The sequence below is a fragment of the Variovorax sp. Soil_C_12 genome (assembly GCF_057657375.1).
In genome coordinates this window covers 1-54,075 of sequence record NZ_JBDGIO010000010.1, presented here as the reverse complement: position 1 = coordinate 54,075, position 54,075 = coordinate 1, and the positions used below count along the sequence as shown (strand labels likewise).

The following is a 54,075-nucleotide window of genomic DNA, read 5'->3' as shown; positions in this document are numbered from 1 at the left end:
GGACCGCCCGGCACGAACTGCACCGTGACGAAAGTCAGCAGCAGCACGCCGAAAAGCGTGGGCACCATCAGCAGCAGGCGTTTGAGGATGTAGCTGGCCATCGGGTGGTTCACTTGTTGGCGGGCGATGCCCACCAGGTGCTCATGGCCCAGGTGTCGGCCTGGTAGTACGGGGGGATCGCCTCGGGCAGAACGAAGGGCCGGGGGCGGTAGCCGATCAGGAAGGCGTCGCCGTAGTACTGCGGGACCGAGTAGTAGCCGTGCGAGAGCACGCGATCGAGCGCGCGCATCGCGGCGCTCAGTTCGGGACGGGTCGTGGCGCCGACCACCTTCTGCAGCAACGCATCGACCGCGGGATCGGCAATGCCCCAGATGTTCTGGGAGCCGTGCGTGGCTGCCGCCTTGGAGCCGAAGAGCTCCAGCAGCTCGCCGCCCGGTGCCGTGCTGCCGGGCAAGCGCACGGAAGTCATCTCGAAGTCGAAGTTGTCCATGCGCTGCTGCGAAAGCGAGAAGTCCACCGTGCGGAAGCTCATCTGGATACCGAGCTTCAGCAAGGCCGTCTGCAACGGCGTCACGACGCGGATCAGCGAAGGCTGATCGTTCAGGAACTCGATCGTGAACACCTCGTTCTTCTCGTTGCGCAGCGCGCCGTCGCGGTAGGTCCAGCCGGCCTCGGCCAGCAGCGTGCGCGCGCGGCGCAGGTTCTCGCGCAGGCTGCCCGGCGGCGCCGTGCTCGGCGAGATCACGGCCGGGCCGAAGACCTCGGGCCGCAGCTTGTCGCGCAGAGGCTCGAGCAGCGCCAGCTCGTCCGGCTTGGGCAGCCCTTCGGCATGGAACTCGCTGTTGGGATAGTAGCCCTGCACGCGCTTGTACAGGCCGTAGAAGAGCTGCTTGTTGAGCCACTCGAAATCGAAGGCGAGTCCGATGGCCTGCCGCACCCGGATGTCCTTGAACTTAGGGTTGCGCACGTTGAACACGTAGCCCTGGAAGTCGCCGGGGTTCTGGTTCTCGAAGGCACGCTTCCTGATCTCGCCCGACGTGAATTGCTTGCCCGTGTATTGCCGCGCCCAGTTGCGCGAAGTGAACTCGCGCATGAAGTCGAACTCGCCGGCCTTGAGGCCTTCGAAGCGCGCGGTGTCGTCCAGGTAGATCTTGAAGGTGACGCGGTCGAAGTTGAAAAGGCCCTTGCGCACCGGAAGCTCGCCCCCCCAGTAGTTCGGGTCGCGGGTGTAGGTGATGTCGCGGCCCATGCGCGGGTTGGTGATTTTGTATGGGCCCGAGCCGATCGGCACCTCGGTCGTGACCTGGTCGAAAGGCTTGCCGGCGCCCCAGGCGCGGCTGAACACCGCCATGCCGCCCACGACCAGCGGCAGTTCGGGATTGGGATTGGCGAAGTCGAAACGCACCGTGCGCTCGTCGACAGCCTTGACGCCTTTCACTTCCGCATAGATGGTGCGGAACTGGGGTGCCGCCAGCGGTCCGGTGAGCGTGGTGAAGGAGTGCACGACGTCGGCCGCAAGCACCGGCGAACCGTCGTTGAAGCGTGCCTTGGGATGGATGCGGAAGGTGGCGGAGCGCTTGTCGGGCGCGACTTCGACGTCCTCGGCCAGGAGGCCATAGGCCGTCGTCGGCTCCTCGGAGTTGCCTGCCAGGAGACTCTCGAACATCAGGGCGCCCATGCCGTAGGGCGCCGTGCCCTTGAGCGTGAAGGGATTGAACTTGTCGAAGTTGGTGGGCCGCGTGGGCGGCACCATGCGGATCTCGCCGCCCTTGGGCGCTGCCGGGTTCACGTAGTCGAAATGCGTGAAGCCCGGCGGGTACTTGATATCCCCGAACTGTGCGTACGCATGGGCGGCCCACGAAGGGGCTGCCGAGAGCGCCAATACCAAGAGCAGCCAACCTCGCATGCGAGAATTCTGCCCAAGATTTTCACGAGGTCGCTTCATGGGCTTTCTTTCCGGCAAAAAATTCCTGATCACCGGCGTGCTGAGCAACCGCTCCATCGCCTACGGCATCGCCAAGGCCTGCCACGAGCAAGGCGCCGAAGTCGCCTTCAGCTACGTGGGCGAGCGCTTCAAGGACCGCATCACCGAGTTCGCCGCCGATTTCGGCTCCAAGCTGGTCTTCGACTGCGATGTCGGCGACGACACCCAGATCGCCAAGCTGTTTGCAGACCTGTCGCAGACCTGGCCCAAGTTCGACGGCTTCGTGCACAGCATCGGCTTCGCGCCGCGCGAGGCCATCGCCGGGGACTTCCTGGACGGCCTGTCGCGCGAGGGCTTCAAGGTGGCGCACGACATCAGCGCCTACAGCTTCCCGGCCATGGCCAAGGCGGCCCTGCCCTACCTCAACGACAAGTCGGCCCTGCTGACGCTGACCTACCTGGGCTCGATGCGCGTGCTGCCCAACTACAACACGATGGGCCTGGCCAAGGCCTCGCTCGAAGCCTCGGTGCGCTACCTGGCCGAGTCGCTCGGCCCCAAGGGCATGCGCGTCAACGGCATCAGCGCCGGGCCGATCAAGACGCTGGCGGCCAGCGGCATCAAGGGCTTCGGCAAGATCCTCTCGGTGGTGGCCGAGGTCTCGCCGATCCGCCGCAACGTGACGATCGAGGAAGTGGGCAATGTCGCCGCCTTTCTGCTGAGCGACCTCGCCAGCGGCGTGACGGCCGAGATCACCTACGTCGACGGCGGTTTCAGCCAGGTGGTGGGCGGCATCGCCGAGTAGCCGCACAGTCCGCGGCCCTCTGCCGGTGGCGGATCGGCTTCGTTGCGACAAGAAGATCAATTCAGGGAACAACACATGGATCGTCGAAAACTTCTGCTTCTTGGCCCGGCGCTCGCGCTGGCGCCCTTCACCCTTGCGCAAGCGGCCGCAGCACCGGCCCTCATGCTGGCCGATGTCTATCGCCGCGGCATGCCGCTGGCGGACTACTGGGTGAGCGAGAAGTACGACGGCATGCGCGGCTACTGGGACGGAAAGCAGCTCTGGACGCGCGGCGGCGAGCGCGTGGCCGCCCCCGCCTGGTTCACCGCGCCGCTGCCGGCCGTGCCGATGGACGGCGAGCTGTGGGCCGGCCGCGGGCGCTTCGCGGACACGGTGTCCACGGTGCGCGACCAGACGCCGAACGAGCCGGCCTGGCGCAACATCCGCTTCATGGTCTTCGACCTCCCGGCGCAGCCCGGCGACTTCACGGCGCGGCTGGCGGCGCTGCGCAAGCTGCTGCCGCTGACGGCTGCGCCCTGGGTGCTGCCGGTGCCCCAGGCGCGCGCCACCACGCACGAGGACCTGCAGGCGCTGCTCGACAAGACGGTGCGCATGGGCGGCGAGGGCCTGATGCTGCACCGGGGCTCGTCCCTCTATCGGGGCGAACGATCGGCCGACCTGCTCAAGGTCAAGCCCTACGAGGATGCCGAGGCCCGGGTGCTGGCGCACGTGCCGGGCCGCGGGCGGCATACCGGCCGCATGGGCGCGCTGCTGGTCGAGACGCCCGAGGGCCGGCGCTTCAAGCTGGGCGGCGGCTTCAGCGATGCGCAGCGCGAGCAACCGCCGGCCGTGGGGAGCTGGGTCAGCTACCGCTTCAACGGAACGAACCCCGGCGGCCTGCCGAGGTTCGCGCGCTTTCTGAGGGTGCGGGAGGACATCGCGTCCTCCTCCTAGTCGCCGCCGCGCCTTACTTGGGCAGCAGGACCTTGTCGACGACGTGGATCACGCCGTTGGACTGATAGACATCGGCGGTGCTCACGGTGGCCCAGCCGCCCTTCTCGTCGCCGACCCAGATCTTTCCGCCGTTTTCCTTCACCGTCAGCGTGCCGCCGGCGGCCGTCTTGAGCGTGGCCATGCCCTTGCCGTCCATGATCTGGCTGCCCAGGGCCGCGGCGTCGAGCTTGCCCGGCACCACGTGGTAGGTCAGCACGGCCGTCAGCTTGCCCTTGTTCTCGGGCTTGAGCAGCGTATCCACCGTGCCGGCGGGCAAGGCAGCGAACGCCGTGTTGGTGGGGGCGAACACCGTGAAGGGGCCCGGGCCCTTGAGGGTCTCGACCAGCCCGGCCGCCTTGACCGCGGCCACCAGCGTGGTGTGGTCCTTCGAATTGACGGCGTTGTCGATGATGTCCTTGGTCGCGAACATCGGCGCGCCGCCGACCATGACCTGTGCGGAGGCCGCGGCGGCGCCTGCGGCCATCGCGACGGCCAGGGTGATGGAAGCGAGGCGGTGGAATCTGCTGCTCATGAAAGGCTCCTTGGGGGTTGAGACCGGCGCCGGAATGGCGGCGGCTGCAACCGATACGGGGTCCGCGCCCGGCCGGATTCCCTGCATGCGGCGCAATGCTGCATTTCAGCCCCGCTACCATCGGCGCATGTCCACGCCCCTTTCGACGCACGACGCACCCACCGGCTGCCGCCGCCTCGAAGTGCACACGCGGTGGCCTTGAGCGGCCCCGTCGTCCTCGCGGTGCTCTTCGGCGCCCTGCTGCACGCCGCCTGGAACGCGCTCATCAAGTCCGGCCGCGACAAGGCGCTGGACACTGCGCTGGTCCACAGCGTGGGCATCTTCATCGCGGTTCCGCTGGTGATGGTGACCGGCCTGCCGCCGGTGGCCGCCTGGCCCTACATGGCCGCTTCGCAGCTGATCCACATCGGCTACTACATCGCGCTCACCGGCGCCTACAAGCACGGGGACCTGAGCCTCACCTATCCGGTGATGCGCGGCTGCGCGCCGCTGCTGGTGGCGATGGGCAGCCTGAGCTTCATCGGCGAGGCGATCTCGGCGACCGCCTGGGCCGGTGTCGCGCTGCTGTGCGTGGGGGTGGTCACGCTGGGCCTGTCGCCCTCCGCGCTGCGCGAGAACGACGAGGGCCGGCGCGGCAAGGCCCTGGCCTTCGCATTGGCCAATGCGGCCATCATCGCCCTCTACACCGTTATCGACGGCATCGGCGTGCGCATCTCGGGCGATGCGCTGGCCTACGTCGCCACGCTGTTCCTGTTCGACGGCATTCCGTTCCTGCTGCTGGTGCTGTGGCGCCGGCCCGGCCAGCGCCGCGCTGCCCTGGGCTACATGGCAGGGCGATGGAAGCTGGCGCTGGTCGGCAGCGCCGCCTCGCTGGGCAGCTACGGCATCGCGCTGTGGGCCATGACGCGCGCCCCGATCGCGATCGTCGCGGCCCTGCGCGAGACCTCGGTGCTGTTCGCCGCACTGATCGGTGCGCTGTTCCTGCGCGAGGCCTTCGGCTGGCAGCGCGCCGCCGGCACGCTGGTCATCGTGGCCGGCGTGATGATGCTGCGCCTGGGTTGAAGAAGCTCAGGCGGCGCGCACGCAGTCCGCGTAGTAGCGCTTCCTGCCGCTCTCGTCGATGCGCGCCACCAGCCCGTGGATGTCGGTCTCGAAGCCCGGGCACTCCTTGTTGAACTCGCGCGCGAACTTGAGGTAGTCGACGATCTTCTTGTTGAAGACCTCGCCCGGGATCAGCAGCGGAATGCCCGGCGGGTACGGCGTGATCAGGCTGGTGGTGATGCGGCCCTCGAGCTCGTCGATCTCCACCCGCTCGGTCTTGCGGTGCGCGATGTGGGCGAAGGCGTCGCTCGGCTTCATCGCCGGCGTCAGGTCGCTCAGGTACATCTCGGTGGTGAGCCGTGCCACGTCGTAGCGCGCGTAGAGCTCATGGACGTGCTGGCACAGGTCGCGCAACCCCAGGCGCTCGTAACCCGGATGGCTCTGGCAGAACTCGGGCAGGATGCGCCACATGGGCTGGTTGCGCGCGTAGTCGTCCTTGAACTGCTGCAGCGCTGTGAGCAGCGTGTTCCAGCGGCCCTTGGTGATGCCGATGGTGAACATGATGAAGAAGCTGTAGAGCCCGGTCTTCTCCACGATCACGCCGTGCTCGGCCAGGAACTTGGTGACGATGCTGGCCGGGATGCCGGTGGCAGCGAACTTGCCGTTCAGGTCCAGGCCCGGCGTCACGATGGTCGACTTGATCGGGTCGAGCATGTTGAAGCCGTCGGCCAGCTTGCCGAAGCCGTGCCAGTGGCGCGAGCCGTTCTTGCCGTTCGCGCTGCGCGCCTCGCCGTGCATGATCCAGTCGCTGGCGCGGCCGATGCCCTCCTCCACCAGCTTCTCGGGGCCCCAGACCTTGAACCACCACTCGTCCTTGCCGAACTCCTCCTCCACCTTGCGCATCGCGCGGCGGAAGTCCAGCGCCTCGAGGATGCTCTCTTCCACCAGTGCGGTGCCGCCCGGCGGCTCCATCATCGCGGCGGCCACGTCGCAGCTGGCGATGATCGCGTACTGCGGGCTGGTCGAGGAGTGCATCAGGTAGGCCTCGTTGAAGAGGTCGCGGTCGAGTGCGCGGTTCTGCGAGTCCTGCACCAGCACGTGGCTGGCCTGGCTGATCCCGGCCAGCAGCTTGTGGGTGGACTGGGTCGCGAACACCAGCGACTCCTTCGGCCGCACGCGCCGCTTGCCCATCGCGTGGTAGGCGCCGTAGAACGGATGGAAGGCCGCGTGCGGCAGCCAGGCCTCGTCGAAATGCAGCGTGTCGACGTAGCCGTCGAGCATGCCCTTGATGGTCTCGGTGTTGTAGATCACGCCGTCGTAGGTGGACTGCGTCAGCGTCATCACCCGCGGCTTGACCTTGTCGGCATCGACATGCGAGAGCAGCGGATTGGCGCGGATCTTGTCCTTGATGGCGGACTGCTCGAACTCGCTCTGCGGGATCGGGCCGATGATGCCGAAGTGGTTGCGCGTCGGCTTCATGAAGACCGGAATCGCGCCGGTCATGATGATCGCGTGCAGGATCGACTTGTGGCAGTTGCGGTCCACCACCACCACGTCGTCCGGTGCCACCGTGTGGTGCCACACCATCTTGTTGCTGGTGCTGGTGCCGTTGGTCACGAAGAAGCAGTGGTCGGCGTTGAAGATGCGCGCCGCATTGCGCTCGCTGGCCGCCACCGGGCCGGTGTGGTCGAGCAGCTGGCCCAGTTCCTCCACGGCATTGCAGACGTCCGCGCGCAGCATGTTCTCGCCGAAGAACTGGTGGAACATCTGGCCGACCGGGCTCTTGAGGAAGGCCACGCCCCCAGAGTGGCCCGGGCAGTGCCAGGAGTAGGAGCCGTCCTCCGCGTAGTCGATCAGCGCCTTGAAGAAGGGCGGCTGCACCCCTTCCAGGTAGGACTTGGCTTCCCGGATGATGTGGCGCGCCACGAACTCCGGCGTGTCCTCGAACATGTGGATGAAGCCATGCAGCTCGCGCAGGATGTCGTTGGGCAGGTGGCGCGAGGTCTTGGTCTCGCCGTAGATGTAGATCGGCACGTCCGCGTTCTTGCGCCGCACCTCGCCGATGAAGTTGCGCAGGTTCAGCACCGCCGGGTCGAGGTCGGGGCCGGGGGTGAACTCCTCGTCGTCGATCGACAGGATGAAGGCGCTGGCGCGGCTCTGCTGCTGCGCGAACTGGCTCAGGTCGCCGTAGCTGGTGACCCCCAGGACCTCGAAGCCTTCGCTCTCGAAGGCCTGCGCCAAGGCGCGGATGCTGAGGCCCGAGCTGTTCTCGGAGCGGAAGTCCTCGTCGATGATGACGATCGGAAAGCGGAATTTCATGGGGGGCTCCGGGGGCGGGACAAGCAAACAGGCGCGAAGTGTACGGAATTCAGATGAAGGAACCGCTGCCCTTTTGACACAGAATGTCGTGCCTTTACTTTGAGAGGAGTCGTGACATGGCGAGTTCCACCGTCTGGTGGCTGATTGCGGGGGGAGCCATCGTGCTGGAGCTGCTGTCCGGCACCGTCTACCTGCTGCTGTTGAGCGCGGGTTTCGCGGCCGCGGCCATCTCGGCGCATGCCGGCGCGGGGCTGGGCACCCAGCTGGTCGTGGCGGCGGTGGTCGGCGTCGGCGCGGTGATCGCCTGGCACCTGATCCGTCGCAAGCGCCCCGCCGAACCGCCGGCTGCCGCCAACCGCGACATCAACCTGGACATCGGCGAGAGCATCTACGTCGATGCCTGGAACCCCGACGGCACCGCCACCGTGCGCTACCGCGGCGCACAGTGGACCGTGGTGCCCCGCGCCGGCACCACGCCCGCCATCGGCGAACACCGCGTGGCCGAGGTTATCGGCAGCCGCCTGGTCGTCGACAAGATCTGATACCGAAGCAACAAGCACAACGAGGAAGAAACTTCATGGAATTCACCGTCCCCCTGGTCCTGTTGGTCATCGCGATCATCGTCATCAGCCAGTCGATCAAGTTCGTGCCGCAGCAGAACGCCTGGGTGCGCGAGCGCCTGGGCAAGTACCACAACACGATGACGCCCGGGCCCAACTTCCTGATCCCCTTCATCGACAAGGTGGCCTACAAGCACAGCCTGAAGGAGATTCCGCTGGACGTGCCCAGCCAGATCTGCATCACCCGCGACAACACGCAGCTGCAGGTCGACGGCATCCTCTACTTCCAGGTGACCGACCCGATGCGCGCGAGCTACGGTTCGTCGAACTACATCGTTGCCGTCACGCAACTGGCGCAGACCTCGCTGCGCAGCGTGATCGGCAAGCTCGAGCTCGACAAGACCTTCGAGGAGCGCGACATCATCAACGCGCAGGTGGTGGCCGCCATCGACGAGGCGGCGCTGAACTGGGGCGTGAAGGTGCTGCGCTACGAGATCAAGGACCTGACGCCGCCCAAGGAGATCCTGCAGGCCATGCAGCGCCAGATCACGGCCGAGCGCGAAAAGCGGGCGCTGATCGCGGCTTCGGAGGGCCGCCGTCAGGAGCAGATCAACATTGCCACCGGCGAGCGCGAGGCCTTCATCGCGCGCTCCGAGGGCGAGAAGCAGGCCCAGATCAACAATGCCCAGGGCGAGGCCGCGGCCATTACCGCGGTGGCGGAGGCCACCGCCGGCGCCATCGAGCGCGTGGCCGCGGCAATCCGGCAGCCCGGCGGCGAACAGGCCGTGCAGCTGAAGGTGGCGGAGCGCGCAGTCGATGCCTACGGCAAGGTCGCGGCCGACGCCACCACCACCCTGATCGTCCCGAGCAACATGAACGAGACCGCGGCGCTCATCGCCTCGGCGATGCGCATGGTGCAGGCCGGAAAGACCTCGGGCACCGCCTGAGAACGCCCCATCCCCGCTGCTACAATCGCGGGCTTCGGAGCGGTGGATGAGTGGTTTAAGTCGCACGCCTGGAAAGCGTGTGAGGGTTAATAGCCCTCCGCGGGTTCGAATCCCGCCTGCTCCGCCACTCAAAGTTCAAGAAGCCCGCGCAAGCGGGCTTTTTGCTGCTTTCTGCCGGCCGCGACTGCCGCTTACGCGTGCGTTTTCTCCTACGCCACGGCGGGCGGCTTCGGCGCCGCGGCGCATGCTGCATCGCGGTAGGCTTTCGTCTTCACAGGCAAGAAAGCCAATGGCGCTCTTCACCTTCCTTGTCGAAGACAACAAGACGATCCGCGACAACCTGATCCCCGCCCTCGAGGACCTGGTCGGCGCCCAGGTCGTCGGCTGTGCCGAGAGCGAAAACGAGGCGGCCGCCTGGCTCGCCTCCCACACCGGCGACTGGCAGCTGGTGGTGGTGGACATTTTCCTCAAGCAGGGCTCGGGGCTGGGTGTGCTGCGAACCTGCAGGCAGCGCAGCGCGAGCCAGCGCGCGGTGGTCCTCAGCAACTACGTCAATGCCGATATCCGTGCGCGCTGCACGGCGCTGGGGGCCGATGCCGTGTTCGACAAGTCGAGGGAGCTCGAGGCGTTCTTCGACTACTGCAACGACGCCAGCAGCAGCGCAGCAATGAAGGAATAAAAAAGGGCCCCTGAGGGGCCCTTTCTCTTTGCGGATGAAGCGGCTTGCTTCAGCTCGCGCCGCGCACCACGGCGATCTGGGTACGGGCTCCACCCTTGTAGGTGTAGATGGTCAGCGCGCCGTTCTTGATGTCGCCCTTCTCGTCGAAGGCGATCGGGCCGGTCACGCCCTTGTACTGGATCTTGCCGAGCTCGGGCAGGTACTTCGCGGGATCGGACGAGCCGGCCTTCACCATGGCCTCGGCCAGCACGTTGACCGCGTCGTACACGTACGGCGCATAGATCTGCACGTCGACGCCGTTCTTGGTCTTGAACTTGGTCTTGAAGTCTTCCAGCGGCTGCTTGAAGTCGCCTTCGACGCCGCCGGCTTCCGCGCAAACCACCATCTCTTCGCCGATCGCATCGCCGGCCAGCTTGGCCAACTCGCCGGTGCACAGGCCGTCGCCGCCCATGAACTTGACGTTCATGCCGAGCTGCTTGACCTGCTTGAGCATCGGGCCGCCGACGGCGTCCATGCCGCCGAAGAACAGCACGTCGGGCTTGGCGCCCTTGAGCTTGGTCAGGATGGCGTTGAAGTCGGTCGACTTGTCGGTGGTGAACTCGTGGCCGACGATCGTGCCCCCGGCGGCCTTGACGGCCTTCTCGAACTCTTCGGCAACGCCCTGGCCATAGGCCGTGCGGTCGTCGATCACGGCGATGTTCTTGCCCTTGAGCGTGTCGACCGCGTACTTGCCCAGCGTGCCGCCGAGCTGCGTGTCGTCAGCCACCACGCGGAAGGTGGTCTTGAACCCCTGGCGGGTGTACTTGGGGTTGGTCGCCGAAGGCGAGACCTGCGGAATGCCGGCGTCGCTGTAGAGCTTGGAAGCGGGGATGGTGGTGCCCGAGTTCAGGTGGCCGACGATGCCGTTGACCTTGCTGTCGACCAGCTTCTGGGCGACTGCCGTGCCTTGCTTCGGATCGGCCGCATCGTCCTCGGCGAGCAGCTCGAACTTGGCAACCTTGTCGCCGATCTTGAGGCCCTTGGCATTCAGGTCTTCGACGGCCATGCGCGCGCCGAGTTCGTTGTCCTTGCCGAGGTGGGCGATGGCGCCGCTGGTGGGGCCCACGTGGCCGATCTTGACCACCAATGCATCGGCCGGAGGAGCCGCGGGTGCAGGTGCTGCTGCGGTGGGTGCCGGCGCGGGCGCCGGAGCCGCTGCTTCTTCCTTCTTGCCACAAGCCACGAGCGTGAGCGCCGCCAGCGTGACTGCAGTCCATTTCAATTGCATGAGGAACCTCCAGGTATTGGTGGATGAGTACAGAAATACGGCCTTTTGATCCGTGCGCGAACCCTCAGCAAGTTCCGCGCCGCAGACCCGCAGCGCCCTCGCGCTTTCGACCTGGCGCGCAGTGTAGCCCAAGGATCAAGGGCCAAAAGCTGGCGTTGACCCTGTGTTGTCGGACAGCTCCTGGGCCAGCGCTTCGCTCACCAGCTCGCGCAGCACCGTCTCGATTTCGCCGCGCAAGCGCGGGATCATGTTGTCGAGCTGCTGCTGAACGGCGGCTGACACGGTGTCGCTCAAACGCTCCTCCAGCGAGAGGTCGATGCGCTGCAGCACGCGGTGAATCAGTTGCTCCTCGAGCTGGAAGGCGTCGGCCTCGGAGAGCATCGCCTGCGGGCTGAGCGCGACAGCCTGCGCCGGGTCCGCCACGGCGGCTGCCGGAGTCGCAACGGCAGGTTCGCAAGCAGGCTCGGGGGTGGGCTCGCTCGCCGGCACCGGCTCGGCCGGCAGCTCGAGCACGGTCGTGAGCGTGGGCACGAAGCGTGGCGGGGTACGCGCGGACATCAGGCAGCACTCCCGGCAAAGTCGTGGCGCTGGATCGCGTAGCCGCGGTCGGCGTAGTGCCGCCAGCGCGAGCGGCCCGCCTGCCGGTCGGCGTCGTCGGCGCTCACGATGTCGATCAGCCGATCGAAGCGCTCGAAGCCGCCGGGCACCGCGTGCCCGAGGTTCACCAGCACCTGGCGGTGCGGCAGCGTCGCATCGCCGCTCTCGGCCAGCACCACCGGCGAGCGCGCGACGGTGTGCGGCTCGCCGTCGCTGCGGCAGTGGGCGATGAACTCCGCAGGCGCGAAGGTCCAGAGCGCGAGGTCGATGGCTTCCAGCATCTGCGCGTCGGCCACCACCACCACGCGCGCGCCACGGGCGCCGACGGCCTTGCGCAGCAAGCGGCAGGCGTAGTTCAGCTTGTCCGGCGTGTTGAAGTGGAAGTCGATCTCGGTCATGGAAACCTTATCGCGCCTTGGCTGCCTTGCGCGCCTTGCGCGTGGCCGGGCTGGCAGCGCCCTGGCGGGCTCGCGTCAAAAGGTAAGACAGCAGCAGTCCGACGGGCCGTCCGGTCGCGCCCTTGGCCGCCCCGCTCTTCCAAGCCGTGCCCGCGATGTCCAGATGCGCCCAAGGGAAGTCGCCCGTGAAGCGCTGCAGGAACTTGGCCGCCGTGACCGCGCCGCCGGCCCGGCCCGCGACGTTGGCCACGTCGGCGAAATTGGTCTTCAGGCCCTCGGCGTAATCGTCGTCGAGCGGCATGCGCCAGCAGCGGTCCTGCGATTCCTCGCCGGCCGCCAGCAGCGCGTCGGCCAGTGCGTCGTCGCTGGCGAACAGGCCGCTGCGCACGCCGCCCAGCGCCACCACGCAGGCGCCGGTCAGCGTGGCGATGTCGACCACCACCGCCGGATCGAAGCGCTTGGCGTAGCTCAGCGCATCGCACAGGATCAGGCGGCCTTCGGCGTCGGTGTTGAGGATCTCGATGGTCTGCCCGCTCATGCTCGTGATGACGTCGCCGGGCTTGATCGCGCGGCCGTCGTTCATGTTCTCGCAGGTGGGGATCAGGCCCACGACGTTGAGCGCGGGACGGATGTCGCCGAGCGCGCGAAACACGCCCAGCACGCTGGCGGCGCCGCACATGTCGAACTTCATTTCGTCCATCTCGGCCGCCGGCTTGAGCGAGACGCCGCCGGTGTCGAAGGTGATGCCCTTGCCCACCAGCACCACGGGGGCCTGCTCCTTGGGGGCGCCCTGGTAGCGCAGCACGATGAAACGCAGCGGCTCGGCCGAACCCTGCGCGACTGCGCCGAAGGCGCCCATGCCGAGCTTCTGGACCTCCTTGGGCCCCAGCACCTCGCACTTGACCTGCGGCAGCGCGGAGAGCTTCTGCGCGGCATCTGCGAGCATGGTGGGGGTGCAGTGGTTGCCGGGGCGGTTGGCCCATTCCTTGGCGAGCTCGATGCCCGCGACCGTGGCCGCGGCCTCGTCGAAGGCCTCGCGCAGGTCGGCCGCATCGGCCACGCCGAACACCAGCTGGCGGATCGAACGCGGCTCGGGCTTGGACTTGGTGGCGGTGTAGACATAGCTCGCATCGGCCGCCGCGATCACCGCGCTGCGCAAGCCCTCGGCATCGGCGGGCTGGGCGAAGACGATCGCCACCCGCTTGGGGTCCGCCGCCTTGGCCGCCGCGACCGCGGCCAGCACGGCAGCACGCACCGAGGCGGGCTTGCCGTCGCCCACCGAAGCCAGCAGTACGCGCGGCGCCGCCACGCGCGGCGGGCGGTACAGGGCCAGCAGCTTGCCGGCCTTGTCGCCCAGGTCGCCGGCCTTGCGGGCTTCGGCGAGCAGGGTCGCCATCGGGTCCTTGGAGGGGGAGTTGCCGGCTCCCGCGAGCACGATCAGCGCATCGCATTTTTCGGTGGCAGCCTGGGCGGTGGAGAGGGTCTTGAGTTGAAAGTCCATAATCCTTTTTTTCCCTCGACGATGTTATTCCATTCCTCCATACGCAAGGAGCTGTCGCGCAGCTTCGGGGCCACGCTGGTGGTGCTGATCACCATCGTGATGACCATGATGCTGATCCGCACCCTCGGCCTGGCCGCCCGGGGCGCCGTGAATCCCTCCGAGGTCTTCCTGGTGATGACCTATACCGTGCTCGGCTACATGCCGACCATCCTGAGCCTCAGTCTGTTCGTCTCCATCGTGGGCACGCTGTCGCGCATGTACCGCGACAGCGAGATGGTGATCTGGTTTTCCAGCGGTCGCGGCCTCGCCAACTTCGCGCCGCCGCTGTTCCGCTTTGCCTGGCCGATCCTGCTGCTGATCGCGGTCTTCGCACTGGTCGGCTGGCCCTGGGCCAACTCGCAGACCCAGGGCATGCGCGACCAGTACCAGCGCCGCAGCGACATCGAACGCGTGTCGCCCGGCGAGTTCCGCGAATCGGCGGGGCGCCTGCGGGTGTTCTTCATCGACAAGGACGCGCCCGACAGTGCCACGGCCAGCAACGTGTTCATCTCCTCGCTCGAGCGCAACCTGCAGATCATCACCTCGGCGCAGAGCGGCCGCATCGAGGACATCGGCGAAGCGCGCTACCTGATGCTCAGCAACGGCCAGCGGCTCGAACGCCCCCTGACGCCCGGCGAGCTCAAGATCAGCGAGTTCCGCAGCTATGGCGCCAAGGTCGGCAGCGACATCGACACCTCCAACGGCGCCGCGCCGGTGCGCGCCAAGACCACCCTGACGCTGCTGCGCGAGCCCAGCGTCGCCAATCGCGGCGAGCTGGCCTGGCGCATCGGCATGGTGCTCGCCGCCATCAACTTCGTGGTGCTGGCGCTGACCGTGTCGAGCGCGAACCCGCGCGTGGGCCGCAGCGGCAACCTCCTGTTCGCGCTGTGCGCCTTCGTCCTCTACTACAACCTGCTCAACCTCGGCCAGAACTGGGTCGGCATGGGCCGCTACGGCATGGGCGGCTTCATGCTGGCGCTGCATGGCGGCGCGCTGGCGCTCGGCCTGGTCTGGCTGGCCAAGCGCCACTTCAACTGGAGCTGGCGCCTGCTCCCCGTCCGCCGCCGGTCGCCGGAAAGCTCCTCAACGTGAAAACGATTCGACGACTGATCTATGTCGAGGTGCTGAAGGCCGTGGCCTTCGTGACCCTGGGCTTCCTGAGCCTGTTCTTCTTCTTCGACTTCGTCGACGAGCTGCAGTCCATCGGCCAGCCCGGCACGCTGGGCTACGGTGCCGCGCAGGCTCTGATGTACGTCGCCCTGCTGATCCCGAGCCACCTTTACGAGCTGCTGCCGATCGCCGTGCTGATCGGCACCATCTTCGTGATGGCGCGGCTGGCGCAGAGCTCGGAGTACACGATCCTGCGCACCAGCGGCCTCGGCCCCTGGCGCGCGCTGCGCACCCTGCTCGTGCTGGGCCTGGGCTTCGTGATCCTGACCTTCGCGGTGGGCGACTATGTTTCGCCGGCGTCCGGCCGCGTCGCCCAGCTGTTGAAGTCGCGCTACCAGGGCACCTACTCGATGGTGGGCTACACCGGCGCCTGGTTGCGGGAAAAGCAGGGGGACAAGTCCTATGCGGTGAATGTGGCGTCGATCTCGCGCAACGCCATGCTGAAGGACCTGCGCATCTTCGAGTTCGGCGCCAAGGGCCTGCTGGTCTCGCACACCTCCGCCGTGCAGGCGCACATCTCGAACGGCGTGTGGACGCTGATCGGCGTCGAGCAGCAGCAGTACGACACGGGCAACGCCGACAAGGTCCGCGTCACCACCACGCACACCCCGGTGGTGAACTGGCCGAGCTCGCTCACCAACGAGATGGTGTCGGTCGCGCTGCTGCGGCCGGACCGCATGCGCACCATCGACCTGTTCGAATACATCCAGCACCTCGATGCCAACGGCCAGACCGCCCAGCGCTACGAGATCGAGTTCTGGCGCAAGGTGTTCTACCCGCTGTCCTGCCTGGTGATGGTGGTGCTCGCCCTGCCCTTCGCGTACCTGCATTTCCGCCAGGCGGGGATCACGGCCTACGTGTTCGGGGGCGTGATGATCGGGATCAGCTTCTTCCTGCTGAACAACGTCTTCGGCTACCTGGGCAACCTGAGCAATTGGCTGCCCTGGATCACGGCCGCGGCCCCCGGCCTGATCTATTCGGTGATGTCGCTGGCGGCCTTTACGTGGCTGGTGCTGCGGCGCTAGCGGTACGCATGCAGGAACGCGCTCCCGGCATCGTCCTGCTCGCGCATGGCTCGCGCGATGCGCGCTGGCGCGAGCCCGTGGAGGCCGTGGCGCGGCGGGTGACCGAACACGCCCCGGGCGCGCTGGTACGCTGCGCCTACCTCGAGCTGTCGCAGCCCGACCTGCCCAGCGCCATGGCGCAGCTGCTGGCCGCAGGGGCCGGCAGCGTCCGCGTGGTCCCGCTCTTCCTCGGCATGGGCAAGCATCTGCGCGAAGACCTGCCCGGGCTGCTCGATGAACTGCGCGCCCTGCATCCGCAGGTGCCGGTGGAACTGGCGCGAGCCGTCGGCGAGGAACCCGAGGTGCTCGATCTGCTGGCCCGGCTGGCACTCAAAACCTGAACATCTGGCGCTTTCGATAGACATCGAAGGCATAATGAACTCCGGAATAAGACGGAATTTGTTATGAATCTTCACCAGTTCAAATTCGTACAGGAGGCGGTGCGTCGCAACCTCAACCTGACCGAGGCGGCCAAGGCCCTGCACACCTCGCAGCCCGGAGTGTCCAAGGCGATCATCGAGCTCGAGGAAGAACTGGGGGTGGAAATCTTCGCGCGCCACGGCAAGCGCCTGAAGCGCGTGACCGAGCCGGGCCAGCATGTCCTGGCGAGCATCGAGCTCATCATGCGCGAGGTGGGCAACCTCAAGCGCATCGGCGAGCAGTTCAGCGCCCAGGACAGCGGCACCCTCTCGATCGCCACCACCCACACGCAGGCCCGCTACGTGCTGCCCGTGCCCGTCGCCAAGCTGCGCGAGGCCTACCCCAAGGTCAACGTGAGCCTGCACCAGGGCTCGCCCGACCAGGTGGCCCGGATGGTGATGGACGAGATCGCCGAGATCGGCATCGCCACCGAGTCGCTGTCCGACTACACCGAGCTCGTGACCCTGCCCTGCTACGAGTGGCAGCACGTGCTGGTGCTGCCCAAGACGCATCCGCTGGCCGAGAAGGAACGCATCCATCTCGAGGACATCGCGGCCGAGCCGATCATCACCTACCACCCCTCCTTCACCGGCCGCACACGCATTGACCATGCCTTCGCGCAGAAGAAGCTCACGCCGCGCATCGCGCTGGAGGCGATCGACTCCGACGTGATCAAGACCTACGTGCGCCTGGGCCTGGGCGTCGGCATCGTGGCCGAGATGGCGGTGCGCGACGACTCGAACGCCGACCTGGTGGTGCGGCCGATGGGCCATGTGTTCGGCACCAACATCGCCCGCGTCGCCTTCAAGCGCAGCGCCTACCTGCGCAACTTCGTCTTCAAATTCGCCGAGCTGCTTTCCGACCGGCTCGACCGCAACCTGATCGCCAAGGCCCTGGCCGGGCACCACGAGGACTACGAACTGTGAACGCTCCTGTCGCGCGCACGCCCGACGTGCAGACCAAGCTGCCGAGCGTCGGCACCACCATCTTCACCGTGATGTCGGCGCTGGCCGTCGAGAAGAACGCCGTGAACCTCGGCCAGGGCTTCCCGGATTTCGGCTGCGACCCGAAGCTGCTCGACGCGGTGACGGCCGCCATGGCCGCGGGCCACAACCAGTACCCGCCGATGCCCGGCATCCTGCCGCTGCGCGAGGCGATCGCCGCGAAGGTCGAGACGCTGTACGGCCACCGCTACGACCCCGCGAGCGAGATCACCATCACCGCCGGCGCCACCCAGGCCATCATCACCGCGATTCTTGCCGTGGTGCACGCCGGCGACGAGGTGATCGTGCTCGAGCCCTGCTACGACAGCTACGCGCCCAACATCGAGCTGGCCGGCGGCACGGTGGTGCGGGTGCCGCTCACGCCCGGAAGCTTCAGGCCCGACTTCGACAAGATCGCGGCCGCGATCACGCCGCGCACCCGCGCCATCGTCGTCAACACGCCGCACAACCCCAGCGCCACCGTCTGGACCGAGGCCGAGATGCGGCGCCTCGAGGCGCTGCTGGCACCCACCGACGTGCTGGTGATCAGCGACGAGGTCTACGAGCACATGGTCTACGACGGCGCGCGCCACGAGAGCGCGGCGCGCTTCCCCGGCCTGGCCGCGCGCAGCTTCATCGTCAGCAGCTTCGGCAAGACCTACCACGTGACAGGCTGGAAAGTCGGCTACGTCGCGGCGCCGGCGCCGCTCACGGCCGAGTTCCGCAAGGTGCACCAGTTCAACGTGTTCACCGTCAACACGCCGATGCAGCACGCGCTCGCCACCTACATGGCCGACCCGGCGCCTTACCTCGAGCTGCCGGCCTTCTACCAGCACAAACGCGACCTGTTCGCCGAGGGCCTGTCGAAGACGCGGCTGAAGCTGCTGCCGAGCGCCGGCACCTACTTCCAGTGCGTGGACATCCGCGAGGTCAGCGACCTGGGCGAGGCGGATTTCTGCCAGTGGCTCACCCGCGAGATCGGCGTGGCCGCCATCCCGCTGTCGGCCTTCTACGCCGAAGGCTTCGACCAGCGCGTGGTGCGCTTCTGCTTCGCCAAAAAGGACGAGACGCTGCGGACCGCGCTGGAGCGGCTGGCCCGGCTCTGAGCCGGATTCATCTACACCTTCTGACACAAACGGTAGGAGAGTCCTGACCGCCGGAGGGCGCGCCTTCCGGCGGGCGACGGACCGGCTTGCCTCGACCATGAAGGCCTAGGTTTACAACACCAAGGAGTCTTCCATGTCGCTCTCGTTGATCCTGCTGATCGTCCTGATCCTGCTGCTGGTGGGGGCACTGCCGAGCTGGGGCTACAGCCGCAGTTGGGGCTACGGGCCGAGCGGCGGCCTGGGCCTGGTGGTGCTGGTCGTCATCGTGCTGCTCCTCATGGGGCGCATATAGAGCATGCGGCGCCACGGCGCCGCGTAGGCAAAGCCCACCTCCGGTGGGCTTTTTTTTGTCCGCCGTTCAGCCCTGCAGCTGCGCCCAGAGCTTGTCGAGCCGCTTCACGCTGACCGGCTGCGGCGTGCGCAGCTCCTGCGCGAAGAAGCTCACTCGCAGCTCCTCGAGCAGCCAGCGGAACTCGTCCATGCGCTCGTCCACCGCGCCCTTGCGCTCGGCCACCAGGCGCCAGTAGCGCTGCTCCTGCGGCCGCAGCTCCGCCAGGCGCTGCGTGTCGCGGCCCGGATCGGCGCGCAGCTTGTCCAGCCGCAAGCTGATGCCCTTGAGGTAGCGCGCGAAATGCGCCAGCCGCGGCCAGGGCGTCTGCGCGACGAAACGCTTGCCCACCAGGCGCTGCAGCTGCTGCGCGGCATCGGCGGTCGCCTCGGGCTGGACCTTGGTGTCCTTGATCTTGCGCGCGGCGAGGGTGTACTCGCCGAGGATGGTGCCCGCGAGGCGAGCGATCTCGTTGGCGATCAGCGTGAGCCGCCCGCGCCCCTCCTCCACGCGGCGCTCGAAAGCCGCCTGGTCGGCCGGCAGCGGCTCCTGCAGGAAGGCCCGCTCCAGCGCCACCTCGACGATCTGTGCGCGCAGTTCCTCGGCCGTGCCCAGCGGCATGTAGGCCACCGCCATCTTCTGCAGGTCGGGAATGTTCTTCTCGAGGTACTTGAGGGCATCCTTGAGCTGCAGCGCGAACAGCCGGCGCAGACCGGCGCGATGCTTCGCCGCGGCCACTGCCGGCTCGTCGAAGACCTCGATCGTCACCGCATCGCCGGCATCGACCAGGGCCGGAAAGCCGATCAGCGACTGGGCCCCGCGGCGCACCTCCATCAGCTCCGGCAGCTCACCGAAGCTCCAGCTGGTGTAGCGCTGGCCGGCGGGCAGGGCCGGTGCGGTGTCGGCTTTCTCCGCTGCGCGATCCGCCGGCTGCTCGGCCGGGCCGGCGTCCGCGGCGGGCGCATCGGGCGCGGCCCGGACCTGCAGGCCGGCCAGTGCCTGGAAGGCGCCGCGCGCCTTCGCGCCCAGTTCCGCCTTCAGCGCGCCGAGATTGCGGCCCATTCCGAGCTGGCGGCCGTGCTCGTCGACCACGCGCAGGTTCATGAACAGATGCGGCGGCAGCATGTCGAGCTTGAAGTCGGTGCGCTTCACGTCCAGGCTGGTCTCGTCGCGCACGCGCTTGAGGAGCGCATCCGTCAACGAGCCATGGCCGAAGACCTCCGGCGCGCCCAGCACCTGCGCCAGCCGTGTTGCGGATTCCGGCAGCGGAACCAGCCGCGCGCGCGGCTTCTGCGGCAGGCTCTTGAGCAGCGCCTGCACCTTGTCCTTGAGCATGCCGCCGACCAGCCACTCGCAGCGCTCCTCGCTCACCTGGTTCAGGACGAAGAGCGGCACGCTCACGGTCAGCCCGTCGCGGGGGTCGCCGGGCTCGTGCAGGTAGCTGGCCGCGCAGTCGACGCCGCCCAGCCGCAGTGTGGGCGGGAAGGACTGCGTCGTGATGCCGGCCGCCTGGTGGCGCATCAGCTCCTCGCGCGTCAGGTAGAGCAGCTTCGGCGCTTCCTTCGAGGCCTGGCGGTACCAGCTCTCGAAGCCGAATCCACTGGCTGCGTCGGGCGGCAGTTGAGCGTCGTAGAAGGCGTAGATCAGCTCGTCGTCGACCAGCACGTCCTGGCGGCGCGCCTTGTGCTCCAGGCCCTCGATTTCGCGCACCAGCTTGCGGTTGGCCGCCAGGAAGGGCAGCTTGCTCTCCCATTGCCCGCCGACCAGCGCCTCGCGGATGAAGATCTCGCGCGCCGCGACCGGATCGACGCGCCCGAACTCCACGCGCCGCCCGCTGTAGACCACCAGGCCATAGAGAGTGGCGCGTTCCAGCGCCACGACCTGCGCGCTCTTCTTCTCCCAGTGCGGATCGAGCAGCTGTTTCTTGAGCAGGTGGCCCGCCACCTGCTCCAGCCATTGCGGCTCGATGTTGGCGATGCCGCGGCCGAAGAGACGCGTGGTCTCCACCAGTTCGGCGCAGACGATCCAGCGGCCGGGCTTCTTCTTGAGGTGCGCGCCCGGATGTCGGTAGAACTTGATGCCGCGAGCGCCCAGATAGGCCTCCTCCTCTTCCATCTTCCAGCCGACGTTGCCGAGCAGGCCGGAGAGCATGGACAGGTGCAGCGCCTCGTAGCTCGCGGGCGTGCCGTTGATGCGCCACTTGTGCTCGGTGACCACCGTGAGCAGCTGCGAATGGATGTCGCGCCACTCGCGCACGCGGCGGACGTTGACGAAGTTCTGGCGCAGCAGCTGTTCGTACTGGCGGTTGCTGAGCTTGTGCGTGGGCGTGCCCACCCCCCCGCGCGCATCGTGAATCCACTGCCACAGCCGCAAGTACCCGCTGAACTCGCTCTTCTCGTCGTCGAACTTCGCATGTGCCTGGTCGGCCTGCTGCTGCGCATCGAGCGGCCGGTCTCGCACGTCCTGCACCGACAGCGCGCTGGCGATCACCAGCACCTCCTCGAGTGCGCCGCGGCTGCGCGCTTCCAGGATCATCCGCCCCACGCGCGGGTCCAGCGGCAGCTTCGCCAGCTCCGCGCCCATCGGCGTGAGCTCGTTCGCATCGTCGACCGCGCCGAGCTCGTTGAGGAGCTGGTAGCCGTCGGCAATCGCGCGCCGCTGCGGCGCCTCGAGAAAGGGAAAGCGTTCCACATCGCCCAGGTGCAGCGACTTCATCCGCAGGATCACGCCCGCCAGCGAGGAGCGCAGGATCTCGGGGTCGGTGAAGCGCGGCCGCCCCTCGAAATCCTTCTCGTCGTAGAGCCGGATGCAGATGCCGTTGGCGACCCGCCCGCAGCGCCCGGCGCGCTGGTTGGCCGCGGCCTGGCTGATGGGCTCGACCAGCAGCTGCTCCACCTTGCTGCGGAAGCTGTAGCGCTTGACGCGCGCCGTGCCGGCGTCGATCACGTAGCGGATGCCCGGCACCGTCAGCGAGGTCTCGGCCACGTTGGTGGCCAGCACGATGCGCCGGCCGCTGTGGCTGTCGAAGATGCGGTCCTGCTCGGCCTGCGACAGCCGCGCGAACAGCGGCAACACCTCGGCGTTGCGCAAGAGCGGCTGGTGGCTCAGGTGCTTGCGCAGGTGGTCGGCCGCCTCGCGGATCTCGCGTTCGCCGGGCAGGAAGACCAGGATGTCGCCGCCATCGCGCGGGTCGCGCCAGAGCTCGTCGACGCCGTCGGCGATGGCATCGTTCAGGTCGTGGTCGCGCGACTCCTCGAAGGGACGGTAGCGCTGCTCGACCGGATACATCCGGCCCGACACCATGATCGTCGGCGCCGGACCTTTGGCGGACGCGAAATGCTGCGCAAAGCGCTCCGCATCGATCGTGGCCGAGGTCACGATCACCTTGAGATCCGGCCGCCGCGGCAGGATCTCGCGCAGATAGCCCAGCAGGAAGTCGATGTTGAGCGAGCGCTCGTGCGCCTCGTCGATGATCAGCGTGTCGTAGGCCTTGAGCAGCGGGTCGGTCTGAGTCTCGGCCAGCAGGATGCCGTCGGTCATCAGCTTCACGGAGGCGTCGCGCGACAGCCGGTCCTGGAAGCGCACCTTGTAGCCCACGACCTCGCCCAGGGGCGTCTTGAGCTCTTCCGCGATGCGCTTGGCGACCGACGACGCGGCGATGCGCCGCGGCTGCGTGTGGCCGATCAGCCGGCCCCGGCCCGGCGGCGCGTTGAGCTTGCCCCGGCCCATCGCCAGCGCGATCTTGGGCAACTGCGTGGTCTTGCCCGAGCCGGTCTCGCCGCAGACGATGACGACCTGATGGGCGGCGATGGCTTCGGCGATCTCGTCGCGCCGCGCCGAAACGGGGAGCGACTCAGGGAACTCGATGGCAAGCGGCGCACCCGCGCGGACCGGATCGGATGGAAGGGAACTCATGAAGCGCCGCATTATCTCACTTCACGAGTTCACGTGCTACACTTGTTCACGTATCGTTGCAGAGGCCATTCGAATGACCAACCTGACCATCGCCATCGACGAAGCCATCGTGCGCAAGGCGCGAGTACGTGCCATCAACGAGGGCACGTCCGTCAGCGCCCGCATCCGCGAGTTCCTCGCCGACTACGCGCAGGGCAACGACCGCCAGCAGATCGCCGGCCAGGCCTTCATCGCCGCGGCTCGCCGCAGCAAGGCGAACAGCGAGGGCGCAAAGTGGTCGCGCGACGACGCACACGACCGCCCCTACCCTTCCGAATGACGACCTTCTTCGACACCAACGTGCTGGTCTACGCGGTCGACGCGGGCGATCCGGTGCGCAAGGAAATCGCGATCGACCGCTTTGCGCGGGCCATCAAGGACGACTCGATTGCCCTCAGCACCCAGGTGCTGCAGGAGTTCTACAACATCACGACGCGCAAGCTGAAGCCGCCGCTCAGCGCGCGCGAGGCCACCAGCCAGATCAGCCAGCTGTGCGCCTTCGACGTGGTCGGCGCCACGGCCGACAGCGTCCTGGCCGCGGCCGAGCTGGCGCAAAAGCACCGCCTGCAATGGTGGGACGCGCTGATCCTCGAAGCCGCGCTGCGCGCCAACGCCGACGTCCTCGTCTCGCAGGATGGCCAGCATGGCCAGCGGTTCGGCAAGCTCGTCGTCGAGAATCCATTCCATCCCGGCTGACGCCGGCCCTCCTCACGGCTTCCTTCATGTCCACCGTCTTCAACTTCACCTTCGTCCCCTGGTTCCGCTCGGTGGCGCCCTACATCCACATGCACCGGGGCAAGACCTTCGTGGTCGCCATGGCGGGCGAGGCCATCGCGGCCGGCAAGCTGCCCAACATCGCGCAGGACCTGGCGCTGATCCAGAGCATGGGCGTCAAGGTGGTGCTGGTGCACGGCTTCCGGCCGCAGGTCAACGAACAGCTGCGCGCCAAGGGCCACGAGGCGAAGTACTCGCATGGCATCCGCATCACCGACGAGGTGGCGCTCGACTGCGCACAGGAGGCCGCCGGCCAGCTGCGCTACGAGATCGAGGCCGCCTTCAGCCAGGGCCTGCCGAACACGCCCATGGCCGGCTCCACCGTGCGCATGATCTCGGGCAACTTCATCACGGCGAGGCCGGTCGGCGTGGTCGACGGCGTCGACTTCCAGCATTCGGGCCTGGTGCGCAAGGTCGATGCAGCGGGCATCCGCCGCGGGCTGGACTTCGGCGCCATGGTGCTGATGTCGCCCTTCGGCTTCTCGCCCACCGGCGAGGCCTTCAACCTGACGATGGAGGAGGTCGCGACCAGCGTGGCCATGTCGATCCAGGCCGACAAGCTGATCTTCCTGACCGAAGTGCCCGGCATTCCGCAGGATCCCACCCAGCCCATCAGCGAGGACAACCCCATCGACACCGAGCTGCCCCTGGACAGCGCGAAGAAGCTGCTGGAGTCGCTCTCGTCGCCGCAGAAGCCGACCGACACGGCCTTCTACCTGCAGCACTGCGTCAAGGCCTGCGAAGCGGGCGTGGAGCGCAACCACATCATCCCCTTCGCGGTCGACGGATCGCTGCTGCTCGAGGTCTACGTGCACGACGGCATCGGCACCATGGTGATCGATGAAAAGCTCGAATCGCTGCGCGAGGCGACGGCCGACGACATCGGCGGCATCCTGCAGCTGATCGAGCCCTTCGAGCGCGACGGCACGCTGGTCAAGCGCAGCCGCACCGAGATCGAGCGCGACGTCGGCCAGTACACGGTGATCGAGCACGACGGCGTGATCTTCGGCTGCGCCGCCCTCTACCCCTACCCGGAAGCGAAGACCGCCGAGATGGCGGCGCTCACCGTGTCGCCCCAATCGCAGTCGCAGGGCGACGGCGAACGCATCCTCAAGCGCGTCGAGCAGCGCGCCAAGGCCAGCGGGCTCGAAAGCATCTTCGTGCTGACCACCCGCACCATGCACTGGTTCCTGAAGCGCGGCTTCCAGCAGGTCAACCCCGACTGGCTGCCCGAGGCACGCAAGCGCAAATACAACTGGGACCGCAAGAGCCAGGTGCTGGTCAAGAAGCTCTGAACGACGACGCCATGAATCCCCTGCTCTCCAAGCTGCAACCCTACCCGTTCGAGCGGCTGCGCCGGCTCTTCGCCGATGTCACGCCGAATGCGGATTTCGCGCCCATCAGCCTCGGCATCGGCGAGCCCAAGCATCCGACGCCGGAATTCATCAAGCAGGCACTGTCGGCCGGCCTGGGCGCGCTGGCGGTCTATCCGGCGACCGCCGGCGACCTGAAGCTGCGCCAGTCCTTCACCGCCTGGCTGCAGCGCCGCTACGCGCTCGAACTGGACCCGGCGACGCAAGTGCTGCCGGTCAACGGTTCGCGCGAGGCGCTGTTCGCGCTCGCGCAGACGGTGCTCGATGCATCGAAGACGCCGGCCCCGGTGGTGCTCTCGCCCAATCCCTTCTATCAGATCTACGAAGGCGCGGCCCTGCTGGCGGGCGCCGAGCCGTACTACGTGCCCAGCCTGCCGGCGCGCAACTTCGCCGTAGACTGGGACAGCGTGCCGGCCGCGGTGTGGGAACGCACCCAGCTGGTCTTCGTGTGCTCGCCCGGCAACCCGACCGGCGCGGTGATGCCGATGGAAGAGTGGCAGAAGCTCTTCGCCCTGTCCGACCGCTACGGCTTCGTGATCGCGTCCGACGAGTGCTACAGCGAGATCTACTTCCGCGACGAGCCGCCGCTCGGCGGCCTGGAAGCCGCGGCAAAGCTGGGCCGCAGCGACTTCCGCAATCTCATCGCCCTCACCTCGCTGTCCAAGCGCAGCAACGTGCCGGGCCTGCGCAGCGGCTTCGTGGCGGGCGATGCCGCGATCATCAAGTCCTTCCTGCTCTACCGCACCTACCACGGCAGCGCCATGAGCGGGGCGGTGGCAGCGGCCAGCATCGCGGCCTGGGGCGACGAGGCGCACGTGGTGGACAACCGCGCCCAGTACCGCGCCAAGTTCGCGGCCGTGACGCCCCTGCTCGAGAAAGTGCTGGACGTCCGTCTGCCCGACGCGAGCTTCTATTTGTGGGCCGGCATCCCCGCGGCGTGGCAGGGCGACGACGCCGCCTTCGCCCGGGCGCTCCACGCTCAATACAATGTCACGGTGCTGCCCGGCAGCTACCTCGCGCGCGAGGCCAACGGTGCCAACCCGGGCCGCGGCCGCATCCGCATGGCACTGGTGGCCGACACCGCCGAATGCACCGAGGCCGCGCAGCGCATCGTGAACTTCATCCAGAACCGAGCCCATCCATGACCCAGCAACTCCAGCAGACCATCGACGCCGCGTGGGAAGACCGCGCCAACCTCTCCGCCACCAGCGCCCCGAAGGAAGTTCGCGATGCGGTCGAGCACGTGATCGCCGAGCTCAACAACGGCCAGCTGCGCGTCGCCACCCGCGAGGCCGTGGGCCAGTGGACCGTGCACCAGTGGATCAAGAAGGCCGTGCTGCTGTCCTTCCGCCTCAAGGACAACGAGCAGATGCAGGCGGGCTCGCTCGGCTTCTACGACAAGGTGCCGACCAAGTTCTCGCACCTCTCGGCCAACGAGCTCAAGGAAGCCGGCGTGCGCATCGTGCCGCCGGCCGTGGCACGCCGCGGCAGCTACATCGCCAAGGGCGCGATCCTGATGCCCTCCTACGTGAACATCGGCGCCTACGTCGGCGAAGGCACCATGGTCGACACCTGGGCCACCGTCGGCTCCTGCGCCCAGATCGGCGCCAACGTGCACCTCTCGGGCGGCGTGGGCATCGGCGGCGTGCTGGAGCCGCTGCAGGCCGGCCCGACCATCATCGAGGACAACTGCTTCATCGGCGCGCGCTCCGAGGTGGTCGAAGGCGTGGTCATCGAAGAGAACTCCGTGCTCTCGATGGGCGTGTACATCGGCCAGAGCACCCCCATCTACGACCGCACGACCGGCGAAGTCACCTACGGCCGCGTGCCCGCGGGCTCGGTGGTCATCAGCGGCACCCTGCCCAAGGACAACGGCAAGTACAGCCTCTATGCCGCGATCATCGTCAAGCGCGTGGACGCGCAGACGCGCGCGAAGACCTCGCTGAACGACCTGCTGCGCGACTGAGCCGGCGAGCCGCCACTTTTTTCACAACCACGCTGGAGGAGAGAGCCCGATGAAGACGATGGAGCGAATTCTGCGCCTGATGGCCGAGCGCAAGGCATCCGACATCTACTTGTCGGCCAACTCCCCGGCACTGATCCGCATCAACGGCAACTGCGTGCCCATCAACGGGCAGGTGCTGCCGCCCGAGGCGCCGCTGGCCCTGCTGGCCGAGGTGGTGCCCGAGGCGCGCATCGCCGAGCTCGAACGTACCGGCGAGCTCAACATGGCGATCGCCCTCGAGGGCGCCGGCAACTTCCGCGTCAGCGGCATGCGCCAGCGCGGCAGCTATGCGGTGGTGGTGCGGCATATCGCCTCGGTGATCCCCTCCTTCGACGAGCTGAACCTGCCGGAGATCCTCAAGACCCTCGTGATGGAGAAGCGCGGCCTGATCCTGATGGTCGGCTCCACCGGCGCCGGCAAGAGCACCACCCTGGCCTCCATGCTGGACTACCGCAACGAGCACGCCAGCGGCCACATCCTCACGGTCGAGGAGCCGATCGAGTTCACCTTCACCAACAAGAAGTCGATGGTGAACCAGCGCGACGTCGGCAGCGACACGCAGTCGCTGCAGATCGCCCTGAAGAACGCGCTGCGCCAGGCGCCCGACGTGATCCAGATCGGCGAAATCCGCGACCGCGAGACCATGACGGCCGCGATCACCTACGCCCAGTCGGGCCACCTGTGCGTGGCCACGCTGCATGCCAACAACAGCTACCGCGCGCTCAACCGCATCCTGAGCTTCTACCCGGTAGAGGTGCGCTCCACCCTGCTGAACGACCTGGGCGGCGCGCTGCGCGCGATCGTCGCGCAGCGCCTGCTGCGCACGCCCAACAGCAGCCGCGTGCCGGCGCTGGAGGTGATGCTCAACACGGCGCTGGTGGCCGAGCTGATCGGCAAGGGCGACTTCTCCGGCGTCAAGGAGGCCATGGAGCAGTCCATGGCCGAAGGCTCGCAGACCTTCGAGGAAGACATCGCCCGCCTCGTCACCGAGAACCGCATCACCCGCGAGGAAGGCCTGTCGCAGGCCGACTCCCCGACCAACCTGATGTGGCGCCTGCAGAACCGCAACGCCTCGCCGGCGCGCAAGGAAGAGCAGGCCTTGCTCGACCAGGTCGACGAACCCTCCTTCACGGACATCACGCTCGACGTCCGCCACTAGCTTTTTTCTTCATGTCCCGCACGCTGCAACTCGCCGAACAACTGATCTCGCGCCCCTCGGTCACTCCCGACGATGCGGGCTGCCAGCAGATCCTCGGCGAGCGGCTGGCGCGGCTGGGCTTCAGGCTCGAGACCCTCGAAAGCGGCCCCGCCGATTTCCGCGTGACCAACCTGTGGGCCGTGCGTCCGGGCAGCGCGGGCGCCGAGGCCGCACGCACGCTGGTCTTCGCCGGCCACACCGACGTGGTGCCCACCGGTCCGCTGGAACAGTGGAAGAGCCACCCCTTCACGCCCACCCACCGCGACGGCCGCCTCTACGGTCGCGGCGCCTGCGACATGAAGACCTCGCTCGCCGCCTTCGTGGTCGCGATCGAGGACTTCCTGGCCGTCCGGCCCGACCCGCGGCTCACGCTGGCCTTGCTGCTCACCAGCGACGAGGAAGGCCCCGCCGTCGACGGCACGGTGGTGGTGTGCAAGGCGCTGGCCGCGCGCGGGCAACGCCTCGACTACTGCATCGTCGGCGAGCCGACCTCGGTCGAGCGCTGCGGCGACATGATCAAGAACGGCCGCCGCGGCACCATGAGCGGCCGGCTCACCGTCGAGGGCGTGCAGGGCCACATCGCCTACCCGCATCTCGCGAAGAACCCGGTCCATGCCTTCGCGCCTGCGCTGGCCGAACTGGTCGCAATCAACGACGCGGGCGGCTGGGACGCGGCGCCCAATGCGTACTTCCAGCCGACCAGTTGGCAGATCAGCAACATCCACGCAGGCACCGGCGCCAGCAATGTGATCCCCGGCAGCGCGGTGATCGATTTCAACTTCCGCTTCTCCACCGAGGCCACCCCCGAGTCCCTGCAGGCGCGGGTGAGGGCCGTGCTCGATGCGCACGGGCTCGACTACACCCTGTCGTGGACCGTGGGCGGCCTCCCCTTCCTCACCCCGCCCGGCGAGCTGGTGGCCGCGGTGCAGCAGGCCGTCCGCGACGAGACCGGCATCGAGACCGAGCTGTCGACCAGCGGCGGCACCAGCGACGCGCGCTTCATCGCGAAGATCTGCAAGCAGGTGGTGGAGCTGGGCCCGGTCAACGCCAGCATCCACAAGATCGACGAGCACATCGCCGTCGCCGAGATCGAGCAGCTCAAGAACATCTACCAACGCACGCTGGATCGGCTCGAAGCGCTGTTGGTGGTATGAGCACCGTTATCGAACTGATCGAGGCCGGCGAAAGGCAGCTGGCCGAAGCCGGCGTCGCCTTCGGCCACGGAACGACCAACGCCTTCGACGAGGCCGCCTGGCTGGTGCTGTGGCGCCTGGGCCTGCCGCTCGACGCCCTGGACGAAGCGGCCGAGCGCCCGGTCTCTCCCGCGGACGCAGCGCGCGTGGCCGAGCTGCTGGCCGCCCGCATCGCCACGCGCAAGCCCGCGGCCTACCTGACGCGCGAGGCCTGGCTGCAGGGCGTGTCCTTCTACGTGGACGAGCGCGCCATCGTGCCGCGCAGCTTCATCGCCGAGCTGCTGGCCGACGGAACCATCGACCCCTGGCTCGGCGAGCACACGCAACGGGTGCTCGACCTGTGCACCGGCAACGGCAGCCTCGCCGTACTGGCGGCGCTGACCTATCCGGACATCCGCGTCGATGCGGCCGATCTTTCGACCGAGGCCCTCGAGGTCGCGGCCATCAACGTCACGCGCCACCAGCTCGACGATCGCGTCACGCTCGTCGAATCCGACGGGCTCGCCGCCCTGCGCGGCCCCTACGACCTGATCCTCTGCAACCCGCCCTACGTCAACGCGCAGAGCATGGCCGCCCTGCCCGCCGAATACCGCACCGAGCCCGAGCTGGCGCTGGCCGGCGGCGCCGACGGCATGGACTTCGTGCGCCGGCTGTTCGCCGAAGCGCCGTCCCGCATGAGCGAGCACGCCGTGCTGGTGCTGGAGATCGGCAACGAGCGCGCGCATTTCGAGGCGGCGTTCCCGAAACTCGAGGTGGTGTGGCTCGCCACCAACGCAGGTGAAGACCAGGTGCTCCTGGTGACCCGCGAAGTACTTCTTTCATGATCACCCTCAAGAACGTCATCCTGCGCCGCAGCGCCAAGGTCCTGCTGAACGGCGCCAGCGTCACCATCAATCCCGGCGAGAAGGTCGGGCTGGTGGGGCGCAACGGCGCCGGCAAGTCCACCCTGTTCGCCCTCTTCAACGGCACGCTGCACGAAGACGGCGGAGATTTCTCCGTGCCGTCGTCCTGGCGACTGGCCCAGGTCGCCCAGAACATGCCCGAGACCGCGGAGTCGGCCACCGACTTTGTGGTCGGCGGCGACACCCGGCTGGTGGAGCTGCGCGAGGCGCTCGCGCTCGCCGAGGCCGGCCACGCCGCCGATCCCGACGATGCCGAGATCGGCATGGCCCTGGCCCACGCCTACACCGACCTGCACGACGCCGGCGAGCACGACGCCGTGCCGCGCGCGCAGGCGCTGATCCTGGGCCTGGGCTTCAAGGTCCACGAGCTGGACCAGCCGGTCAACAGCTTCTCCGGCGGCTGGCGCATGCGCCTGCAGCTGGCGCGCGCCCTGATGTGCCCGAGCGACCTGCTGCTGCTCGACGAACCGACCAACCACCTGGACCTGGACGCCCTGGTCTGGCTCGAGGCCTGGCTGCAGAAGTACGCCGGCACCATGATCGTCATCAGCCACGACCGCGAGTTCCTCGACGCCGTGACCGACGTCACCCTGCACATCGTGCACGAGCAGCTCACCCGCTATGGCGGCAACTACAGCGCCTTCGAGACGCTGCGCGCCCAGCAGCTCGAACTGCAGCAGTCGGCCTTTGCCAAGCAGCAGGACAAGATCGCCCACCTGCAGAAGTTCATCGACCGCTTCAAGGCGAAGGCGAGCAAGGCCAAGCAGGCCCAGAGCCGCGTCAAGGCCCTGGAGCGCATGGAGAAGGTGGCGCCCCTCTTGGCCGAGGCCGACTTCAGCTTCGAGTTCAAGGAGCCGGGCAACATCCCGAACCCGATGCTCACCATCAGCGCGGCGAGCTTCGGCTACCTGCAGGACGGCGAGCCGCCCAAGACCATCCTGACCGGCGTCAATCGTTCGGTGCTGGCCGGTCAGCGCATCGGCATCCTGGGCGCCAACGGCCAGGGCAAGTCCACACTCGTGAAGACCATCGCCCGCGAGATGGGCGCGCTCGCCGGCACCGTGACCGAGGGCAAGGGCCTCAACATCGGCTACTTCGCGCAGCAGGAGCTCGACGTGCTGCGCCCGCAGGACACCCCGCTGGAGCACATGGTGCGCATGGCACGCGAGCTCGGCCCCAATGCCCGCGAGCGCACCGGGGAGCAGGACCTGCGCGGCTTCCTCGGCAGCTTCAACTTCAGCGGCGACATGGTGAAGCAGGCCGTCGGCACCATGAGCGGCGGCGAGAAGGCGCGCCTGGTGCTGGCCATGATGGTCTGGCAGCGCCCCAACCTGCTGCTGCTCGACGAGCCGACCAATCACCTGGACCTGGCCACGCGAGAGGCCCTGGCCGTGGCGCTCAACGAGTTCGAGGGCACGCTGATGCTGGTGAGCCACGACCGCGCCCTTCTGCGCTCGGTCTGCGACGAGTTCTGGCTGGTCGGCCGAGGCCGCGTCGGCGATTTCGACGGCGACCTCGACGACTACCAGCGCTATCTGCTGGACGAGGCGAAGCGCCTGCGGGAAGAGGCCAGGCTGGCCACGCGCGAGGCGGCCGAGACCGCGGCGGCCATTCCGGCCGCCGCCCCCTCGCCTCAGGCGGCGGCGCAGGAGCGCCAGCAGCGCAGCAACCAGGCCAAGCCGCTGAAGCGCGAGCTGGCGCAGATCGACGAGCAGCTGGCCGCCGCCGGCGCCGAAAAGACCTCGCTCGAGGCACGGCTATCGACCCCGCTGCCCGCCCCCGAGATCGCCGAGACGGGCCGGCGGCTCAAGGCCCTGAACGAGGAGATCGGCCGGCTGGAGGAACGCTGGCTGGCCCTGTCGGACGAGATCGAAACACTGGCCGCCACCTGACGGGACGTGGTAGCCTGCGCCGAACCATGCCCTCGGCCCTCGAACTCGCCCGCGGCGATCCGCAGCTGATCGCCGCCATCCAGCGCAGCCGGCGCATGCTCGGCCGCAAGGCGCTGATCGCGGCCGCCGCGAGCGCAGTACCCATTCCCGGGCTCGACTGGGCCGCCGACGCCGCCCTGCTGACACGGCTGATCCCGCGCATCAGCGCCGAATTCGGCCTCTCCGTCACCCAGATCGAAGGGCTGGCGCCGCACCAACGCGAACGCATCCAGCACGCGGCCACCGCGGCCGGCGCCCTGCTGGTGGGCAAGCTGGTGACGCGCGAGTTGCTGATCACGCTGGCCCGCCATGCCGGCATCCGCATGACGGCGAAGCAGGCCACCAAATACGTGCCCATTGCGGGCCAGGTCGTCTCGGCGGCGCTCGGCTACGCCGCCCTGCGGGCGCTGGGCGAGCTCCATATCCGCGATTGCGTCAAGGTGGCGCAGTCGGTCCGCCACTTGCTCCCGCCGCCCGAGGCTGAAGAAAAAGCGCACCAAATTGGCGCGCCGGGTGCCTCCCGCCGCCGCTTCGGATGGGCACGCCTGCGGCCCAATTGAGCCGGCGCCGGCCGTCCAGCGTCAGTTTGCCCCCACGCGCTGATGGCATACCATCTGACGAAATCTGGTCTGGCCGACTGTCAAGCTCATAATGCCGGGCAAGAGACCGGGAAACGGCGGCCCAGTAGTGTCAAGTCAGGGATCGAGGTGAGGAGTTAACAGATGAATGAGACAGATCTCGCAGCATCGTTGGAACGGCTCATGGCTCGAGTCGACTACTACCTGCATTGCGAGTTGGACGAAGAGTACGACCACGACCGGCCCGACACCGCGCGCCGTCAGCTGGAAGCGGCCCTTCGACAGGAACTGCTCCGCGCGAGCGCCGTCGGCCTCGTCTCCGCGATCGCAGGTGGCCAGCCGGTGACGGGCGGCAACGACCCCGACTGAGCGTTTTCTCACTGATTTCGCCCGGACCCGGCCGCGTTCCAAGACCGTCGGGAATTTCGCATTCCGGATCCGTCCCCCCGTCGAGCAGCTTAGCGACGCAACAATCGGGCGGCCTTTCGCAGCGGTGCCCAGGCGCGTCGCGTCGCCAGGACGCGATCACGCGCAGCCGCCGCGGCGCGGCGCTGACGCACCACCGACTCGAGGGCCTTGGCTACCGCAGAGCTCGTGGCATCTCCCTCCTGTGCGCGCTGCCGCCACGACCGCGCGAGTTCGTCCAGGTCGTCGATGCTCAGACGCGCGAAATAGAGGTCTTCCTCCCATTCCTGCGTCATCACAAGGTGCTGATCAGGCGGACCAGGATCGGAATGGAGACGAAAAGAAAGCCGAGCATCACATTGCGGCGCCAGGCCACAGCGTTCTCGGTGCGTTGGGCGGAGCGGTAGGAAGCCAGGAAGGCGCGCTGCTCGTCAGGATTCGCCTGGTCCTTCCACCACTCATGGGTTGTTGCTTGGGTGTCGGTCTTCATGTAGACCATTGTGCTTACTTGAGGCCGCGCAACCTAGGTAGTAATACACGCTTTGGTTTACAGATTCGACCTACATCAGGGTGAGGAGGGCTGTGATATCCCGTTGCACTTACGCAGCACCAAAAGCGCTAGAGTTTTTTCCGTGGACGCTTGGCAACCTAACTTCAACTGGATCACCGAACTGCTGGCCGTCGGCGGCAGCTACCCCTCCGAATGCGCGGAGCTGCTCGCGCGCGAGCATCACATTCAGGCCGTGATCGACCTGCGCGGCGAGGCCATGCCCGACGTGCAACAGTTCCGGCGGCACGGCATTACCCTCCTGCACCTGCCCACCTCGGACATGCATCCGGTGGAGACGCCGGACCTGGAGCACGGCATCCGCTTCGCCAACGAGTTCATGGACCAGGGACAGCGTGTGCTGATCCATTGCGAGTACGGCATCGGCCGGTCCGCGACGCTGGCGCTGTGCGTGCTCGTGCATCGCGGCCACGCCCCGCTCGACGCGCTCGCCCTGATGAAGAAGCAGCGCCCTGTCGTCGCACCTTCGCCGCCGCAGTTTGCCTGCTGGTCGGCTTGGCTGGACAGCTACCGCTTCTCGAGCGATGTGGAGTGGGAGCTCCCGAGCTTCGAGGACTTCAAGGCGCTGGCCTACGTCCGGCCCAAGCGTTGAGTTCCGCGCCGGGCTGGATATCCCTGAAGCCTGCTGCGGAAAGGTCCTTCTCGGCGCCGCAGCTCGCCTTCCCGACACCTCGCCTCGCCCTCATTTTTCGGCTTTTCGCCTACAGACGACGCTTGACGCATCCTCGATTCTGGAATTAAAACTTAAGCACTCACTCAAGGCGAGGCCATGGAAGCACCCGACCAGGCAGAGTTGGAAAGGCTGCGCTCGAAGATGGCGAGCAGCAGGGCCGCCACTGTGGCTTGGCGCGAACTGCTGATCGAATCCGTGGGGGATCGCCTGTGCGGGAGCGGCGGGGGCCCCACGCCCGACCAGCTCCAGACCTTGGCGTCTCTGGAGCGAGCGGAGCAACAGGCCTTGGAGCGCTACCTGATGTGCCTCGTTTCAGCCTCGATGAAGCGAGACCGGCAGGCGCGTTGACCTTGCTCGTCCCTTGCACCAAGCCCGGAGGACTCGCTGGCCGGCCTACCGCTGAGCCGTGACGCACTCCGGCGCTGCGCGATCGAGCGCCTTCACCAGCTGCTCGGCGAGGCGCCTGCTATAGGCCTGGGTGGGGTGGAGTCCGTCCTGCAGATCGGCAGGCGTCATGCCCACGGCACCCCAGTCCGCGAAGATCACGCCCTCCTCGGTCGCGATGCGCCGGGCCATGGCGTCGTAGGCGTCGCGGGCGCCGACCTGCGCGCGCGACAGCCCTGTGACGATGGGCGTCTTGCCCAGGGTCTTGATGCGCCGGATCATCTTGCGCAGCGGCTCCGCGTAGTCGAAGCGCTGGCTGGCGTCGTTCATGCCGTGCTCGATCACCACAAGGCGGGTCATGATGCGGTCACGCAGGAACTCGCTGGAGCGATAGACGACGAAGTCCCCCGGCACCGTCTTGTCGACCACGAAGTAGGCGGGGCGCAGGCGCTCGATCACCTCGGCCGGGTGCTCATCCAGTCGCGCCTTGCCAGTCGGATCCGCGACCCCATGCAAGATGCTGTCTCCGTAGAGGGTGACGCTGCAGTCGTGGCGCGGCTTCTGAGATGCCGAGGGCTGCGGCAGGTCGACGATCGGGGGTAGTGGTCTGGAGGCGCTGCAGCCGGCCAGGAGGACCGCAGCGGCCAGCGCGAAAGCGCGCGCGAGGTGTGTAAGGTTCATCCAGGCGGCACCATACATTCAGATGCCAGGAATCGCAATGCAGTGCTGCTGGAGATGCGGGCCTGCAAGAAGTGCGCGGTGGTAGGACGTACAAGATTCGAACTTGTGACCAACGGATTAAAAGGCAGATTCCACATCATCCGCCAACGTCCACTCTTGTCACGATCCGTCCAATTGTATGTATATACGATAGGCACTTAGCGTTGTTTGTTGTCCGTTTGTGTATGATGATGCCCATCAAAATCCAAAAATGGATCGTGACATGGATCGTGACACAAGCGCCACTCAACCCGCGCTCCGCCGCACCGCCCCAAAGGCGTTAACCACTACGGCAATCAGCGCGCTCAAGCCCGGCAGGATGCTGGCCGACGGCGCCATTCGCCCCGGCGCCGGGAGCCTCAAGATTCGGAAGCGGATCACGGCAGGCGGCACAGTGGTTGAGTGGCTCTTCGAATGGCACCGCGAAGGCAAGACCTCGCGCCAGTCGATCGGCCGGTACAGCATCAACGAGGCCGAGAACTGCCTGACCCTGCCGCAGGCGCGCGCCGAGGCGGCCCGCCTGCAAGCGAGCATCAAGGCCGGCGAAGACCCTGCCGCGCAGCGCGAGATCGACCGCGCAGAGAAGAAGGCCGAGCAGGCCGCGACAGTCACCAAGCTGCGGGAGGCCAGCGAGAAAACGCTGATCGCGATGCTGAATGCCTACGTCGCCGCACTGCGCGACAAGGGCAAGAATGGGACGGCCTACGACGTGGAAAACATGTTCACCAACCACATCGAACGGGCATTCCCCGACTTGGCGGCACTGCCGGCCGCGCAGATCACGCCGGAGCACGTTTCGCGCATCCTCGCGCGACTGGTCGGCACCGACGTGGAACAGAAAAAAGGACGAACGGCACTCAAGCTGCGCTCGTTCATGTCGGCCGCGTTCAAGCTGGCACTCGGCGCCTCCACCGACCCGATGGCTCCCGCGGCCGCCGCCGGCTTCGGCCTCACGTACAACGCTGCTGCCGCTGTGCCTGCTGGCAAGATGGCTGCGACGTTCAACCGGTCCGGCGAACGGGTGCTTTCCGTCGAAGAATTGCGCCACTACCTCGCGCACGTCGCCGCCCTGCCCTCGACGCTCACGCGTCTTGCTCTGCAGCTTCAAATCGCCTCTGCCGGTCAGCGCTTCCAGCAACTGCTCCGGCTCCGCCATGCGGATGTCGGCGCCACGACCTTCGTCTTGCTCGACCCCAAGGGTCGCCGGAGCAAGCCGCGCCCCCACGTGCTTCCCCTCGTGCCAGAGGTCGCCGAAATCCTCGATGAACTTCGGGCAATCAACCCGATCGAGAACGGCGACACGACCGCCCTGCTCTTCGCCAGCCGCGGCGGCGGTCCGGTCGCGCCGGAGACGCTTTCGAGCACGGTGCAGGAAATCTCCATCGCCATGATCAACACGATGGTCGAGGTAGAAAGTGGCGAATCCAAGCCGCAGGCAACAGGGTCTTTCCGTGGCGGCGACATTCGGCGCACGATCGAAACGATGCTGGCCGAGACGCTGCGCGTCAGCAAGGACGTGCGGGCGCAACTTCTGTCGCACGGTCTGACAGGGGTGCAAGACAAGCACTACGACAAAGGCCAGCACTTGGAAGCCAAGGCCGCCGCTTTGCGTGCTTGGAACGACTTCATTGCCGACGCGTGCATCGGGAAGCCTGATTCCGGCAACGTGGTGCCGCTCCACCGCGCCGCCTGAGAGATACGCGAAGCCCCGGCGCTCTTTCCGGGACACAACACGAAGAAGACACCATATGACCGCCACTATCGCGACCAAATTCAACACCACCGAAATCGAAATCATCGACGAGGCGCTGGAACAGGCTCAGCATTTCAACGTCGCCAGCTACTTCATGCTGAAGGCGAAAAATGCGCTCACGTTGATCGAAGCGGCGATGGCCGATCCGGACTTCCGCAAGACCTTCGAGGCCCGCACGCAGGGCGTGGAACTGCCCGCGTGGGACATCGCCGAAGGCGAGGCGCTTCTGGAACTGCAAGACCTTCAGTGCCGCGCCCTCGCCCGGGCGCGTTCCGCCATCAAGGGCGCCTGATCGGATGTAACCCGTGCCGTTGCAAGGCGACCCCTATGACGAACATGGCCGGTGGCTGGCCGGACTGATCCTCGGCGAGTGCGACCCGCTGGCTGCCGACGTTCTCGGCCGGTTGGTAGTGCTACGGGCGCAGGCCCAAGCGGCGCTGGATGGCGGCATGCTCGATCTGGTGCGCCGCGCCTCCGAGGCTCGCGCCGCCGCCCAGCAGGCTGCCGACGTGGCATTTCTGCAGGGCCTGATCAACGGCACCGAGGACTACTTCGACGACGGCCTCTACGAACGTCTCGAACCGCTGTACGCGAAGTACGAGAACGACCCGCCCATGCTGGCGATGTTCAACACCGCCGCGACGGCCTACGGCGATGCCGTGGTCGAGAGAGCCTACTGGACGATGGCCGCGATTGCTATCGAGGACGCAAAGCGCGGGGATTTTCAAGAATGACGCGTGGCAACGCTATAGACCTTCTCGCAGAGGCACGCGCGCTGGTGCGCACCAATCCGAGCTACGAGTTGTTGGTACGGGTCGCGGCTGACCAGTTGCGGCGTTTCTCGGGGCACGATGGTCAGGTTCATGACTTGGCTATGGCGGCGCTCGATGCCGCGTCTCATGTCATGCGCGGTGTCGAGGCGCTCAACAACGACGTGGAGCGCAGGCACAATTCGCCGGCAATTCAAGAGGGCCTCAGGGTCGCGGTTGCGAAGGCCATTGCCACCTCGGCACCGGCTACTCGCTCCGAGCAAGTCTCCGCTGCGGTCAAGTGCGTCACCGGTGATGCTGCGCTCACCATTTACCGATTCGGGACGGCCTTGTGGAAAGCGATAGAGCGAGGCACCGTCGATCGAAAGCATCGGGCCAAGGACCGGGAGCTTTTCGCGGCACTCGGCCTCTTCCTGCTGGTCTGCGGCATGCAGCGCGCGCCCATGCCCGACGGAATCGACAGGACCGACACGCTTCTGCAGGCGTCAGAGTGCATTCTTGGGTGGCGACACCTGAAAGGACAGCGACTGGTCCGCGCGCTCTGGATCGATGACCTGCGCGGCATGCTGCCCGAGCTTCTGACGGACGAAGGCGCCCCCATGCAGGCCAAACCAGCGCGCCAGCGCTTCTTGGAGCGGTTCCCGGAACACGCCCAGCGTGTGGAGAAATTGGGCACGTTCGGCAACGAACTGTCCGAAGCGCGTAGGGCAACCTTGCCCACCTAAATTTCACCGTTTCACCCTTTCGCACTTGGAAAGATCGAGTGCCGGGCAATCTCTCCCCCGTTGTCCAACGAGGGCCAGAAATGCCTGTACAAATTCAACCGATCGAAAAGAAGAGCCGCAAGGTCCAGCCTCTGGAAGCCGCGGAAAATCCCACCGCGTTGCTGCGCATCGAGACTGTCACCGCCCTGACGGGCCTGTGCCGCTCCTCGATCTACAACTTGATCGCGGCGGGCCGGTTCGTGCAGCCCGTGCGCCTGTCGGCACGCTGCACGCGCTTCCGCGCCGGTGACGTGACCGCGTGGCTGGCGTCCAAGTAAGGGGCTGCCGTGGATCGCAACATCATCCTCGTCGGCACCCTCGGCCGCGATGCCCAAAAAAACGCCTCGGCCCATTTCTGGACCGAGGCCAAGGTGACGGATCAAGTCAGTTCGCACGCTCCTCGGCGCGCGGACGACAGTATCAGGGCCGACAGTGCCGAGTGCTCCCACGGCTTTTCCGATGCGAAGGCCCTCTCCACCCTGCGGGCCGGCTTCGCCTTGTGCGGGTGGCAGTTGGAGCCGGACCAGCGCATTGATGGCAGCACCGCGTACCTCGTCTCGCGCTGGGGCCGCCGCATGCATGTCCTGAACAACATCGACGATGTGCGCGATTTGCTGGTGCAGATCGGGGGTTTTGAATGACCTCTCGCGTCCCCGCCACCCCCGATTCGCGTGCCATGCACATTGCGCGCGCCTTCGCCCGCGCGATGCGCAACGGTGACATCCTTATGGCGCGGGCCTACCAGCGCGCACTTTGGCGCGTGGCCAAGAATCCGGCGCGGTTCTCCGCCCACCCGGAGGGCGTCGCTTGATGGCTCGAATCCGCACGATCAAGCCGGAAACGTGGACCAGCGAGCAGGTGATGAACCTCACTCCGCTCGCGCGCCTCGCATTCGTCGGCTTGTGGAATTTCTGTGACGATGGCGGCAACCACCCGGCAAGCGCTCGCACGCTCAAGGCCGAGGTCTTCCCGTCGGACGACATTGCGGCGACCGAGGTCGAAGCCCTTGTTGACGAAATGCTCGGTCAAGACCTGCTGACGGCCTACGAGGCCGGAGGCAAGACCTTCTGGCACGTCACCGGCTGGCATCACCAGCGCATCGACAGGCCGTCCTTCAAACATCCGCCTTTCCCTGGCAATTCGGCCACTGTGCGCCGCACGCTCTCCTGCGAACCGGCGACGACTCTAGGAGCGCTCGGCGAGCACTCGTCGAACGAACGTCGAATCATCGACGAGGCTTCGACCCCGGAAGGGAAAGGAGAGAGAGGGAAAGGAAGGGAAGAAGAGAGCAACAACTCTGCTGCCGCAGAGCCCTCGGCAGCGGCCGACACTTGCCCGCACCAGAAGATCATCGACCTCTACCACGAGCTGCTGCCGGCGGCACGGCGCGTGCGCGAATGGACGCCAGCACGACAACAGGCCCTGCGCGCACGCTGGCGCGAGAAGCCCGAGCGCCAAAACATCGACTGGTGGCGCAAGTTCTTCACCTACGTTGGCACGTCGGCATTCCTTTGTGGCCGCACCACGACGCCCGGCCGCAAGCCCTTCGATCTGAGCCTGGAATGGCTCTGCAATTCGTCGAACTTCGTGAAGACGTTGGAAGGCGCGTATGACCACTGAGCGCAGTTCCATGCCCGGCATGATGCCCCACAGCCTCGAAGCCGAGGCCGCGGTGATCGGCGCCGTGCTGCTCGACAACGACGCACTGAACCGCGTGAGCGAACTCGCACCGACGATGTTCTACGCGCCGTTCCACGCGGACGCGTTCCGCACGATCCAGTCGATGGCCGCTGCTGGGCAGGCCTTCGACGTGATCGCCACGTTCGACGCCATGCGCGCCGATGGCAAGGCCACGCAAGACGACCTTGTGCGTCTCCACGACCTCGCCCAGTACGTGCCGTCGGCGGCCACCATCCGCCGCCATGCAGCCGTAGTTGCCGAGCGGCACCGTCAACGCGACCTGATGCGCGCCGGCCAGCAGATCGTTGAACTCGCGGCGTCGGCAGGTACGGCCGCCGAGCAGATCGACGCGGCCCAGATGCTGCTCGCCAAGCTCGCAACGACCAAGGCCAAACGCGAACCGCAGCACATCACGGCGTCGCTGGTGGACTACCTCGCGCTGCTGAATGACCTGAGTGAGGGCAAGAACCCGGCCATTCCGACGGGAATCGACGGGCTCGATCGCCTCCTCAACGGCGGCTTGCGTCGCGGCGAAATGATGGTGATCGGGGCGCGTCCGAAGAACGGCAAGACGGCGCTGGCCCTGGCCCTGGCTCGCAATATGGCACGCGGCTACAGCACCCTGTTCATGTCGCAGGAAATGCCGGTCAGTCAATTGATGCACCGGCACACCGCCGCCGCCGGCTCCTATGACCTCGGCCGCATCATGCGCGCCGACGCCAATGACCACCAGATGTGGACCGCTGTCTCGGAGGCGGCGCAGCGTCTTGGTGAACTGCGCCTTGTCCATGACGATCAGTCGAGCCTGAGCCTGCTCGACATCCGCCGCAAGGCACTGGCCGTCAAGCGCAGGCACGGCCTCGACGTGCTGTTCGTCGACTTTCTCCAACTTATGGCCGGTGCAGGCGAAGAGAACCGCAACCGCGAACTCGACGTGATCGTGAACGGCCTCAAGAGCTTCGCGATGGACATGGGCATCGCGGTCGTCGTGTTGTCGCAAATGAGCCGGAAGGCCGATGAGCACTATGGCCGTCCCACGATGACCCACCTTCGCGACTCCGGCGCGATCGAGGCGGCGGCGGACCAGATTGCGTTGCTCTTCACCGACTGGGCGCACCCGCTGTCCAAGCGCGAACCCGCCTTCGAGGGCTTCTCCGAACTGGAGATCGTGGCCCACCGCAATGGCCCACAGGGACTCGTGCCGCTGCACTTCAACGGCAAGTACCAGCAGATCACCGACTGGGAAGGCCAGATGCCCGTTCACTCCGCGGCAACTGTTTCTCGGAGCCGGGGCATGCCGCAATGACTACCAGCGCCATCAACGTGCTGCGCGCTCGTGCACGCGCTTTGGAAATCCGCTTGATGAACTCCGCGCGTGATCGCGTTCACTTCCCCGCCCGCTTCAACCCCATCGTCAAAGCCATCGCCATGCTCGAACGCACCTTCGCCCCCATCGCCGCCCCCATGCCCGCCGCCGAAACGGGGGCTCCCGATCGCGATGGCGACTTCGCCGCGCGCTGCGGGCCGTTCGCTGGCTTGCTCGCGCCTGCTGGCCGCTCGGCCCTTGCTGATGAACTCGCCGAAGCGGCCGAGCCGCACGGGCCACGCGGCTCGCATTTCGCGACCGACCGCGGGATCGCGGCAAATGTGGTGGCCCGGCGGATCGTTGCGGCGAGGGAATTGAATGGCCTGTCGCAGACCGAACTCGCAAAGGCGCTTGGGTATCGCAACAGCGCGCAGTTGAGCCAGCATGAAAAGGGCTCTCGTCCGCCCACCATTGTTGGTTTGGTCGCGCTGTCGGACGTGCTGGGTGTGAGCGTGGACTATCTCCTGGGCCGCTGTGACGACCCCGAGCGCGACCTGCGCGCAGTGCGCCGCTACTCGGCCATTCGCGCAGTGCGCAGCGTCCTGACGGCCGCCGCCGAGAGGATCGCGGATGCGTTCGACACCGACGAGCGCGTGGTCGGGGCAGGCACCGCCGACATCCGGGCGCTTCTGCACGCCGTCGAAACGTGCGTGGCACGGGCCGGTCGCCTGCGCGCTGGGTACGGCGGCAAAGAGGAAATGCTCGACGCGATCGACCGCTTGGAAGGCGTGGCACTCAGGGTCGGCATTCTCATGAAGCGGCACGACGACGAGGATGCGCGCCAGCGCGAACGCCTTGTGCAGATTGCCGCGAATGACGTGTGCGGGACCGTTTGAGCGGAGGCCCTCGATATGGAAAAAGCCCCGCCATTGATTGCCTCGCGTGTCCAAAACTCGGCGCTCATGAATCAAACCAATCAAAACACAGCGCCCGACTTGGAGGCGCTGATCGACGAGCAAGAACTCGCGCGCGTTCTCGATGTCGCCGACGGCACGCCCGGAAACTGGCGCCGCGCCAAACCGCCCCGTGGCCCGGCGTACATCACCGTCGAGGGCGTGATCCGGTACGCGCCGGCAGATGTGCGCTCCTACCTCGCGTCGCGCCGCCGCAAGACCAGCGAATCGGAGGCCGCGTGATGCTCGACTTCTTCCGCTCGATCCGCCAACCCTGCTTCACGAAAGCCCCCGCAAGCCCCGTGGCGGCCTCGGAATCGCCTTCCGCACCCCAACTCCGCAACACCAAATCGCGCCCCGGTGCGCCCGACATGACCATGAACCGCATTGCCACCGCACCCTTCGCCCGCTCGCCGTTGAACGTCGGCGCCAGCATGACCGCCCCGCAGATTGATGCGGTCTCCGCGTTGTATCGCAGCCCCATCGTTCAGCGGGCGGCTGGCGAGGCCCGTGCGGCCGTGTTGCGCGCTGTCGAGTTCGCCGCGTTTCGCGGGTTGATCAACTCGGCCATCGAAGCCGCGGGCGACGACATCAGCCCGGATCGCGTCGCGACCGTGCTGAAGCACCTGAGCGAGCATGCGGAAGCTGCAATCGTGGATGCCCGCGCTGATCAGGCCGAGCACGACAGCATCGTCAAGACCCGTCGCGATCAACTGCAGCCGCTGCGGAATGCTGTAGGTCAGCGCCTTGGCACGCTGCAGATCGGCCTGGACTCGCTTGTCCGCCAGTCCGATGCACTGCGCCGGCCGCCGCCCGAACAGGTGACCAGCGCCGAAGAGCGCCGCCTGCTGCTGCAGGCCGCGGGCTTGAGCGCAGATCAGATCGCTGCGCTGAACGTCGGCGCGGCCGGCCCGAGCCGCGAGGAACGCCGCGAGCACGTCCAAGCGCGGATCGCCGAGATCAAGACGGCCATGGAGCCCCTGCGCAAGTTTGGCGACACGGGCGACGAGTCCCTCTTGGCCGACATGCCCGAGTTCGAGGCGCTGATTGCCGCGCGCCGGGCCGCCAAGGGCAACCTGAATTTCTAAAGTAGAAAAGTTTAGAAAATGGCAACGACACGAGGCCGCCCGAAGGGGCAGGCAAAAACCGGAGGCCGCAAGGCTGGCGCCCAGAACAAGGCGACTGCTGACGTCAAGGCCTTGGCTCAGGAGTACACCGGCACCGCCATCAGCACTCTCGCCGAGATCGCCACCAACGGCAAAGCCCCGGCCGCTGCTCGCGTGTCGGCCAGCGTGGCACTCCTTGACCGCGGCCATGGCAGGCCCACGCAGGCCGTCGAGGTCGCGGCTTTCGATCTGACGGACGAGCGCGCAATCGACTTGGTGAAGGTCATGCAGCAGGCTCAGGAGCGTCAGGCGGAAGTCCGCGCGCGTCGTCGTGCCAAGGGCATGGACGGAGAGTAACCATGCCGCACTCTGACTACCCCGTGACGCTGGTCGAGGAAGCCGAGGCGGCCATGGGCCGCACCGGCAATCTCCAAGCCGCCTGCAAAGAACTCGGCGTCGATCCCAGCAGCTTCTTGCCCATGATGATCGAGCGCGATTGCGACAACCCTTTGTTCATTGCCATGGCGCGCGGCCGGAAGGCGTATTTGTGGCGTGACGTACAACCGTGGGCGCCCGTTCAATGACCGCGCCTCGCATCGGCAACGCCATTCAGGCGCTGAACCGCCAGCGCATGCAGGAATTGGAGTCCCGCCGGCAGGCCAGGACCAAAATCTTGCAGCCGGACGAAGTGGCCGGCCGCCTGAGCCCCGCGCGCCTCCTGACGACCACGCTGGGCGGACAGGTGCGGCCGATCACCCCCGCTGACCTTCGGGAGTTCAAAAAGGCCGTCGCGGCGCTCGGCGACAAGGCGCGCCAAGGCCTTACCGCGAAGGAAGCGCTGGGCTTGTCGCGCTCCGCAGACATCGAGCGGGCCAAGGCTGAAATCTGCTACTCCCTGCCGGTGCGCCTCATGGCTGGCAAGGTGCACCTCGTGACTGACAGCGGACCGCGCTCCAAGGTCAGCCGGCACCACGTCAACATCGAGTTCGTGCAGTACGCCGCGGCGCTCGCACGGCCCGGCACCTCGACGCAGGCTGCCCAGTGGCTGCTGAAGGACGGCGCCCTGCGCTTCGAGTGCGACTGCGAGCACTTCCGCTACTTCTTGCGCTTCATCGCGACGGCTGGCAGCTGGCTGCCGTCGGCTTCACGGCCTGAGCACGGTTTCCCGAAGCTGACCAATCCGACGTTGGACGGCGCCTGCTGCAAGCACCTGACGCGCGCGATGACCGATCTGCAGTACAGCGTCGGCCTGCGCCAGCGCGTCGCACAGATGATCGACGCCGATCGCGCGCGGATCGACAAGCCGGGCAAAACCAAGCCCAAGGCATTCATCGTCTCGCAGCGCGACGCCGAGGCCATGCTGCCGAAGAACTCACGGCGCATCGTGGTGCCGGCGGCATCGCGCGGCGCCAAGCTGCCGCCGCCGGCTAGCGCTGCCGACATCCGCAAGGCCATGGCCGCATACGCCGGCCGCACCGACCCCAATTCGGCCGCCATCGCCCGCGCGCTGAAGGCGCTTCTCGCGCAGCAAGGAGGTGCCCGTGCCTGACATCGCGAACCACCTTGAACAGGCCGCACGGCTGCGCACGTTGGTCGCCATTGGCCGCGCCAACGCCAGCAGCCGCCACCAATCCATTGATCAACCTGGAGCAACACCCGTCATGCAACCCGAAACCTATCCCGAGCCCGTCCCCGACGACCAAGCGCGGGCTCTCGCCGCTGAACTGCTGCAGAGCGTCGCGCTCAATGCCGGCGGCCAGCCCTTCGACGACGACGATCCGACCACGTGGGACGAGGCAGACGCCACCGAGCCTGAGGTTGTCCGCCTTGGCTCCGCGCGCTTTCGCGTGATCGACAGCGATCCCACTGCACTGGCGATTGCGGCCGGCGCGATCGAAGCGGATTCGCCGCCGACCATGTGCCTGCTGGTGGTGTTCGCTGACGAAGAAGGCGCGCCGCAGGCCGCCATGGGCCAGTACCTGAACGTCGCCACCGATGAGCCGGGCGTGAGCGTCTTGTTCCGTGTGTGGGTCGCCTTTGCCGACCTGCACGACCCGGCGGCGCCCGACTTCGGCACCGAGGCGCAGCGCGATCCTGCGCTCGACGCGCTGCAGCCCGGCGAGGCACTGCTGGTGCAGGTGCTGCCCGAGGTAGAAAGCGAGGCCGGCCAGTGATCCCGGATCAGTTTGCACGGCAGACCGCCGAGATCGAGGCTCTGCTGGCCCGCTCGCTCGCGACCACGGCGGCGGTGGCAGCGCAGCGGGCCACGCGCGCCGCGCAGGCGCCGTACTGCGCCACGCGCATTGCGCCACGGCGCGTCGATCCGCCGACGCCGGCACCGCGACCGCGCGATCGCCTCATCGAGCAAGCCGCCCAGCGCTGGCGTGTGGGAGCGCTCTGACCATGGCGACCTCTACCCTCAGGCACGATCGGGACGGTTTCCTGCTCGGTGATCTGCTCGACGGCAATCGCGATCTGCTGCGCGGCCAGCAGGCCAGCATGTCCCTCTGGAAGGGCATTCGCTCCGACGTGTCGGCGATCGCCCGCGCGATTGGCGTGCAGACGCAGGTCGCCGCGCGCTCGCGCCAGCCCGCACAGGTGAATGCGACTCCCGTGCGCACGGCAGGCGGCAACTACACCGGCGGCCCGGCATCGCCAGCCGGGCGCGCGCCTTCGAGCGTTGCAAGCCCGGCAGGGCGTCGCGCTGCTGCAGCCTATAGCGGCGCACGGGCCACGGCGACTGTGCAGATCGTGGCGACGCGCGACGCGAAGGGCCGCTTTGCGGTGGGCGCGAAGGCGGACAAGAACGCGAGTCCCGACAAGACCGCGGCCCTCGGCGGCGGTTCGGTGGGTGGCGCGGTCAACCGCCTGACGGGCGCTGTGAGCAGGATGGCGGCATCGCTGCAGGCGACCGACAACCTCGATCCGAGCATCAACGCGGCAAAGGAAGTCACCGACGTGGTCGCGCCGCTCGGCCGCGGGCTGTTCTCCATGTTCGGCCGCAACGAGAAGGCCAAGAAAGAGCGTTGGTACAACCGCTTCTGGAAAGCCCTCACTGCGAAGCGCGAGGACAAGGTAATCGTGGCCGGTGGCGGTGGCGGTGGAGGCCTGTTCGGCGGGCTCGGCGGCAAGGTGGGCTTGCCCGGAGTTCCCGGTGCTGGCGGGCTGCTCGGCGGCCTGATGCGGCGGGGAGGCGGCCTGCTCAAGGGCGGCGGCCGTCTGCTGCGGCGCATTCCACTGCTCGGCGCGCTGCTCGCGGGCGGCGGGGCCATCGCCAGCATGCTCGGCATGGACGACGACGACTCGAAGACCCCGGAAGAGAATCGCGCGCAGCGCTACCGCGGCACCGGCGAGGCGGTCGGCATGGGTGTCGGCGGCGTGTTGGGTGGCCTGCTGGGCTCGCTGCTCGGACCCGCCGGCACGGTTGCCGGCGCGCTGGTCGGCAGCATCGTCGGCGAGAAGGTCGGCGGCGCGGTCGCCGCCTGGATGAAGGGCCTCATCGACTCGGACATCGGCGGCAAGATCGTCGAAGGCTGGAACGTGTTCACGGCCGGCGTGTCGGCCGCGTGGGAATCGCTCACGACCGACGTGAAGACCGCATGGGGCACGATCACGACGAAGGCCGGCGAATGCTGGGACAAGACCGCCGAAGTCGCCAAGACGATCAGCGACAAGGTTGGCGACCTCGCCACCGGCATGAACGACTGGTTCAAGGGCAAGACCGGCATCGACATCAAGGGCGCTACTGGAGCCGCGTGGGAGGCCGCGAAGGACATCGGCGCGTCCATGGTGCCCAACACCATCAAGCGCGCCGTCAGTGCCGGGGCGAAGGCGGTCGAGCAGGCCAAGGCCGGCTACGACGAACGTCGGGGCACGGAAACCATGACGGCCGCACCGTCGAATGCATTGCAGAGTGCCGCCCGCTCGGCGGGCTCCGCGGCCGGCGGCCTCGGCAACATGATCGCCAAGCACGAAGGCGGCTACGGCTCGTTCAACCGCGGCAATGCGGGCGACTCGGGCGGCAAGACCATCGACTTTTCGCAGATGACGGTCGCGGAGATCATGGCCGCGCAGTCGCTGAATAAGGGCGACGCGAACCGCCTGTTCGCGGTCGGCAAGTACCAAGTCATCCCCTCGACGATGCAGGGCGCCGCGAAGGCGATGGGCCTGAAAGGCGACGAGAAGTTCACCCCCGAGTTGCAGGAACGAATCTTCGCGGAGTACCTGACCGACAAGAAGCGTCCGCAGATCGCGGGCTACATCAAGGGCGAGCACGACAACCTCGCGAGCGCGCAGTTGGCCGGCGCGCAGGAATGGGCATCGATCGCCGACCCCAAGACTGGCAGGAGCTTCTACGCCGGCAGCGGCAACAACCGCGCGGGCATGTCGGCCGACAAGTTCGGGGCGGGCCTGAACATTGCCCGGGCCAACTATAAGGCGTTGATCGCGCACGGCGTTGATTCGGGCATCGCGTATTCCACTGCGCTTCGCAGCAGTTCGCTGCCGCCTATTTCGTCGCCGTCGGTGCCGACAGGCGTCTCCGCGAACGTGCCGCCGTCGGTGCCTCCGAACATCCCGCCCTTGCCGACTGACAGCGTGCCGACGGCCATGAACTCAGGTGCTGGCGCCGGCCGCGGAACGGTCGGCGTCACGATCAGGAACGAGGTCAGCCAAAACGTGCCCGATCGCGGCGTCGCGCACGTGCAGACCGGTGGGATTGGCGTGTAGTCATCCGACCGAGCCGACGCGCGGTACCCGTGGTCCACGATACCGACGCGATTCGAATACAGGAAGACGACATCGCCCCTGCGGATTCGATCGATGTTTTCCGTCTAGGGCTTGTAAAAGGCCGTGGCGCAGCCACCGGCGAGCATCCATTCGTGATTCGCGGTTGCCAGTAGCGCGACGTTTGGTTTGATCCGGGCGCACGTTTGATTTGATCCAGCATTTTTGCCCCATTGAAGGGCTTTCGACAGGGGCTCACCAGAACGTCGCGGCGTAGATCGCCTCGCACTGAGAGGCCCTGCCGGGTCACCTGTCAGTCGAACTCGCCCGATGCGCGCGCGAGGCTCTCCCAAAGGTCCCCCAGATTGCCCATCATCAGGCCATCGAACTCCCAGGCAGTGCCTAGCTCGTCGTTCGCGGCATGGAGCAGGTCCTGTATCTTGCCCAGAGGCAAGATGACTTCCTGCGCCATGTGGTTGACCAGCCTCCCGGTATCCTTCTTGCCCTCCCAGCGAAACGAGTACCTCGACCAAGTGTGCTGCTGCTCGGTCGCGTTGATCTCTGCGACGGCCGACCGCAGGGCGTCAGGAACCACACCTACCTGCAAGGCCGTGGCCATTGCCTCGAGATCTGCAAGGAGCTTTCCAAGGTCATGGCAGTCTGTGGCGCGGCTGCGCTGGGCGTCATCCACGGGGAAGTTCGGACGCGGCCAATTGAGGCCCTCCCGGTACTTCTGGATCTGGAGCCCCAGCTGGAGTGGGGCCTTAATGAGGAGTTCGGCCGCATGACGTTGAAGAAAGAAGATTGGAAGACCGTGGTGATCCAGCGTTCTTGATTCTCTGGCGGTGCGCAGCAACGTGTTGGCCGCAAGCAAATAGGCTTGACCGTAGTCCGGGGAGCGGAACCCCCCGATCCTGGCAACACCGTCTGCGAGATCCTTCTCGGTCAACTCTGGTGACTTCCCCGACGTCAGAACGCCACTCGGTTCATCCGGGCTTGGTGGCAGGTAGAGCTCGTCAACGAATTTCGTCATGGGCGGTCCTCTGCGTGTGGGAAAAGCGGCTACATCGGCCCCGGCGCAAGGGCGACCGCGCGCTCGACGAACGGGAATCGCCTCAAAAGAGGCCAGCCGGTTCGGCCTCTCTATCCCAACTGTAGATGATCAGCTCCCGCCGCTCGGCCCGGTTCTGGCCGCCGCGCACGCTTCGGCTAACGTGCCGCCATCGGGTCCGCCGAGCACGGCCGCGCCGACCGAAATCGTGCTGACGACCCTGAGTTCAGGCGCTCGCGCTGGCCGAGGGGATGTCGGCGTGACGGTGAAGGGCGAGATTGGCCGGAGCGTGCCGGATCGCAGCATCGCGCACGTACAGACGGGCGGGCTTGGCGGCTGATCAGCGCGCTCTGGCGCATCTCGATGATGCGCCCCACGATCTCTCTGACTGGACCACCGATGAAGAGGCTGCCCCCTTGCGGTGGACACCTCAACCTCGTCAGAAGGGAAGCCAGTTTCAATCGTCACTGATGGGGCAATCTTGGGGAGCTTTGGGAGGCCTTGCGTGGGACGCCGGCGAACTCGACTGGGCTGCGGCTCAGTGGCGCAGTCGAGAGGGCAGGCAGGCAGAATACGGGCCAAACGCAGAAGTGCAGCTCCACTCAACGAAAGAACGGTCCATGACGCCTCAAGTGCATGTGTTGGTCGACCTCGAAAACGTGCAGCCGCCGGCAGCGCTTCTGGACACGCTGGCTCCTGGTTTCGCGGATGCTTGGATCTTCCATGGGCCGCACCAGGAGAAGCTGAGCAAGACATTCAAGACCCTGATCGGTGAGCGCGCGACGCTGGTTCCTATCACGCGAACGGGCAACAATGCGCTGGACTTTCATCTATCGTTCTATCTGGGCTATGTCGCTGCCAAGCACCCTGACGCACGGCTTGTCGTGGTGGCCAACGACAAAGGCTACGAGCCCATGATCGAGCATGCCGTGTCGCTCGGGTTTGAGGTACGCCGAGAAGGCTACGACTCGGCGGAAAGAGCCGCCCCCAAGAAGGCTGCTCCAGCTAAGCACACTCCAGTAAAGAAGACAGCCGCCAAGAAAATCGCCGCAAAAAAGGCGCCGCCGGCGGCGAAAAAGCCGACCATCAAAAAGAAGCTCGCTGCTGCGGTAGCGGTGCCTCCGAAAAAATCCATTGCCTTGAAGGCTGGGGACGCGCCAGCTGCTATGCGGCGCGTCTTCAAGGCATTCGGCAAGATGGGTGCGGAGCGCCCTCAGAAGAGAGCCTCTTTCCTTCGGCATCTCTCCTCCATGCTCGGAAAGGAAGCATCCGAAGAAGTGCTTGCACAAGCCGTATCGCACCTGCAGAAGCGCAACATCGTCGCGATCGATGGCGACAAGGTGACCTACCCGTCCAGCACGCTATAGCCAAGCGGCAGCGGTCCCTCGCGCCGGCCTGGCCGGCGGCGCAGCAGCTCGGCCAGGGCGGGTGTCGTAAATGCGCCGGTGTGTGAGGCCACCACATCTCGTGCCTCATAAGGCTCAGGCCAGCTTCGAGAACAGGGTCGCCGGCTTACTGCATTCGGGCTGCAGCCAGACTTCGATCCCGGTGTTGATCCCCAGCTCTTTCGCCTCGGCAGCAATCTTCGCCGCGGCCTTCTCGGTAGCAAGCCATCCATAGATCAGGTAGATCGCGCGCTTGTATTCGGCCCTGCGCATGAATAGGTCAAGGGTCTTCAAATCCTTGCGCATGCCTTCAAGCGCAGTCGAGTGTTTCACCTCGATGATCGCGAAGTTGTCTACCATGTAGCCCGGCCGGTGCACGAGGAGGTTGGGCTTGGTTCCGTCGGCACCAAGTTGTTGCATCACCATGTGCCCCGACTTGTCCACCTCGCCGGAAAGCAGAAACCTGCACTTATCCTTCGTCGCCCACCGGCACCGCATCTGGTGGTAAAGCTCGTAGCAGTAGACGCGCTCACGGAACACAGCTTCGCTACCTGCGAGGTCCAGCGTGAAGTAGGTCAGATCTACTGCGGCAGTCGCCTCTGTCAAGATGTCGTCAAGGTGTCCATGAAGATCCTTGTTAGGACTTCGCGCTCATTGGCACATCACGCGCCAGCTTGCGGGCGAGGACGCCGTAGAAGTGGGCAAGGGCTTGCCACGTCACTTCCCACTGGCCTTCGCCTTCCTTGGCCTCGTATATCAACTCATCCTGGTAGAAGAGGCGCAGCCCATCTTGTGAGTACTCAGCTGCCCCCAGTGGCGCTGCGATAGTCCAAGGTCCGGTGCCCGCCTGCGGCCAGTACCGCCATGTTTCGTGGCTGGCGGTCTTGCCACCATAGCCAAGGTTCTTCCAGAGCCGCTGGTCCGGTTGTTCGTCGCGACTTTCATATCCGGCTCGCAGCTTCATCAGCGTCTCCTCGCGCAAGTACACGGAAAAACGGCGCCCACAGGTACGGCCCATCGGCGCCGATCAAAACCGCATTAGAGCGGAATTGCTGCTGCCGTATGCGAAGCCAGGCGGCGATGGCGTCGGCCAGAGCGCGAGCTGCTGTGGCGGCCCTGCACGTCAGCAGCGACCACGTTTGCCGCTACTTTGGGCCGTCGTCAACGCGGATCAACCAGAACGTGCCCGGGCGCGCGTGGCGATGTCGCGACTGACGGCATTTGATGGCACCGCCAATTCCGGCCGTCACTTCAACGGCACGATGGCGGTCGGCGTCACCAGCACGTTCGTCTGATGATTGCCGTTGTCAGAGTGAAAGAGAGTGCCTGTCACCGTGGCGCGCTTGCCCTTGAGGGCGTTGAAAGATGCCATCGTCTTGTTGTTGAGGACCATGTGAAGCAGCATCACGCCTTTCTCGGCGGGCTCGTCAGGCGTCCCCTCAACGAGGATTGGGCTCGCCAGTTGCAGCGCAGGGAAGGTGATTTTCCTGCCGTTCGGGGACTCGCCCGGCGCGGATAGAAGCGTGCCAGTGAGGCTGACGACCGCCGGCTCATATGCGTAGGGCTGTGCACTCGTGGCGGCGCTGGTGGCGGCCCATATCAGGGCGATGAGGGTCTTTTTCATCTCGTCTTTGTGACAACGAACAGAGCGCCGTGATATCCGGCCTCCGAATATGTCACGATTAGTGTGTTCACGATTAGATCACATGCCTGCACTCTCGCAGGTCAGTGAAACACCTCCGCGTCAGATTCGGCCACCGCGTTCGCGACCTCCGTCGGGCGACCGGGCTATCCCAGGAAGAGTTCGCCGAAAAGTGCGGATTCGCGCGCACATACATGTCGCGCATCGAAACCGGCGGGGCCAACCCATCACTGGATGCTGTTCAGACGCTGGCGACCGCACTCCGGACGCCCCTCGGTGAGCTTTTCAAGGGGCTGTAACCGCCTGCCGGTGGGCGGTCTTCATTTGGAACAACTAGCAGTTGGTGCGAAAAACCTGACCGGAGGACCGCGCATGGCGCAGTACGACTTCAAGACCGACGAGGACATCGAGCACTGGATCGGGAAAGAGGGTGCCGGCAGCATCGACAACCTCGAAAGACACCTTGAATTGGGGCTGATCAATACGCCGCGCGCGCTTCGGGCGCGGGAGTACATCGGCCGGCAGCGCCGAAAGCAGATGTCTGCGGCTGAAGCGGCGGCGCACGCATTGAATGAGCGCGCGGTGGCCGCGCAGGAGGCTTCAGCTAAGGCGGCCCGGTCGTCGGCGTTGTCGGCAGCGATCGCCATCGGGGTATCCCTGGTGTCCCTTGCAGTGGCGTCCATCGCGGCAATCGCGACCTTCGCTAAGGGCTGACGCAATTGGCCCGCATGCGACGGCCCGGGGACTAGTAGGAGCGGCTAAGACGCCTACCGCGGCACTTCATCCCAGAAGCCGTCGTAGCCCCCATAAACGGTCTTGCCGGAGAGGCTCTTGCCGCGTGGCACGTAGCGCCGCTTGTACTGCTTGCCCTCAAATTCAACGATCCGTCCAGTGTCCGCATTCGGGAAAGCGTGGTCGATGCGGCGCGTGAGTTCTTCGCGCTCGGTGCGTGGCAGAATCCCTCGATCCTTCAGGTCGGCTTCGATGTCGCGGACTTTGACTCGGGCGGCCGTTACGCTTGCCCGGTGTTTGTTCGGGTTGTTGCCGTCGTAGTTTTCCCACCGGCGCTCAGCCGATTCCAGTTCTGCCTTGGCGGCTTGAAGTTCGTCGAGTGTGTGCATCCGCGGCAGTTTAGCCACGGAAGGGGATCTACAAGGGCTTCCCTACAAATGTGGGCGAATTTTTCGCTGTCCCCAAATGCGAGCGATGCTCCGCGTCGACGATGCCCGTTGGAGAGGATCGCCACTTCAAACTGAGGCTTCGCATCGCGATGTGCCGCCGGAGCCGCGCGGCACATGTAGTTTGAGAAAACAAGGTGCGGACTGGCGGGTCTACAAACGGTCATCGATGCAGCGCGTGTCTGGCTGCGGACCCTGATGAAAGACGCACGTGGGGGCCTCATTCGATAATCGAGGACGGCCATGGCCGCCTCCACCCCAATCTCAGGCACTCCCCACGCAGGTCCAACCTTGTTTCATCACTGCAAGCCGTCAAGCGGCGGTGGAATCGGTCAGTCAGTTCATAGGCCTCTCGTTTCGAGCGGTTTGAATTGGCCGCCCACAGGCTCATGCTGGCATCGTGAATTGCTCTCCTCGAGCTAATACGGCCCAGGCCATGCGCGCATTCTTGGCTG

The 54,075-nt window shown here is 66.6% G+C and carries 63 protein-coding genes and 1 tRNA gene (1 of these 64 only partly in view); 47 read left to right on the top strand and 17 right to left on the bottom strand.

Features of this window, described 5'->3' with window-relative positions:
• Both AC3A6X_RS24305 and AC3A6X_RS24300 read right to left on the bottom strand, forming a co-directional pair.
• Positions 1–101 carry the 5' portion of a microcin C ABC transporter permease YejB gene (locus AC3A6X_RS24305; protein ID WP_487844726.1) on the bottom strand. 934 nt of this gene lie to the left of the window's left edge, so 101 of the gene's 1,035 nt are visible here — the first part of the coding sequence; its start codon is at positions 99–101; its stop codon lies off the left edge, out of view.
• A gap of 8 nt (positions 102–109) precedes the next feature.
• Entirely contained in the window at positions 110–1,906 is a 1,797-nt protein-coding gene (locus AC3A6X_RS24300) for an extracellular solute-binding protein (protein WP_487844601.1), read from the bottom strand.
• A 37-nt stretch (positions 1,907–1,943) separates the two neighbouring features.
• On the opposite strand from AC3A6X_RS24300, the gene fabI reads away from it, so the two are divergent.
• The gene (gene fabI / locus AC3A6X_RS24295; RefSeq protein ID WP_487844600.1) at positions 1,944–2,726 is read left to right on the top strand and encodes an enoyl-ACP reductase FabI; all 783 of its coding nucleotides are present in this window, start codon (positions 1,944–1,946) and stop codon (positions 2,724–2,726) included.
• A gap of 75 nt (positions 2,727–2,801) precedes the next feature.
• Entirely contained in the window at positions 2,802–3,659 is an 858-nt protein-coding gene (locus AC3A6X_RS24290) for a DNA ligase (RefSeq protein WP_487844599.1), read from the top strand.
• Between the two features lie 13 nt (positions 3,660–3,672).
• On the opposite strand, the gene AC3A6X_RS24285 is transcribed toward AC3A6X_RS24290, so the two are convergent.
• Positions 3,673–4,230 carry a fasciclin domain-containing protein gene (locus AC3A6X_RS24285; protein WP_487844598.1) on the bottom strand — a complete coding sequence of 186 codons (558 nt, stop codon included), beginning with the start codon at positions 4,228–4,230 and terminating at the stop codon, positions 3,673–3,675.
• Between the two features lie 192 nt (positions 4,231–4,422).
• On the opposite strand from AC3A6X_RS24285, the gene AC3A6X_RS24280 reads away from it, so the two are divergent.
• The gene (locus AC3A6X_RS24280) at positions 4,423–5,292 is read left to right on the top strand and encodes an EamA family transporter (RefSeq protein ID WP_487844597.1); all 870 of its coding nucleotides are present in this window, start codon (positions 4,423–4,425) and stop codon (positions 5,290–5,292) included.
• Between the two features lie 6 nt (positions 5,293–5,298).
• On the opposite strand, the gene AC3A6X_RS24275 is transcribed toward AC3A6X_RS24280, so the two are convergent.
• Positions 5,299–7,590 carry an Orn/Lys/Arg family decarboxylase gene (locus tag AC3A6X_RS24275; protein WP_487844596.1) on the bottom strand — a complete coding sequence of 764 codons (2,292 nt, stop codon included), beginning with the start codon at positions 7,588–7,590 and terminating at the stop codon, positions 5,299–5,301.
• A gap of 116 nt (positions 7,591–7,706) precedes the next feature.
• Between AC3A6X_RS24275 and AC3A6X_RS24270 the strand changes: the two genes are divergently transcribed.
• The 4 genes from AC3A6X_RS24270 to AC3A6X_RS24255 all read left to right on the top strand — a co-directional run bounded on the left by AC3A6X_RS24270 (position 7,707) and on the right by AC3A6X_RS24255 (position 9,776).
• Complete coding sequence (locus AC3A6X_RS24270; protein WP_487844595.1) at positions 7,707–8,132, top strand: NfeD family protein; 426 nt, start codon at positions 7,707–7,709, stop codon at positions 8,130–8,132.
• 35 nt (positions 8,133–8,167) lie between these two features.
• Positions 8,168–9,097, top strand: coding sequence for an SPFH domain-containing protein (locus tag AC3A6X_RS24265; protein WP_106556659.1), 930 nt, complete (start codon positions 8,168–8,170; stop codon positions 9,095–9,097).
• A gap of 36 nt (positions 9,098–9,133) precedes the next feature.
• Positions 9,134–9,224: transfer RNA gene (locus tag AC3A6X_RS24260), tRNA-Ser, on the top strand.
• Positions 9,225–9,386: 162 nt separating this feature from the next.
• A complete protein-coding gene (locus AC3A6X_RS24255) occupies positions 9,387–9,776 on the top strand; it encodes a response regulator (RefSeq protein WP_487844594.1) in 390 nt (129 codons plus the stop codon).
• 49 nt (positions 9,777–9,825) lie between these two features.
• On the opposite strand, the gene AC3A6X_RS24250 is transcribed toward AC3A6X_RS24255, so the two are convergent.
• The 4 genes from AC3A6X_RS24250 to AC3A6X_RS24235 form a co-directional block, all read right to left on the bottom strand.
• The gene (locus AC3A6X_RS24250; protein WP_106556657.1) at positions 9,826–11,043 is read right to left on the bottom strand and encodes a branched-chain amino acid ABC transporter substrate-binding protein; all 1,218 of its coding nucleotides are present in this window, start codon (positions 11,041–11,043) and stop codon (positions 9,826–9,828) included.
• A 135-nt stretch (positions 11,044–11,178) separates the two neighbouring features.
• The gene (locus tag AC3A6X_RS24245; RefSeq protein ID WP_487844593.1) at positions 11,179–11,601 is read right to left on the bottom strand and encodes a hypothetical protein; all 423 of its coding nucleotides are present in this window, start codon (positions 11,599–11,601) and stop codon (positions 11,179–11,181) included.
• Positions 11,601–12,038 carry a DNA polymerase III subunit chi gene (locus tag AC3A6X_RS24240; protein ID WP_487844592.1) on the bottom strand — a complete coding sequence of 146 codons (438 nt, stop codon included), beginning with the start codon at positions 12,036–12,038 and terminating at the stop codon, positions 11,601–11,603. The genes AC3A6X_RS24245 and AC3A6X_RS24240 overlap by 1 nt, the downstream gene beginning before the upstream one ends.
• 7 nt (positions 12,039–12,045) lie before the next feature.
• Positions 12,046–13,539, bottom strand: coding sequence for a leucyl aminopeptidase (locus AC3A6X_RS24235; protein WP_487844591.1), 1,494 nt, complete (start codon positions 13,537–13,539; stop codon positions 12,046–12,048).
• A gap of 21 nt (positions 13,540–13,560) precedes the next feature.
• On the opposite strand from AC3A6X_RS24235, the gene lptF reads away from it, so the two are divergent.
• The 6 genes from lptF (at position 13,561) to AC3A6X_RS24205 (ending at position 18,613) form a co-directional block, all read left to right on the top strand.
• A complete protein-coding gene (gene lptF / locus AC3A6X_RS24230; protein ID WP_487844590.1) occupies positions 13,561–14,670 on the top strand; it encodes an LPS export ABC transporter permease LptF in 1,110 nt (369 codons plus the stop codon).
• Positions 14,667–15,773 (top strand): LPS export ABC transporter permease LptG, encoded by a 1,107-nt coding sequence (lptG, locus tag AC3A6X_RS24225; protein WP_487844589.1) that lies wholly within the window; start codon positions 14,667–14,669, stop codon positions 15,771–15,773. Before lptF ends, lptG begins: the two co-directional genes overlap by 4 nt.
• Positions 15,774–15,781: 8 nt before the next feature.
• Positions 15,782–16,153, top strand: coding sequence for a sirohydrochlorin chelatase (locus AC3A6X_RS24220; RefSeq protein WP_487844588.1), 372 nt, complete (start codon positions 15,782–15,784; stop codon positions 16,151–16,153).
• A 63-nt stretch (positions 16,154–16,216) separates the two neighbouring features.
• Positions 16,217–17,158, top strand: a complete 942-nt coding sequence (locus AC3A6X_RS24215; protein ID WP_106556650.1) for a CysB family HTH-type transcriptional regulator — start codon at positions 16,217–16,219, stop codon at positions 17,156–17,158.
• On the top strand, positions 17,155–18,321 hold the full coding sequence (locus AC3A6X_RS24210; RefSeq protein WP_487844587.1) for a pyridoxal phosphate-dependent aminotransferase: 1,167 nt from the start codon (positions 17,155–17,157) through the stop codon (positions 18,319–18,321). The genes AC3A6X_RS24215 and AC3A6X_RS24210 overlap by 4 nt, the downstream gene beginning before the upstream one ends.
• Positions 18,322–18,454: 133 nt before the next feature.
• The gene (locus AC3A6X_RS24205) at positions 18,455–18,613 is read left to right on the top strand and encodes a DUF3309 family protein (protein ID WP_106556648.1); all 159 of its coding nucleotides are present in this window, start codon (positions 18,455–18,457) and stop codon (positions 18,611–18,613) included.
• 66 nt (positions 18,614–18,679) lie between these two features.
• Here the strand turns inward: AC3A6X_RS24205 and hrpA are convergent, their stop codons facing one another.
• Positions 18,680–22,564: an ATP-dependent RNA helicase HrpA gene (hrpA, locus tag AC3A6X_RS24200; protein WP_487844586.1), complete on the bottom strand. Its 3,885-nt coding sequence runs from the start codon at positions 22,562–22,564 to the stop codon at positions 18,680–18,682.
• Between the two features lie 73 nt (positions 22,565–22,637).
• Between hrpA and AC3A6X_RS24195 the strand changes: the two genes are divergently transcribed.
• The 11 genes from AC3A6X_RS24195 to AC3A6X_RS24145 all read left to right on the top strand — a co-directional run bounded on the left by AC3A6X_RS24195 (position 22,638) and on the right by AC3A6X_RS24145 (position 32,926).
• Positions 22,638–22,883, top strand: a complete 246-nt coding sequence (locus AC3A6X_RS24195) for a hypothetical protein (protein ID WP_164255328.1) — start codon at positions 22,638–22,640, stop codon at positions 22,881–22,883.
• Complete coding sequence (locus AC3A6X_RS24190; RefSeq protein ID WP_164255329.1) at positions 22,880–23,299, top strand: PIN domain-containing protein; 420 nt, start codon at positions 22,880–22,882, stop codon at positions 23,297–23,299. The genes AC3A6X_RS24195 and AC3A6X_RS24190 overlap by 4 nt, the downstream gene beginning before the upstream one ends.
• 26 nt (positions 23,300–23,325) lie before the next feature.
• Positions 23,326–24,672, top strand: a complete 1,347-nt coding sequence (gene argA, locus AC3A6X_RS24185) for an amino-acid N-acetyltransferase (protein WP_487844585.1) — start codon at positions 23,326–23,328, stop codon at positions 24,670–24,672.
• A gap of 11 nt (positions 24,673–24,683) precedes the next feature.
• A complete protein-coding gene (dapC, locus tag AC3A6X_RS24180) occupies positions 24,684–25,895 on the top strand; it encodes a succinyldiaminopimelate transaminase (protein ID WP_487844584.1) in 1,212 nt (403 codons plus the stop codon).
• Positions 25,892–26,716 carry a 2,3,4,5-tetrahydropyridine-2,6-dicarboxylate N-succinyltransferase gene (gene dapD / locus AC3A6X_RS24175; protein ID WP_309961899.1) on the top strand — a complete coding sequence of 275 codons (825 nt, stop codon included), beginning with the start codon at positions 25,892–25,894 and terminating at the stop codon, positions 26,714–26,716. The genes dapC and dapD overlap by 4 nt, the downstream gene beginning before the upstream one ends.
• Before the next feature lie 49 nt (positions 26,717–26,765).
• On the top strand, positions 26,766–27,914 hold the full coding sequence (locus AC3A6X_RS24170; protein WP_487844583.1) for a PilT/PilU family type 4a pilus ATPase: 1,149 nt from the start codon (positions 26,766–26,768) through the stop codon (positions 27,912–27,914).
• A gap of 11 nt (positions 27,915–27,925) precedes the next feature.
• On the top strand, positions 27,926–29,107 hold the full coding sequence (gene dapE / locus AC3A6X_RS24165; protein WP_487844582.1) for a succinyl-diaminopimelate desuccinylase: 1,182 nt from the start codon (positions 27,926–27,928) through the stop codon (positions 29,105–29,107).
• Entirely contained in the window at positions 29,104–29,970 is an 867-nt protein-coding gene (gene prmB / locus AC3A6X_RS24160; RefSeq protein WP_487844581.1) for a 50S ribosomal protein L3 N(5)-glutamine methyltransferase, read from the top strand. Before dapE ends, prmB begins: the two co-directional genes overlap by 4 nt.
• Positions 29,967–31,940 (top strand): ABC-F family ATP-binding cassette domain-containing protein, encoded by a 1,974-nt coding sequence (locus AC3A6X_RS24155; protein WP_487844580.1) that lies wholly within the window; start codon positions 29,967–29,969, stop codon positions 31,938–31,940. Before prmB ends, AC3A6X_RS24155 begins: the two co-directional genes overlap by 4 nt.
• A 26-nt stretch (positions 31,941–31,966) precedes the next feature.
• Complete coding sequence (locus AC3A6X_RS24150; RefSeq protein WP_487844579.1) at positions 31,967–32,539, top strand: hypothetical protein; 573 nt, start codon at positions 31,967–31,969, stop codon at positions 32,537–32,539.
• Positions 32,540–32,701: 162 nt separating this feature from the next.
• Entirely contained in the window at positions 32,702–32,926 is a 225-nt protein-coding gene (locus tag AC3A6X_RS24145) for a hypothetical protein (protein ID WP_146163035.1), read from the top strand.
• A gap of 89 nt (positions 32,927–33,015) precedes the next feature.
• Here AC3A6X_RS24145 and AC3A6X_RS24140 read toward each other — a convergent pair whose 3' ends face one another.
• Together AC3A6X_RS24140 and AC3A6X_RS24135 are read right to left on the bottom strand one after the other, a co-directional pair.
• Positions 33,016–33,258, bottom strand: a complete 243-nt coding sequence (locus AC3A6X_RS24140; protein WP_487844578.1) for a hypothetical protein — start codon at positions 33,256–33,258, stop codon at positions 33,016–33,018.
• Positions 33,258–33,452 (bottom strand): hypothetical protein, encoded by a 195-nt coding sequence (locus tag AC3A6X_RS24135; protein WP_487844577.1) that lies wholly within the window; start codon positions 33,450–33,452, stop codon positions 33,258–33,260. The genes AC3A6X_RS24140 and AC3A6X_RS24135 overlap by 1 nt, the downstream gene beginning before the upstream one ends.
• 142 nt (positions 33,453–33,594) lie before the next feature.
• On the opposite strand from AC3A6X_RS24135, the gene AC3A6X_RS24130 reads away from it, so the two are divergent.
• Positions 33,595–34,122, top strand: a complete 528-nt coding sequence (locus AC3A6X_RS24130) for a protein-tyrosine phosphatase family protein (protein ID WP_487844576.1) — start codon at positions 33,595–33,597, stop codon at positions 34,120–34,122.
• 177 nt (positions 34,123–34,299) lie between these two features.
• Positions 34,300–34,551: a hypothetical protein gene (locus tag AC3A6X_RS24125; RefSeq protein WP_487844575.1), complete on the top strand. Its 252-nt coding sequence runs from the start codon at positions 34,300–34,302 to the stop codon at positions 34,549–34,551.
• A gap of 45 nt (positions 34,552–34,596) precedes the next feature.
• Here the strand turns inward: AC3A6X_RS24125 and AC3A6X_RS24120 are convergent, their stop codons facing one another.
• Positions 34,597–35,268, bottom strand: coding sequence for an SGNH/GDSL hydrolase family protein (locus tag AC3A6X_RS24120; RefSeq protein WP_487844574.1), 672 nt, complete (start codon positions 35,266–35,268; stop codon positions 34,597–34,599).
• Between the two features lie 262 nt (positions 35,269–35,530).
• On the opposite strand from AC3A6X_RS24120, the gene AC3A6X_RS24115 reads away from it, so the two are divergent.
• Genes AC3A6X_RS24115 through AC3A6X_RS24030 form a run of 18 tightly spaced genes read left to right on the top strand, consistent with a single transcriptional unit; the run spans position 35,531 to position 48,367 of the window.
• The gene (locus AC3A6X_RS24115; RefSeq protein WP_487844573.1) at positions 35,531–37,000 is read left to right on the top strand and encodes a tyrosine-type recombinase/integrase; all 1,470 of its coding nucleotides are present in this window, start codon (positions 35,531–35,533) and stop codon (positions 36,998–37,000) included.
• A 55-nt stretch (positions 37,001–37,055) separates the two neighbouring features.
• A complete protein-coding gene (locus AC3A6X_RS24110; protein ID WP_487844572.1) occupies positions 37,056–37,352 on the top strand; it encodes a hypothetical protein in 297 nt (98 codons plus the stop codon).
• Between the two features lie 13 nt (positions 37,353–37,365).
• Positions 37,366–37,794: a hypothetical protein gene (locus tag AC3A6X_RS24105; protein ID WP_487844571.1), complete on the top strand. Its 429-nt coding sequence runs from the start codon at positions 37,366–37,368 to the stop codon at positions 37,792–37,794.
• The gene (locus AC3A6X_RS24100) at positions 37,791–38,555 is read left to right on the top strand and encodes a hypothetical protein (protein ID WP_487844570.1); all 765 of its coding nucleotides are present in this window, start codon (positions 37,791–37,793) and stop codon (positions 38,553–38,555) included. The genes AC3A6X_RS24105 and AC3A6X_RS24100 overlap by 4 nt, the downstream gene beginning before the upstream one ends.
• Positions 38,556–38,593: 38 nt before the next feature.
• The gene (locus AC3A6X_RS24095) at positions 38,594–38,872 is read left to right on the top strand and encodes a helix-turn-helix transcriptional regulator (RefSeq protein ID WP_487844569.1); all 279 of its coding nucleotides are present in this window, start codon (positions 38,594–38,596) and stop codon (positions 38,870–38,872) included.
• A gap of 9 nt (positions 38,873–38,881) precedes the next feature.
• Positions 38,882–39,235, top strand: coding sequence for a hypothetical protein (locus AC3A6X_RS24090; RefSeq protein ID WP_487844568.1), 354 nt, complete (start codon positions 38,882–38,884; stop codon positions 39,233–39,235).
• Positions 39,232–39,405 carry a hypothetical protein gene (locus tag AC3A6X_RS24085; RefSeq protein ID WP_487844567.1) on the top strand — a complete coding sequence of 58 codons (174 nt, stop codon included), beginning with the start codon at positions 39,232–39,234 and terminating at the stop codon, positions 39,403–39,405. The genes AC3A6X_RS24090 and AC3A6X_RS24085 overlap by 4 nt, the downstream gene beginning before the upstream one ends.
• Positions 39,402–40,214, top strand: coding sequence for a hypothetical protein (locus tag AC3A6X_RS24080; RefSeq protein WP_487844566.1), 813 nt, complete (start codon positions 39,402–39,404; stop codon positions 40,212–40,214). Before AC3A6X_RS24085 ends, AC3A6X_RS24080 begins: the two co-directional genes overlap by 4 nt.
• Entirely contained in the window at positions 40,204–41,580 is a 1,377-nt protein-coding gene (locus AC3A6X_RS24075) for a replicative DNA helicase (RefSeq protein WP_487844565.1), read from the top strand. Before AC3A6X_RS24080 ends, AC3A6X_RS24075 begins: the two co-directional genes overlap by 11 nt.
• Entirely contained in the window at positions 41,577–42,476 is a 900-nt protein-coding gene (locus tag AC3A6X_RS24070) for a helix-turn-helix domain-containing protein (RefSeq protein ID WP_487844564.1), read from the top strand. The genes AC3A6X_RS24075 and AC3A6X_RS24070 overlap by 4 nt, the downstream gene beginning before the upstream one ends.
• Before the next feature lie 15 nt (positions 42,477–42,491).
• A complete protein-coding gene (locus tag AC3A6X_RS24065) occupies positions 42,492–42,776 on the top strand; it encodes a hypothetical protein (RefSeq protein WP_487844563.1) in 285 nt (94 codons plus the stop codon).
• A complete protein-coding gene (locus tag AC3A6X_RS24060) occupies positions 42,776–43,621 on the top strand; it encodes a hypothetical protein (protein WP_487844562.1) in 846 nt (281 codons plus the stop codon). Before AC3A6X_RS24065 ends, AC3A6X_RS24060 begins: the two co-directional genes overlap by 1 nt.
• 18 nt (positions 43,622–43,639) lie before the next feature.
• Positions 43,640–43,996: a hypothetical protein gene (locus AC3A6X_RS24055; RefSeq protein ID WP_487844561.1), complete on the top strand. Its 357-nt coding sequence runs from the start codon at positions 43,640–43,642 to the stop codon at positions 43,994–43,996.
• A gap of 2 nt (positions 43,997–43,998) precedes the next feature.
• On the top strand, positions 43,999–44,223 hold the full coding sequence (locus AC3A6X_RS24050; RefSeq protein ID WP_487844560.1) for a hypothetical protein: 225 nt from the start codon (positions 43,999–44,001) through the stop codon (positions 44,221–44,223).
• A complete protein-coding gene (locus AC3A6X_RS24045) occupies positions 44,220–45,188 on the top strand; it encodes a hypothetical protein (protein WP_487844559.1) in 969 nt (322 codons plus the stop codon). The genes AC3A6X_RS24050 and AC3A6X_RS24045 overlap by 4 nt, the downstream gene beginning before the upstream one ends.
• Positions 45,181–45,813 (top strand): hypothetical protein, encoded by a 633-nt coding sequence (locus AC3A6X_RS24040; RefSeq protein WP_487844558.1) that lies wholly within the window; start codon positions 45,181–45,183, stop codon positions 45,811–45,813. The genes AC3A6X_RS24045 and AC3A6X_RS24040 overlap by 8 nt, the downstream gene beginning before the upstream one ends.
• Positions 45,810–46,040 carry a hypothetical protein gene (locus tag AC3A6X_RS24035; protein WP_487844557.1) on the top strand — a complete coding sequence of 77 codons (231 nt, stop codon included), beginning with the start codon at positions 45,810–45,812 and terminating at the stop codon, positions 46,038–46,040. The genes AC3A6X_RS24040 and AC3A6X_RS24035 overlap by 4 nt, the downstream gene beginning before the upstream one ends.
• Before the next feature lie 2 nt (positions 46,041–46,042).
• Positions 46,043–48,367, top strand: a complete 2,325-nt coding sequence (locus AC3A6X_RS24030) for a hypothetical protein (RefSeq protein ID WP_487844556.1) — start codon at positions 46,043–46,045, stop codon at positions 48,365–48,367.
• 310 nt (positions 48,368–48,677) lie between these two features.
• On the opposite strand, the gene AC3A6X_RS24025 is transcribed toward AC3A6X_RS24030, so the two are convergent.
• Positions 48,678–49,397 (bottom strand): hypothetical protein, encoded by a 720-nt coding sequence (locus AC3A6X_RS24025; protein ID WP_487844555.1) that lies wholly within the window; start codon positions 49,395–49,397, stop codon positions 48,678–48,680.
• 638 nt (positions 49,398–50,035) lie between these two features.
• On the opposite strand from AC3A6X_RS24025, the gene AC3A6X_RS24020 reads away from it, so the two are divergent.
• Entirely contained in the window at positions 50,036–50,782 is a 747-nt protein-coding gene (locus AC3A6X_RS24020) for a PIN domain-containing protein (protein ID WP_487844554.1), read from the top strand.
• Positions 50,783–50,896: 114 nt separating this feature from the next.
• Here AC3A6X_RS24020 and AC3A6X_RS24015 read toward each other — a convergent pair whose 3' ends face one another.
• The 3 genes from AC3A6X_RS24015 to AC3A6X_RS24005 form a co-directional block, all read right to left on the bottom strand.
• Complete coding sequence (locus AC3A6X_RS24015; protein ID WP_487844553.1) at positions 50,897–51,406, bottom strand: hypothetical protein; 510 nt, start codon at positions 51,404–51,406, stop codon at positions 50,897–50,899.
• 31 nt (positions 51,407–51,437) lie between these two features.
• Positions 51,438–51,764, bottom strand: coding sequence for a hypothetical protein (locus AC3A6X_RS24010; RefSeq protein ID WP_487844552.1), 327 nt, complete (start codon positions 51,762–51,764; stop codon positions 51,438–51,440).
• A gap of 282 nt (positions 51,765–52,046) precedes the next feature.
• Positions 52,047–52,424 (bottom strand): DUF4431 domain-containing protein, encoded by a 378-nt coding sequence (locus AC3A6X_RS24005; protein ID WP_487844551.1) that lies wholly within the window; start codon positions 52,422–52,424, stop codon positions 52,047–52,049.
• Between the two features lie 104 nt (positions 52,425–52,528).
• Here AC3A6X_RS24005 and AC3A6X_RS24000 point away from each other — a divergent pair, with 104 nt between their 5' ends.
• A complete protein-coding gene (locus AC3A6X_RS24000; protein ID WP_487844550.1) occupies positions 52,529–52,741 on the top strand; it encodes a helix-turn-helix domain-containing protein in 213 nt (70 codons plus the stop codon).
• A 73-nt stretch (positions 52,742–52,814) separates the two neighbouring features.
• Positions 52,815–53,156, top strand: a complete 342-nt coding sequence (locus AC3A6X_RS23995; RefSeq protein WP_487844549.1) for a hypothetical protein — start codon at positions 52,815–52,817, stop codon at positions 53,154–53,156.
• A 53-nt stretch (positions 53,157–53,209) separates the two neighbouring features.
• On the opposite strand, the gene AC3A6X_RS23990 is transcribed toward AC3A6X_RS23995, so the two are convergent.
• Entirely contained in the window at positions 53,210–53,581 is a 372-nt protein-coding gene (locus AC3A6X_RS23990; RefSeq protein ID WP_487844548.1) for a hypothetical protein, read from the bottom strand.
• Between the last annotated feature and the right edge of the window lie 494 nt (positions 53,582–54,075).

Bases quoted from the DNA above. Each gene is read 5' to 3' on its own strand.
- dapD (WP_309961899.1), top strand. From the start codon at position 25,892: ATGACCCAGCAACTCCAGCAGACCATCGACGCCGCGTGGGAAGACCGC.
- AC3A6X_RS24060 (WP_487844562.1), top strand. From the start codon at position 42,776: ATGCTCGACTTCTTCCGCTCGATCCGCCAACCCTGCTTCACGAAAGCC.
- AC3A6X_RS24155 (WP_487844580.1), top strand. From the start codon at position 29,967: ATGATCACCCTCAAGAACGTCATCCTGCGCCGCAGCGCCAAGGTCCTG.
- AC3A6X_RS24245 (WP_487844593.1), bottom strand. From the start codon at position 11,601: ATGTCCGCGCGTACCCCGCCACGCTTCGTGCCCACGCTCACGACCGTG.
- AC3A6X_RS24030 (WP_487844556.1), top strand. From the start codon at position 46,043: ATGGCGACCTCTACCCTCAGGCACGATCGGGACGGTTTCCTGCTCGGT.
- hrpA (WP_487844586.1), bottom strand. From the start codon at position 22,564: ATGAGTTCCCTTCCATCCGATCCGGTCCGCGCGGGTGCGCCGCTTGCC.
- AC3A6X_RS24150 (WP_487844579.1), top strand. From the start codon at position 31,967: ATGCCCTCGGCCCTCGAACTCGCCCGCGGCGATCCGCAGCTGATCGCC.
- lptF (WP_487844590.1), top strand. From the start codon at position 13,561: ATGTTATTCCATTCCTCCATACGCAAGGAGCTGTCGCGCAGCTTCGGG.
- AC3A6X_RS24110 (WP_487844572.1), top strand. From the start codon at position 37,056: ATGACCGCCACTATCGCGACCAAATTCAACACCACCGAAATCGAAATC.
- AC3A6X_RS24275 (WP_487844596.1), bottom strand. From the start codon at position 7,590: ATGAAATTCCGCTTTCCGATCGTCATCATCGACGAGGACTTCCGCTCC.
- AC3A6X_RS24100 (WP_487844570.1), top strand. From the start codon at position 37,791: ATGACGCGTGGCAACGCTATAGACCTTCTCGCAGAGGCACGCGCGCTG.
- AC3A6X_RS24265 (WP_106556659.1), top strand. From the start codon at position 8,168: ATGGAATTCACCGTCCCCCTGGTCCTGTTGGTCATCGCGATCATCGTC.
- AC3A6X_RS24220 (WP_487844588.1), top strand. From the start codon at position 15,782: ATGCAGGAACGCGCTCCCGGCATCGTCCTGCTCGCGCATGGCTCGCGC.
- AC3A6X_RS24170 (WP_487844583.1), top strand. From the start codon at position 26,766: ATGAAGACGATGGAGCGAATTCTGCGCCTGATGGCCGAGCGCAAGGCA.
- AC3A6X_RS24140 (WP_487844578.1), bottom strand. From the start codon at position 33,258: ATGACGCAGGAATGGGAGGAAGACCTCTATTTCGCGCGTCTGAGCATC.
- argA (WP_487844585.1), top strand. From the start codon at position 23,326: ATGTCCACCGTCTTCAACTTCACCTTCGTCCCCTGGTTCCGCTCGGTG.
- AC3A6X_RS24050 (WP_487844560.1), top strand. From the start codon at position 43,999: ATGCCGCACTCTGACTACCCCGTGACGCTGGTCGAGGAAGCCGAGGCG.
- AC3A6X_RS24085 (WP_487844567.1), top strand. From the start codon at position 39,232: ATGACCTCTCGCGTCCCCGCCACCCCCGATTCGCGTGCCATGCACATT.
- AC3A6X_RS24145 (WP_146163035.1), top strand. From the start codon at position 32,702: ATGAATGAGACAGATCTCGCAGCATCGTTGGAACGGCTCATGGCTCGA.
- AC3A6X_RS24120 (WP_487844574.1), bottom strand. From the start codon at position 35,268: ATGAACCTTACACACCTCGCGCGCGCTTTCGCGCTGGCCGCTGCGGTC.
- AC3A6X_RS24215 (WP_106556650.1), top strand. From the start codon at position 16,217: ATGAATCTTCACCAGTTCAAATTCGTACAGGAGGCGGTGCGTCGCAAC.
- AC3A6X_RS24250 (WP_106556657.1), bottom strand. From the start codon at position 11,043: ATGCAATTGAAATGGACTGCAGTCACGCTGGCGGCGCTCACGCTCGTG.
- AC3A6X_RS24235 (WP_487844591.1), bottom strand. From the start codon at position 13,539: ATGGACTTTCAACTCAAGACCCTCTCCACCGCCCAGGCTGCCACCGAA.
- AC3A6X_RS24290 (WP_487844599.1), top strand. From the start codon at position 2,802: ATGGATCGTCGAAAACTTCTGCTTCTTGGCCCGGCGCTCGCGCTGGCG.
- AC3A6X_RS24045 (WP_487844559.1), top strand. From the start codon at position 44,220: ATGACCGCGCCTCGCATCGGCAACGCCATTCAGGCGCTGAACCGCCAG.
- AC3A6X_RS24075 (WP_487844565.1), top strand. From the start codon at position 40,204: ATGACCACTGAGCGCAGTTCCATGCCCGGCATGATGCCCCACAGCCTC.
- AC3A6X_RS24190 (WP_164255329.1), top strand. From the start codon at position 22,880: ATGACGACCTTCTTCGACACCAACGTGCTGGTCTACGCGGTCGACGCG.
- AC3A6X_RS24025 (WP_487844555.1), bottom strand. From the start codon at position 49,397: ATGACGAAATTCGTTGACGAGCTCTACCTGCCACCAAGCCCGGATGAA.
- AC3A6X_RS24125 (WP_487844575.1), top strand. From the start codon at position 34,300: ATGGAAGCACCCGACCAGGCAGAGTTGGAAAGGCTGCGCTCGAAGATG.
- AC3A6X_RS24010 (WP_487844552.1), bottom strand. From the start codon at position 51,764: ATGAAGCTGCGAGCCGGATATGAAAGTCGCGACGAACAACCGGACCAG.
- prmB (WP_487844581.1), top strand. From the start codon at position 29,104: ATGAGCACCGTTATCGAACTGATCGAGGCCGGCGAAAGGCAGCTGGCC.
- AC3A6X_RS24115 (WP_487844573.1), top strand. From the start codon at position 35,531: ATGGATCGTGACACAAGCGCCACTCAACCCGCGCTCCGCCGCACCGCC.
- AC3A6X_RS24285 (WP_487844598.1), bottom strand. From the start codon at position 4,230: ATGAGCAGCAGATTCCACCGCCTCGCTTCCATCACCCTGGCCGTCGCG.
- AC3A6X_RS24135 (WP_487844577.1), bottom strand. From the start codon at position 33,452: ATGAAGACCGACACCCAAGCAACAACCCATGAGTGGTGGAAGGACCAG.
- AC3A6X_RS24055 (WP_487844561.1), top strand. From the start codon at position 43,640: ATGGCAACGACACGAGGCCGCCCGAAGGGGCAGGCAAAAACCGGAGGC.
- AC3A6X_RS24270 (WP_487844595.1), top strand. From the start codon at position 7,707: ATGGCGAGTTCCACCGTCTGGTGGCTGATTGCGGGGGGAGCCATCGTG.
- dapC (WP_487844584.1), top strand. From the start codon at position 24,684: ATGAATCCCCTGCTCTCCAAGCTGCAACCCTACCCGTTCGAGCGGCTG.
- AC3A6X_RS24240 (WP_487844592.1), bottom strand. From the start codon at position 12,038: ATGACCGAGATCGACTTCCACTTCAACACGCCGGACAAGCTGAACTAC.
- AC3A6X_RS24205 (WP_106556648.1), top strand. From the start codon at position 18,455: ATGTCGCTCTCGTTGATCCTGCTGATCGTCCTGATCCTGCTGCTGGTG.
- AC3A6X_RS24255 (WP_487844594.1), top strand. From the start codon at position 9,387: ATGGCGCTCTTCACCTTCCTTGTCGAAGACAACAAGACGATCCGCGAC.
- AC3A6X_RS24300 (WP_487844601.1), bottom strand. From the start codon at position 1,906: ATGCGAGGTTGGCTGCTCTTGGTATTGGCGCTCTCGGCAGCCCCTTCG.
- fabI (WP_487844600.1), top strand. From the start codon at position 1,944: ATGGGCTTTCTTTCCGGCAAAAAATTCCTGATCACCGGCGTGCTGAGC.
- AC3A6X_RS24070 (WP_487844564.1), top strand. From the start codon at position 41,577: ATGACTACCAGCGCCATCAACGTGCTGCGCGCTCGTGCACGCGCTTTG.
- AC3A6X_RS23995 (WP_487844549.1), top strand. From the start codon at position 52,815: ATGGCGCAGTACGACTTCAAGACCGACGAGGACATCGAGCACTGGATC.
- dapE (WP_487844582.1), top strand. From the start codon at position 27,926: ATGTCCCGCACGCTGCAACTCGCCGAACAACTGATCTCGCGCCCCTCG.
- AC3A6X_RS24065 (WP_487844563.1), top strand. From the start codon at position 42,492: ATGGAAAAAGCCCCGCCATTGATTGCCTCGCGTGTCCAAAACTCGGCG.
- AC3A6X_RS24020 (WP_487844554.1), top strand. From the start codon at position 50,036: ATGACGCCTCAAGTGCATGTGTTGGTCGACCTCGAAAACGTGCAGCCG.
- AC3A6X_RS24195 (WP_164255328.1), top strand. From the start codon at position 22,638: ATGACCAACCTGACCATCGCCATCGACGAAGCCATCGTGCGCAAGGCG.
- AC3A6X_RS24005 (WP_487844551.1), bottom strand. From the start codon at position 52,424: ATGAAAAAGACCCTCATCGCCCTGATATGGGCCGCCACCAGCGCCGCC.